Source organism: Wandonia haliotis (assembly GCF_039523435.1).
Taxonomy (GTDB): Bacteria; Bacteroidota; Bacteroidia; order Flavobacteriales_D; family Crocinitomicaceae; genus Wandonia; species Wandonia haliotis.
In genome coordinates, this window is sequence record NZ_BAAAFH010000022.1 from 675,880 (window position 1) to 733,550 (window position 57,671).

Here is a 57,671-nt window from a genome sequence, read left to right on the forward strand (position 1 = left end):
AGAAAATCTTCTCAAAGGAACAGTCATCCATATTGACCATTACGGAAATGCAATCACGAATATAACCGAGGATCTATTCAAAAGGGTCGGAAATGACGAACCATTTACAATTTATTTCCGACGAAAAGAATATTACATTGACGAAATCAGTCACGCTTACGGCGACGTTCCGGAAGGAGAGAAGCTGGCATTGTTCAATTCCGGAGGTTATCTTGAGATTGCTATAAACAAAGGGGTTTCCGGCAACGGCGGGGGAGCTAATTCACTTTTCGGATTACATATCAATGATATCGTCCGCATCGAATTTTCGCCACGCGGCTCCCGATCAACACTTGAGTCCCTCTTTTAATTATTGACTATGATTACACGTATTGTCAAACTGGAAATACAGCCTGATAAAGCTCTGGAGTTCAGAAAAATTTTTGCAGAGAATCAAAAATCTATTTCCGGTTTTCCCGGTTGTCACGAAGTACGTCTGGTACATTCTAACTCTAACGACCAGACACATTTTACGATCAGTTTATGGGAGAACGAAGAATCTCTTGAAAATTACCGTCACTCTGAACTATTCGGAAAAATCTGGCCTACAGTAAAACCATGGTTTGCTGAAAAAGCACAGGCATGGAGTACCGTATCGTTCTAAAAGCGTTTTTTTAAAACTTTAACGCTTTGTCGTTCTGCTCTGTCAAAAAAACCGTTAATTTTGAGCAAAATCAGGCAATATGCGCGCTTTGTATTTGAAAGAAATCCGGGGATTCCTTAGTTCTATCATTGGCTATGTTTTTATATTTATATTCCTCATTGCCAATGGAACATTCCTCTGGTTTGTAAATTATGACACCAACATATTGGAAGGAAAGGTCGCCGACCTCATTCCTTTCTTTAATCTGGCTCCAGTAATTTTCCTCATCCTTATTCCGGCAATCACCATGCGGTCAATCGCTGAGGAAAAACGAACAGGCACAATAGAACTATTGTTTACGCGCCCTATCAGCGAGTGGCAAATTGTATTTTCCAAATTTTTGGCAGGGGCCACTCTGGTTTTTATCAGTCTCTTGCCCACTCTGGTTTATTACGTATCTGTTTATTACCTGGGAAAACCGGTTGGGAATATTGATCACGGAGCAACTATAACCTCGTATATCGGACTCTTACTACTTGGCGTATCTTTTGTTTCGATAGGTTTATTCGCTAGCTCCATTACACAATCTCAGATCGTAGCCTTTATTATTGCTATGTTCGGAAGTTGGTTTTTGTATGAAGGACTTGACCTGATTGGTTCTTTTTCGATTTGGGGAGATCTTGATTTTTTATTCAAGAACATTGGCATAAAAGCACACTATGACTCAATTATGAAAGGCGTTGTTGACACGCGTGATCTCATTTATTTTCTATCGTTAATTGCGATATTTTTATTAAGCACTCATACTGTTCTGAAAGGGCATAAACGATAAAATATGAATCAGAAGAAAATAGGTAATAAATTATACGACTGGGGACTGCTTTCTACGGTTCTGATCGGAATCATATTTCTGAACATTATCGGTTCCTTCTTTTTCTGGCGTTGGGACTTGACCCATGATAAGCGCTATTCATTAACCGAACAAACCAAAACGTTTCTGGAGAATACGGAGAACTTTCAGGACAAAGTACTGTTCAAAGTCTACCTGGAAGGAAATCTCCCCTCTGATCTGAAGCAGATTCGCAATGCTGTTGAAGATAAACTCAGAGACTTTTCTTTATACGCAGGGAACCGTATTGAATACGAATTTATTGATCCAAACGAAGGTTCGGAAATTGATGTTCAGGACCTAGGGGAAATACTCTACAGTGAAGGAAATGGGATCCGACCTACGGACATGACCATACAATCTGTAAATCAGGTAAACAACCTGCTTATCTGGCCGGGAGCGGTCATCACGTACCAGGGAGAAACAAAAGGGTATGTCCAGTTCTTTAACCGGTCGAGAATTCACTCTGCCGAAAATCTTGACGGGCTTGTACAGGGAGCTATAAATGATCTTGAATACAATCTTCTCAACGGACTTCGTCTGGCGGTAGCAGATCGAAAACCTGTCATAGGATTCTTGCAAGGGCATGGAGAATGGAACGAAAACCAAACAATGGTATTCCGGTCTTTGTTACGAAAAAATTATGTTACCAAAAATATTTCTATCAACGATAGTATAGACGCGCTCAATAAACTTGACGGATTGATCATAGCGGGACCTAAAAACCGCTTCTCAGAAAAAGATAAATATGTAATTGATCAGTTCCTGATGCGCGGAGGGAAACTAATGTATTTCGTAGATCCGTTGAATATCAATCAGGATTCATTGTTCTACAACGGTCATACACAGACCACTTCCCGGGCATTGAATATCTCGGATCAGATTTTTAAATATGGTATTCGTGTCAATGAGGATCTCGTAGTAGATGCGCAATGCGGACCTAATTACATTCCGGGGCACCCGCAAAAAATTATGCCCTGGTATTTCTATCCCATTGCAGATGGCACTAACCACCCTGTTTCTAAAAATATAGACCCGGTTGTTCTCCGCTATGCATCCTCGCTTGAATTTGTCGGAAATGACACAAACCGTAGAATCCCACTTCTTCAAAGCTCAGGAAATACAACGGTACGTCGTTCTCCTGCACGGATAGATTATCGTTTTGTAGATCTTGAGCCCGATTTTGCTGTGGATCCCGATAATCCGGCTAACAAAATTATGATGGCAGGAATCGTTGAAGGGCATTTTGTGTCCAACTACAAAAACAGACTTGTAGAAGAATTTGCTAAAAATCCCGAAGCCCGTTTCCTAGAAGAAAGCAGTAAAGCTTCGAAAGTTCTTGTTGTCGGTGATGCTAATCTGGTCACCAACAAATATGACTCAATCTACTCAAAATCACAAGGCAGATATGATTATCGCCCCGTGAACTTTGATGAATTCAAGTTTGATCCTTTTGATCCGAATATGAATGCAGGAAAGTCGATGCCGATGTTTGTATATGGGACAGCTGAATTCCTGCTCAACTCAGTCGATTACATGATGGGAGATGAGTCCGTATTAGGAGTGCGTTCCAGAAGTATAACCATCCGTCCACTGGATGAAGAAAAAATAAATTCAGAAGCCCGTTTCTGGCAGGTAATCAACATACTAATTCCTCTTATTGCTATCACATTTCTGGGAATTGTTTTCTTTTATATCAGAAAACGACGATTTGCCCGTTAATCAATCAGAGAAAATAAAATTATGACAGCAAAAAATAAAAAACTTGTATTTATCCTAGTAGCAGTAGTACTTGTTTCAATCCTTGGGATTTTCACCAATACATTACTATCAAAAAAAGGGAAATCCAGTCAGGTACTGGATAACTTTATGGTAGCCGATACGGCTTCTGTTGACAAGTTGATCATTTCCAATAGTCATGGTCACAGTGTTACACTTGTACGAGGCAGCCAGGAATGGGAGACGAAAGAAGGAGAGTGCGTCCAGCAGGAACCTGTCAACAACATTTTGCATACGTTAAATAAAGCAGCCGTAAAATCATTTTTACCGGAAGCGTCAGTTGAAAACATAAAAAATCAAATTATAGTTGACTACAAAAAGGTAGAGATTTTCCAGAATGGAAAATGGATTAAAACCTGGTATGTTGGAAATTCAACACCGGATCATTACGGGACGTATGTTTTGCTAGAAACCGTTGAAGAGGGTACGAGTAAGGCTCCGGTTGTTTTGGAGATGAAAGGTTTGAAGGGAACTATTGAACCCCGTTTCACTGCTGATTACAGGACACTTGCCTGCACAAAAATATACGGTTATACGCCTGACCAGATTAAACACATCAAACTTAAGAATTTCGAAAAGCCAGAGGAAAGTTTTGAATGGGTGAAAAACGGAGAATATTTTGACCTGATCTGGAACGGAAGTAAGCAATCCTATTATGACACGTTGAAACTGGTTCGTTACCTTGACCGATTCAGAAAGCTCCACTTTGAATCACACAATTACACATTCTCTCAGGAGCAGGCAGACAGTATGCGTCAGACACGCCCCTATATTAAGTTTTCAGTAACGGATAAAGACGGGAAAGAAACAGGATTAACAGCCTATCGTAAAAAGAATGAGACACCAAGACTGGACATGAACGGAGATACATTGCGTTGGGATGACAACCGTATGTGGGCTTTTCTGGACGACGGATTACTCGTTAAAATACAGTATTTTGTTTTCGATCCGATATTCGTTGACGGAACCTACTTTGTCCTGCAATAGGCACGAATACTCTCTGTCCGTTGTTAATTCAATGTGGATAAACAGTTTGTCCGTGGGTTCATATTATAAATTAATCCCACTATATTTGCTGTAGAATATAATGGTTAACAACATGCACTTTTTAGTTTCAAGCACCGCATTATTAAAACATTTACAAAGTATAAGCGGAGTTTTAAGTACGAACAACTCCCTTCCGATATTAGATAACTTTCTTTTTGAAATTAACGACGGTGAACTGACCATCAGCGCTTCCGATCTGGAAACAACGATGAAGACCAGCATGAATGTAGACGCTAAAGATGCAGGAAAAATTGCTGTCCCTGCCAAGCAAATTCTTGAAATGCTAAAGACGTTCCCCGAACAACCCCTGAATTTTCAGGTGAACACGGATAATTTCTCAATTGAAATTTCTTCCGATAACGGAAAGTACAGCATGGTAGGACAAAACGGAGATGAATTCCCGCGCACTGTGCAGGTGACTGATGCTAACAATATTCGTGTTTCAAGTGATATTATCGCCAAAGCTATCAACAAAACCCTTTTCGCAACAGGAAATGACGATCTTCGCCCGGTGATGAGCGGTGTATTCTGTCAATTCTCTCCTGACGATATTGTTTTTGTTGCAACGGATGCTCACAAACTTGTTCGCTATCGAAGAACAGATTCTGAGTCAACCGGTTCATCATCTTTTATTCTTCCTAAAAAACCATTAAACCTTTTGAAATCTAATTTAAAGGGTGACGAGGAAGTGATGGTTGAGTACAACGAATCCAATGCGGTGTTCAAATTCAATGATATTGTGATGACTTGCCGATTAATCGATGGTAAATATCCAAATTACGAGGCGGTTATTCCAAAAGAAAATCCAAACGTTCTTACAGTTGACCGAATTTCTCTTTTGAATTCGATTAAGCGCGTTTCTATCTTTGCTAATAAAACAACACATCAGGTTCGTCTGAAAATGGCCGGATCAGAATTAAAAATATCTGCTGAAGACCTTGATTTTTCAAATGAAGCAAATGAGCGACTTACCTGTAGTTATGCAGGTGAGGATATGGAAATTGGATTTAACTCACGTTTTTTGATGGAAATGTTGAATAACATTGATACTTCTGAAGTAAAAATCGAAATGAGTGAGCCAAATAGAGCCGGAATTATTCTTCCTGCGAATCCGGAAAACGAAAATGAAGATATTCTTATGTTGGTTATGCCTGTTATGCTGAACCGATAAGAGCACTTTACTTTATACAATTTTTATAAAAGTCCCGCGTTGAATAGTCGGGACTTTTTTGTTTCTTTAACTTCTCTCTTTCCGATTATTACGTAACTTTAGATTTAGTGATGATACGAACGGATAAAAAAATAATGAATAGCAACATATTTACCAGTACCGGAATTGCTCTACTTACTCTTGTTTTATTCGGGTGTGCAACCGTTTCTTCGGTTTCTCAGAACCCGGCAGAGCGTCAACAAAAAAGGAAAGAAGCCATTATTCAATCCATTCAGAATGATCTCACTGCCGGTCAGCGATATATTAATTTTGGTTTTGGAGATGAATATATTTCAAAACCTCCCAGTTTTAAACCACTCGACTCTCTTTATGCTGTTAAATATGAAGAAAGCAGGTATGGAGGATTGACCAGAAACAGAGAACAAGAATTAAACACACAAATTGCTGATCTATTATCTAAGATCCAAAAAGACACGGTTCTCTTCAAATACGAGATCAATCACCTCTTTGGTATTGAGGAGCAAGACAGTATTCTTTTCACTTCCGCCACATTTGTCTTAAATACCGAACACGAAGTAGAGAAAGTAAATATCGACTTTCTGTTTAAGGATCATAAAAAATTTGTGAATCAGTTTACTGAGTATATGCGCAAGGAATCCTTCCTTTATGCCAGCAGCTCACCAACTGACGAAGAAAGACAATTCTATAATTTTTTCTCAGTACCCTTTGATAATGCCGGAAGTGCAGAAAGAAAAGGAGATGTTATCGCTCATATCCTTCACGTTATGCGTGCTGCTGCAGTTCAGAAATCTCTTAACTCAGAGTTAGTCATAAAACAACTCATCCTGAATGACATTACAGCTTCTGTGAAGGATTATAAACCTGTTACCTGGTCATCTGTATATACTACAGTGGACGAAGACAATAATCTCAATGGATACTTTGTTGATCACGAATGGAGTTATGTCAATCTTGACGGAGAAAGTTACACCCTGAAGAGACGTTTTGAGATGGATGTTTATTTCAGAACTACTTCGGTACTCGCGATAGATAAGATTGAATCTGAAGAGTAATCGTTATAACAACCGGATTGCTCCTGACTCTTTCAGTACGAGTACGTTGACAGACTGGCTTCGAATCAGATTAATTTTCTTTTCGGATACACGATTTCCCGCTATCACCTTACTTTCAGCTGTTAATAAATTTATATCAAAGTAATCATTGAGAACAAACCAGTAATCCAATTCTTCAAAATGGATATATGATTTATCTTTGTTTACTTTTAATCCTAATGAAGCCTCTGTTAAGATAAATTGATTCTGTCGTATTAGGCGTGTCGAAATATTTACACCAAAATAATTTTCCAATGACCGTATCAGAAATTGAGCTTTTTCTTCGGCTTTTTCCCAATTTGAAAATAAAATAATCTCGCTGTGTACTCCCTTTCTAACAAACATCATTGGTGTTGGATGATTTAGTATAAACATATCCGAATCTTCTCTTCTGTCAAACCATTTTACTGTTTCAAAAACAAATAGCAGGACCGCTATACCAAGTGCCGTTTTCAGAACATTTTTCTGTTTGTTTGCCAAAGCGAAAAAAAGTACACCTAAAATCGCATACATCACAATTATTTCCCAAATCTCTAACTGAATCCCTCTAGTCAATGCAAAAGGCAAACCGCTAATCCATTCAATGAAATACACCAATCCATAGATAATTGCAGTCAAAAGCAAAGCAATAAAAGACCCCACAAATGGAATCGGACCGGTTACAATTAACCCAAGAGCAACCCCCAGAAGAATTCCGGAAAAGATCATTAGCCCCAGATTTGTCAGTAGAAAATAGTTAGGAAACTGATTGAAATAATACATCGTAAGCGGGAAGGTACCTAATTGTGCAGCAAGCGCAACGGAGGTTCCTTGCCAAACTTTGTGTAAAAAACTATTCCGGAGATATACTGCATTTTCAATACTTCCTGAAAACAGAAAGATTCCCAGCATTGCCAAATAGGAGAGTTGAAAGCCAATATCAAATAAAAATTCAGGAGCAATCAGTAATAGGACAAAGGCGGAAGCGAGAAGACTGTTTATTGAATTCTGCTGTTTCCCATAGAGCATCCCAATTGCCACAAATGAAAACATCAATACAGATCGATTCACTGAGGCAGAAAAACCTGTAATCCCGGCATACGTCCATAGAATTAGTAATAAAACAGTCAGCTCTGCCCATTTCGGAAGGTACCGGAAAAAGGTTCGGATCACCCATTGTAACAATACCAGAAAAATCCCAACATGTAAACCGGATACTGCCAGCAGATGCATTGCTCCTGCCCCCGAAAAAGCATCCCGTAAATCCGTCCGTATTGACGACTTATCTCCAAGCAAAATCCCTTTGGCTAACGCCAGTGCATCTCCATCCAAATGACTTTCCAATACTCGCTGTATGCTTGTATTTAACCTAGAGAAGATAGCAAATCCTCCATATTCCGATGCACGGTATACCTGAATAAAATCAGCATGGATATATGTTTGGTGAAAAATACCTTGATTTGCCCAATATCGTTTGGCATTAAATTCTCCCGGATTCCCTGTATTCTCTATTGGATGAATTTCTGACGAAAAGAGCACCTGATCCCCAGCTTTCAACATCGAAGCAGCATTTGTATCGATATAGGCAAGTAACTTTCCGGTAACTGTATACCCGATATCACCTGTCATTACTTTCAGAATCTCCAATTCGCATTTGTCAGTACTTTTTGCCGGCTGTACAGCAAGTAATTCTCCGACAAGAAACTCTCCTTCAATCTCTGAAAAGTGATCGGGTAACCTATTCGCACGACCGGACTGATGTATAAAAAAGCCTATCAGAACCAACCCTGTATACGTAAGGAAAGAAAACACTTCTTCCCTGTAGCTCTTTGTTACAAAAGCTATGACCAGGATTATCAAAATAACAATCAGAAGCGGACCGACAAAATAAGTCACAGCATAATGTCTGCCTGTCCAATCTGAAACAACAATCCCCAAAATAAGCGGCAATAACAGCTTTAGTATAGGGTAATAGGTTTTCATTGCAATAAGAAAAATACAAAAAATAATTTCATTTACAGAAACTTAATAAATCATTCACCTCCGGTAATCATTTCTTTCTCCTTTTGTCTAAATTTGCAGCTATGGAAAAGAAAGAAGACAAACTCAAGGATATTATCTCCCATGCAAAGGAGTACGGATTTGTATTTCCTTCGTCTGAAATCTACGACGGACTGGCTGCAATATACGACTACGGACAACTGGGTTCTGAATTGAAAAACAATATCAAAACGTACTGGTGGAAAGCAATGACCCAAATGCACGAAAATATTGTTGGAATTGACGCAGCTATTTTTATGCATCCGGACACATGGAAAGCATCCGGTCACGTGGATGCCTTTAATGATCCGCTTATTGATAATAAAGATTCCAAAAAGCGATACCGGGCTGACGTCCTTGTTGAAGATCATATTGAGAAAATACGTCAGAAGATCGAAAAAGAGGTTGCTAAAGGTCAAAAGCGCTTTGGTGATGATTTTGATGAAGTTCAATTTAAAGCGACTAATCCCAATGTATTACGTAATGTCGCGAAGATTGAAGAGATTGAAAATCGAATGCGTGAATCACTGGAAAAAGAAGACCTTGTGGCTTTCAAACAATTGATTGATGACCTTGAGATTGCTTGTCCTGTAAGTGGCTCCAAAAACTGGACAGAAGTACGCCAGTTTAACCTTATGTTCGCGACAGAGTTAGGCTCAGTGGCGGGAGACTCTTCTAAAATTTACCTTCGTCCGGAAACGGCACAGGGTATTTTTGTCAATTTCCTTAATGTCCAGAAAACGGGACGAATGAAAATCCCTTTTGGAATTGCCCAAATTGGTAAAGCATTCCGAAACGAAATTGTTGCACGTCAGTTTATTTTCCGTATGCGCGAATTCGAACAAATGGAAATGCAGTTTTTCGTACGTCCCGGAGAGGAAATGAAATGGTATGAATACTGGAAGGAACAACGTACCAAATGGCATCTTGCCTTAGGATTAGGAGAAAAGAATTATCGTCATCATGACCATATCAAATTGGCTCACTATGCAAATGCAGCAAGTGATATAGAGTTCAATTTCCCAATGGGCTTCAAAGAGCTGGAAGGGATCCACTCTCGTACCGATTTTGACCTGAAACAACACGAAGAGTTATCGGGTAAAAAACTTCGTTATTTTGATCCTGAGATCAATGAGAACTATATTCCATACGTAGTAGAAACATCTGTAGGATTAGACCGTATGTTCCTTTCTGTATTATCAGCATCTTATCATGAGGAAAAACTAAGTGATGGTTCTGAAAGAGTCGTAATGAATATTCCCCCGGCATTAGCTCCTTATAAAGTAGCTGTTATGCCTTTAACAAAGAAAGACGGTCTTCCTGAAAAAGCTCGTGAGATTATTGACACTTTGAAATTCGATTTCAATTGTCAGTATGATGAAAAAGATTCGATTGGTAAGCGCTACAGAAGACAGGATGCAATCGGTACTCCTTACTCTGTAACTGTAGACCATCAGACACTGGAGGACAATACTGTAACTATACGTGATCGTGACACTATGGAGCAGGAGCGTGTAAATATAGATGTATTACATCGTATTATCGATGAAAAAGTTTCACTTAGAAAGCTTTTGACAGCATAACAATTGATCATTCTAAAACCTGAAAAGCGCGGTCAGATTTGACCGCGCTTTTCTTATATCACCTGCTGCGTATTACTTCTGTTCTGTTTTACAGGTATTAATCCCGAATAACGTATATAACGGGCAAAAATTCAAGAAGGATGTAAGCACCAAAACTCCGGCTACAACCAAAAGAATAATTGACCAGGGAGTTGTCACCAACTCCATATATATCGCCAACAAAAGTAATAACGCCACTACAATCCGTATTCCTTTATCAATATTTCCCATATTCTTTTTCATCTGTACATGTTTTTAGTTTCAATAGTCAGATAACACTCATTTGTACCGTCAAATTAATGAATTATTCGATGGTAGTCAAATGATACCTGAAAATTAGTCTTGTTTCTGATATAAATCAGGTTTTTCAACTACCTCTGAAACAGTAATAAAGAATAGCTCCGGCACAATAACAAAGTACATCCAAGAAGTCTGCAGTATACCTATCTGACAAACGAGGAAGAAGCCATTCGAAAGCTATCGAGAACAAAATAACGGAAGTAATCAGCATTCCCAAATCGATCCGAAAAGAAGGATTCTTCGTAAAAAATCGTATAAGAATAGTAGTAAGAGGCAGAACAACAGGAATAACCAGAATGTCATCTACATATCCGGAAAGAAAAGGATGTTGAATTCCCGCTAGTAATACAAGCTGGTTCGTTGAAAATAATAACGCGGAAATAATAAATACCCAGGAGGCTAGCGGCTGTAGAAAATCGGCTTCGTTTTTCATCTCTTTAAGCAGACACCCAGGCTACTAACCAAACAAACCCTGAGATAATGTAAAAGAAAATCCAATAAATAGGGCGAATAAAGTATAACAATCCTTTTCGCCACCAGGGATACTCAGGTTTAATCTCGAACAGTTCTCCTTCCGGTTCTCTTTCTTTGATCAGTCCTTTTTTCTTTCGCACTTCAAAAAGCAGCTCATTTTTATCAAGTAACCCACCGCAGGATGAACAATTTTTAGGATTCCCCGGATTCCATTCTCCACAAGTTGGACATTTTTTCTCCTGCATGTTTATCCTTTAAATAATTCGCTGCAAATATCCGATAAGTTTACGAACCTGCCAACTTATCCTGTTTGAAAAACAGGGTACAAAAAATGAATTATGCAATTTCTAAACACAAAAAACTGTTTCCGGCACTCCGGAGAACAATTACTCTTCCGGGCTACCAAAAACAGTTCCTTTTATCGACTCAGAGATCTTCTGAGAAACTTAAAAATACTGTTGTAAAATCTGCTCCAGTTGCGTAGCAGGAATTACTCCTGATTGCCTCCAGACGATTTGTCCTTCTTTAAAAATTGCCAAAGTAGGAACTCCTCGTATCTGAAAGACCTGAGCAACTTGCGGATTTTTATCTACATCAATTTTTATAATACTGGCTTTGTCTCCTACCCGTGCTTTCAGGTCTTCCAAAATAGGTTTCATTGCCTTACACGGCCCACACCATTCTGCGAAGAAATCCACCAAAGTAGGTTTCGTATCTGCTACCAGCTCATTAAATGTTTTTGCCATATTTATTCCTTTGTTTCGGGATCTATCCCAATCCATTACTCCAAGATAGACTTTTTAATCAGGCTACCTGAGATTTGTAGTAATTTACTTCAAGCCACGATCCTCCGTTAACACATTCTATCCCCTGTGATTGTAATATTTGTGTCGCCATTCCACTTCTGTTTCCTGAAGCGCAACATAAAACAACGGGTGTTTTCATTGTGCGGAATTCATCTACCCGGGCTGTAAGCTCCTGAAGAGGAATATTAATAGAACCCGCTACATTACCTCCCATAAACTCTCCGTGTGTACGAACGTCTACTACTGTACCGTTTTGTACCATTTCCTGTATTGTCATGATTTTTCTTTTTTAAATTTATTCAACATACTCTTAATCAAATCGAAAACCAAACCTCCCATTACGGCTCCATACAGTGTCATATTCACCGGACTGGACTTAATCGTACAATACCCATCCTGACAACCAATATAGTACCAGTATAACCATCCGAGTAATGCCCCTAATCCTACTCCGGCTGCAACAAAACCAAATCTGGCCATTATTACTTTTGTTTTCATACAACAAAGATACGAAGGAGAGTTGCCTTACACAGTGACAAGAGTTACAGAGCAATAGGACACAAATAAAACAGGGCTGTCCCGAATAATCAGAACAGCCCCGCCAGCGTAATTCCGGCTAAAATGAATTAATAAACTATAACCTTGCTTGTTTTTCGATAAAGCCCGGATGTGATGTGAACAAAATAGTTACCGGAACTACTGCTACTCAAATCATACACTTTTTTAGTAACCTGCGAACCAAAATCAATGGAGACCTGCTCGTTGTAAATTGTTCTTCCGAAAGCATCTGTAATTTCTACAGTCACTTCACTCTCAGAGAAGTCTCCTAGTTCAACCGTTATAAGCCCTTCACTCGGGTTTGGGTAAACCTGAACCTCCGGGCTTACTTTCAAAAAATCATCCGGTGTATTTAGTGTGTACCCAACTGTAAAATAATACTCTATATGACTCCCAAAATCAGACTGGAACGTGTGCGCCATCTGTGCTCCGGGAATACGCAAACGAGCATATCCGCTCCCATCGTTATTTGCCCACCAGGAAAGACCATTTTCCGCACTATCTTCAATGCGGAGAATGTAACAGCCCTCCTGCAAATCAAATGTATCCCTGTAAATCGTATTGGCAACCATTCCGGGTTGATTTTCCCTCAAAACATTACCATACCCGTCGTATAATTTCCATGTTGTCTCATACGGTTTGGTATTTGTTCGCAACTGGAACTCCAGATTACCAGGCAACATAGGTGTTGTTTCAAATTCAGAAACCATCCCATTATTGAGTTCATTCTCATCGCTTCCTCCATTAGGAGTAATGATTTCTACCTCGAACTGATTAACACCGTTCTGCGAAACCCACTCCCATGATTCAGTTAGTGGTAATTGAACCTCTTCTGACTCGTCAAAAGCAAGGTTCCCCTGCCATTGAAACTCTCTCCAGTTGTTTCCATTTACAGCATACCGAATAGTCGCTTGTGTCAACGGAAGTTTTCCATAATTCTTAATTACTACTCTGGCATGATTACAAATCGGATTGAATCTTTTATAGTCATCCTTATTTGACGGAGCTATGATATCTTCAATTGCTGCATCTGTCTGAAAATTATGATCTCCGTATAGGAACAACTGTGTTTCCAGAATATAAACCGGAGCCTGTGTACCCGACCAATTGATTTGCTGAATATCGAGATCCAGCTCATGCGTTGATCCTGCCTGAATCAAATTCGTAATTTCATGATCAAAATGATGTGCACGCAATCCCGGGCACCAGTTAGCCCTGTCGTACAACCAGGTTCCTCCTTGCGGAAAGATCGGATTCTCTCCACATTTGTCATCCCACATGTTTTCCGAACCGAATTGGGTACCATCCAACTTCAGATAATAATTCCTCTCGCAAAACTCAGCACATGCAGTATTATTATCAAAACCGTGTCCTGAAGGGATAAAACGAACTTTTGCCCCGTCAATATCTCCCGGAAAATCAACATCCATCGGCACCGCGTGATTCTGTTCAAAATGAGTGTGACTCTGATAATTCCATCCGTCTCCACCTGTTTGCCAAAGGTTTCGGACTTCTTTCACTTCTCTTGGTGGCGTTCCTTCGATAAACTCAAAATCTATGGTAACGCTAAAACCACTTGACCACCCACCATAGAATGCTCTGATCTCTGCATCTCCCTGAAACAGGGGCGCATAATCTGTTACATCAAATGTATGAATGTGTTTCCATCCTGAATTATACCCATTGGCTCCAGTTCTCATATATCCTCCGTAAGGAGTAATAACACGAGCCAACTCAAATGATTCTTTCGCTTCAAACACATCCCAGGTTGTATCCGCATCATAAGGGTCTTCTGAGATTATAGTTATATCCGCAATTGTAGAGTCATTGTACCCAAGCGGTTTCCTCAGTTCAATCTTGGTTGTATAATCCCAATCACTACACCCTGTAGAGGCACACCCCATTGTGTAATGCATTAGTATTTTTGAATAAGTAACTCCTTCATCAGGAAATGTCACCGGCCGATCATAGTTCTCATACCAAACCATATCTACCGCATCGTGGACACGAAGTCTTGTCGTATCTCCAGGTGCAGCATATAGTACGGATAAAGAAGCTAAAGCCGTTACAGTTAAAATTAACTTTCTCATGGTATAGTTTTAAATTTTCAACAAAACCCAAAATAAGTGTATTGTTTTCAAACACTCTCAAAATACAGCGGGACAAGAGCAGGACAATAGTGTCCCGGTTTTATCCTTTAACGCACCAGCTGTACAAATCCGTGTTTATCAAACTCTTCACCTGATGATGAGCGTGCTACTATTTTGTAAAAATAAGTTCCGTTTATTAACTCACGTCCTCCTGCATCAGTTCCATCCCATAGGAAATCCGGATGGTCAGCCTGGAACACCGTATTCCCCCATCGATTAAAGATGGTTACTTCCAGCTCTTCAATACCTTCATAGGTAATTAACCTGAATGCATCATTAGCACCATCCTTATTAGGCGTAAAAACATTAGGTACGTCTAACCCGCAAACACCTGACACGGAAACGTAAAAGGAATCAACTTCCGACACACATCCGAACAGGTCTGCATAAACCAACAACATTGTATTGTCCTGAATCTTAATTTGTGGATTACCTCCCTCTACTCCAATTGCCCATATAATCTCAGCTGCCGGATGTGAAGATGTCACTACAGGAGAAATGGTCTCGCCCGGACAAACCACCATATCTTCCGGAACGAAAACATCTGGTTGAGGAATAACCTCTGTGAAGATCGAATCCTGAGCAGCTGGACAGTGTCCTGCCTGTCCTGTTACATACACCCATCCAGCGTCTGTATCGCTAACGGTAATTGTTCCACCGGAAAGATTATTCATAGGTTCCCAATAAAACTGGGTTCCTAATGCATTGGATGTGGCTGTAAGATCAACCGAACTTCCTTCACAGAAAACAGAATCTCCAAAAATCTCAACTGATAATTCCGGAATTACAGAAACAAGCACTTCTGCACTGCCAACACATCCGTTTGAGGTAGATGTTGCCGTCACTGTGTAAAGTGTTGTATCAGCAGGGCTGATTGTCCATTGCGTTCCGGTATGTGCCCCACTGTTCCAGTCGTATCCATTTACTACGATATCAGAACTAACAATAAGATCTATCGTACTCCCAAAACAGATAGATGTGTCCGGAGTAAGTGTCAACTGAGGTGCCGGACGGACTGTTACTACTGTTTGTACAGTGGACGAAACACAATTATTTTCATCTGTAACATTTACACTGTAAACAGTTGTTGAAGTTGGTGACACATCTAACTGAGCCTGATCAATATTTCCCGGCATCCAGTTAAACACCGGATTCTGCGCAGGTGTTGAAGCAGTCAATGTTGTAGTCTCTCCTTCACATATTGTTCCTCCACCGGTAACACTTATCGTAGGGTTTGGAGGATAAGAAACCGTTATATTATCAGTAAATGTACAAATGGGAGCAAAAGAAATATCATCTAAAGCAAAATCATTTCCTGCATCCAGTATATTTTGGTTAATAATGGAAAGTTGAGCACTGGTTTGCGCACCCGAATTCCAGGTAACAAAAAACTGCTGCCAACTGCAGGTTGAAGAAGAAAGTGTTAACTGATTTCCGACCTGTTGCCCATTAATTACAAATCGCAAAATCCCGGGATTATCACTTACCACGGATGTCGCCCAGACAGAAAACTGATAATCCGTGTTGGGAGTAACCGGAACGGTCTGCCCCCAGACTTCGGCATTGGAACTCGAAGAACCATTTACAATAAACATTGAGCCGGCGGAAGTCTGAACTGTATGATCATTACACGATACAAAATTTGTATGTGTTAAACTCGGATTGGATGAAATAGCGTAAGTTCCGGGGGAGGAAAGCTGTCCCCATGTACCTCCTGTCCCTTGTACATAGTCACTCGTGAATCCTGTATTTCCCTGAGAGAAGTCTCCGTTAGTTACAACATTCTGTAGCATAACCATTCCCTGACAGGAATAAGTTCCCGCCTGAGAAACAACTATTGAACTTTGAGTTGACCCATTACTCCACAGATAATTATCGTATGTAGACGGAGCTGATAATTGCAACGTTTCACCACAATTAAGTAATGTATCATTTCCAAAATTAATATCCGGATAATTCTCACATTGTCCCATCGATACTAACGATAGCATCGAAGACAACCCCATTACACCAAGCAACTTAATTGTATTCATAATTTTATAGTGATTTAGCTTTACTCAAATTTAAAACATACCTGTCTCTGTATCCTAAAAGCCGGCAAGACAAAAACAGGACAAAAAAGCGGGAGCTACGTCTGTAACTCCCGCTATTTCAGATTAAATCTATTGAATTATGAAACTACTACTGAACGACCAACTTTTGAACTGTCATTTTTCCATTCGTAATTACCTTCACGTAATATACACCTCCCTGCCAGTTACTTGTAGCAACCTGAACAGTTTTAGCATCAACTACAGAACTCATTACCAATTGTCCTGACACTGTATAAATTTCGATTTGTTCAATATTCATATCTCCGGATAAAACGGTTACAAAATCAGCTGCCGGGTTAGGGTACAAACTGATAGAGCTATCCGTCTCATTCGAAACGATTGAAGCTGTTCCATTCTCTACTGTGATGTTTTCTGTAATTACGGTTTCTGTACATCCGAATTCATTTTCCAATGTCACAGTAATCGTATAATTTCCATCTTCTCCGTATGTATGACTCTGAACAGAAGCTCCATTGGCGATTGTTGTTCCATCTCCAAAATCCCAACTGTAAGAAGTTGTATTTTGTGGATTAACTACAGCAAACAACTGATTCAAACCACCGCCTTGCACCTGAATACCAGCTGCCTGAGGAGTTCCTGCAATGTCAACCTGAATAGATCCAATTCCCAAACATCCGTCAGGATTTGTAACATAACAGATATAGTTTCCTGCTTCAGCCACTTCAATCGTCTGCGAATGCTCGTTTGTATTACTCCATGTGTAAGTAGAACCAGCATTTCCTGCATCAAGAAGTAATGTTTCTCCTTCACAAATTGTTGTATCATTTCCAAAATCAACAACCGGGTAATTATTTAAAATTTCATAGGTTCCAATTTTTCTTGAACATACCGCATCATCAGGGTTACTCATCCATACGTCGTAACGTCCCGGAGTCAATTCAGTAAAAATACTAGATGCCTGCCATTCTGAAGGAGTCCCTCCATTTTCAGCTGTGATACCGAAACTATATGTTCCATACATGATATTCAAATCATCAATAGCATGACGCAATGCATCTCCTCCTGTAGCTGCGGAGAAAAAATGTCTCCATGAAGATTTATCTGCCTGAGCATATTCTACCGGTAACTGAACAGAGTTGAATACAGTTACTCCATCAACAGTTAATGTTAATTGCCCGAATTGTGACACGGTAACTTCCACAGGAACATCTGTTCTGTTTTTCCACAAGCTGATATTGTCAGAGTAAGCCAGTACTTCGGAACTGGCAGGACCAAATGCGTTCGTTCCATTCCATCCGTACACTACATAAATTCCAGGCTCATTTCCATTCTCAGTTCCATTAGGAGCTGCATCAAAACAAACACGAAGTTTATTTCCTCTACCATTAACAACATTTTGGTAAGTCGAATAGTCTGCATTATCTGCAAAAGAGTATGTGATACCATCTGCACCACCAGTATTATAATTATTGATTGGTAAATCTGCTGTCAGATTGAATGACACAGAAAGATCTCCACTTAAAGCAACTCCCGGATTCTCAACAGCAAAGGCTCCTTTTAACGAGGTAGCTGAAGATGTTATCACCATTCGACCGTCTGTGATCGATGCATTTCCATACAGCACCGTATTTTCACCCGCATCTACCTCAAAATCATTTGCATAAAACTCCTGCATTCCAGACTGACCAAATGCATTTATCAACGAAATAGATCCTTCAGGTACATTACAGTCAACGTGAACCAAATCAGAAGACTCTGTTCCAAAACCAATAATAGCACTTACTGCTACAGAATCAATATAATCAGAAGGACAAGAAGAACTTCTCAATTGATAGTAGAACGTGTAAACACCATCCTGATTCGGAACGAAAATGTACTGGTTGGAAGTCGTCCAATCCAATGCTACTGTCTCTCCATCTTCTTCTAACCATCTATACTCCCATTGCCCCATTCCGGAAACAGATTCAGGAGTTCCCGATACTTCAAACGTAACCGGATCATTTGCCGTACAATTCTCAGCCGGTGAAACACTTGCTGATACAGCTACTTCACTTAAAGGCATAACAATTGCCGTTGCCGTATTTTCACAACCATTTGCATCTGTTCCTGTAACTGTATAACTTGTTGCGGTTGACGGAGAGGCTCCTACCATATCTCCAGTTGTTGCTGTCAATGCTGTTGATGGTTCCCATGAATATGTATCTCCACCTGAAGCAGTCATCACTGCAGACTCCCCACTACAAAAAGTATAACTTGCTGCATTTAGTGTGATTTCCGGCAATGGGTTAACTATAATCTCCAACTCATTTGAAATAGACTCTTCCATTGAAAGCTCACAAGCACTTACAAGTCGATAAGACGTAGTTTCCTGTATTCCTTCTACTGCATAAGTAAGATCAGTAGCTCCATCAATATCCGTCCATGTTCCGTTATCTAAAAACTGCCATTGAAGGCCTTGTCCGGCATAAAATTCGTCTGTATCCCCCTGTAAAAGGATATTCCCTCCTATACAAGGAGCACCAGTAACTGAGATAGTCTGAGCTGCAGGAGTAGTACAGTCCGGCGCAGGCGTCAAATCAAACTGTAAATTTGGAATGGTGGAAACCCGGGTTCCGGCATCCGGAGAAGCTGGATCTGTGTTTACTCCATCTGAACGAAAGTATAGTCCTCTGTTACTTCCAACAGACGTAGCCCCCCAACTTGAATTAGAAGTATACCCATCTTCGTTCTCGTCAACTGCAATAACCAGGTTATCTGCTCCGTTCCAGTTAAAAGGTGTAGAAAGTACAACATCTACCCAGTTTCCGGCACCAGGCGACGTTATTGTTCCTGAAAAAACTTGTGCCATTTCACTTACCGGCACCCAATCAGAACCTCCGTCAAATACACTTTTTGATGTATTCCCCATGTATACAGTCCAGTTTGTAGAATTAGTTAACGAACCACTCTGGAAATAAAATCTGATTGTTGAGATTGTACCCATAGTAGCTCCTTCACTTACCATATCACTTTGTAAATAAATCTGCTGTGAATATGAATATCCGTAATATGGTGCAATCGGGTTTGATGAAGAGGTCGTGGTTCCGGTTCCTATTTGATAGGTTGTCTGGGCGTGTACTCCCAAACCGGTTACCATAAAAAAAGCAGCAGCCACCGACTTAAGCCATCGATTTTTGCGCGTAGAAGTAATTCTTTTCATAAGTACTAATTTTGATATCTACCAAATCTATTAAGAACACAATCTCGTTCCTAACAGATGACAGGGACAAAAGCGGGACAATTAAAAATCAGCGCTTTTACAGGCTTTCAGTACTATTCAATAGAGAAAACATAGTCGATTAGTTCATCCTGAGAGTTGATTTCCATCTTTTTTCTCAATCGCAGGTTTGTCTTTCGAACCGAATCAGGAGATATCCCCAATGTGCTTGCCATTTCAGCATTCGATAAGTTTAGTCTGATTAAACAAGCCATTCGCATTTCTGCATTAGTAAGTGTTGGAAAATTCTTAAGTAAGGTATCGAAAAACCGCGGGTGCAATTTTTCAAAAATCTTTCTGAATCCGATCCAGTCTTCTTCGGTTAGCAAAGTGTAATCCTGTAATTTTTCAAGCAATTCCAGTTTTTCCTGCTTCAGTTCTTCGTCTTCGTTCTTTTCATTCAGTTTTTCAACCTCAGAACTCAAATCCCGAATGAATCTGTTTTTATCATTAATACTCCGTAGTAACTGATTGATACTTTCTCTTGCGTTCTCCAGTTCTTCATTAGCCAGTTTTGCCTTATACTCAAGTATACTCCTGTCTTTTCTACGTTTTAGTTGTTCCTGCCGAATTAAAACGGTTAGAAAAAGAAGAACAACAATGCTTGTAACTATTACAAACCAAACCAACCTCGATTCCCGCTCACTCTCTTCCTTCAAAAAGCTAATTTCAGCCTCCTTTTTCTCAGCAAACAAACGAAGTTCTACCGATTTCAACCTTGCGTCATCCCAGTCTCTCTGCATCTCATCTTTAATACGCATTGCTTGTTGGTAATCATTCAATGATTGTTTACAAACCCCTTCAGAAGCATGATACATACTTCTCACGATATAATATGTGTAGGGTAATTTCTCGTTTGCCTTAATAAATAAGTCTTTTGCTTCGTCAAGACATCTTTTCACCTCTTCCCAATTCTCCAGATCTATATTATAACGGGCAATTGAAACCTGAACATTTGCTGCACTTATATAATTTCCAGATTCAAGACTGTATTCGTAATCGACATAAAACAGTTCCAGTGCTTTTTCAAGTAGTCCCATTTGTTTATAATTTGCTGCTATATTACCCGAAATAAGCCCTACCCAAACCTTACTATCCAACGTAACAGCTTTATCAATACCGATATTGTAATAGTAATTCGAGGAGTCATATTCCATAAGTCCGGCATATACCAACCCCATTGTATTATACACATTTTGAGGCTTATCGCTTAATTTAACCGGATGTTTGTGCCAGATCAACAAAAAATCCCGCGCTTTTTCATAATCTCCGAAAAAATAAAAAATATGCCCTAGTTTATCACATAACTCAGAATAGACCCCCATTTCCTGTAAGTTATTCTCTTCAATGATTGATTTACTCCTCAAAAATGATTCTATACTTTCAAAAAACTTTCCCTTCCTGAAAAATGTATTTCCTACCTGATAATAGTAATTGGCCAGACCATAAATTCCGTCTTGTTCCGAAACTCTTTCTGAAGTATATGTAATAAAATTTATCAGGCTGGAATCATTATCAAAATGATTTACACGAATGATATTGGCAGCCATGTCATTTGCAGAACTACTATTTGATACCAACCAGTAATCGTAAAGTTTAATTGCTGAGTTTTCAGTGAATACCGTATCATTCACTGTAGCATAAGCTCCTGTAAAAGAACAAATAAAAGATAAGATAAAAAACGAACGCAATACCAACATTTTATCGGGGAAGCCCTTTACAATAAATAACTTAGACATAATGTAAAGTTAAAGCAAAATAGTAAATGGTTGATCTGAAAAAATAAAATTGATAGTAAATTACCGAATGAGACTTACATGTCCTTTATAAAAAAATACGTTGTCTTTGAATTCGTGACCAAATTTTAAAGTCCATAAATAAAGACCGTCCGGACACATATTACCTCCGAAATTGCCATCCCATCCCACGGAGGGATTCATGGATGAAAATACAATTTCTCCCCATCTGTTATAAATGGTTAATTCATAGTCATTAGGATCAAACCCTGCTGTCATAACCGGGCGAAAAACAGGATTAAATTTGTCTTCATCAGGTGTAAATGCGTTCGGAACAAAAAACAATAATTGTTCTCTTACTTCGACGACCTGAGTAGTCGTATCTGAACATCCGGCATCTGTTACAACAACCAACGTTACTGTATAATCAGCTGCGACTCCCTGTTCATAAACATGAGATGGATTTTCCTGAGTATTCCCCTGCCCATCCCCAAAATCCCATTCATTTGTATAGTTGAGCGTAGAGTTGTTTGTAAAGTTTACTTCAGGAAAGTCAGAGTATACCTGTTGCGGACCATAGGAAAAATCTGCCACCGGTAACGGATCTACACAAATCATATTACTAACAGACCCTGTTGCCACACATAAGCCATCTGTCACCGCTGTAAGTGCCACATCGTAACAACCGGCAACGGGAAAAACATGTGTAAATGAGTTATCTGCAGTATATTGTGACCCGTCAGACAGTTGCCAGCTATAGGTTGTATTTGGAGAGGCAATAGTCTCATTTACAAAACTCACTGTCAACTCTTCACATCCTCTTGTTTTATCACTTGAGAATTGTATTACAGGAACAGATGAAATCTGTAGGTTAAGTGAAGCTGTATCATTCATGCATACTCCTTCTGCTTCGAGAACGTATGAAATTGTATAATTCCCTTCGGGGATCAATTCAGGTGAAAGCAAATCGTTTGCTGTATCAAATGCACCTCCTACTATAGGATCAACCACCCAGTGTCCTTGTTGAGATGGTTGTACTATGTCTAACAAACTAAACAACGAGGTATTGAAATCGCTACTGTTACAAAGGTGTAGGCTCACATCATTTCCGGCTACAGGCTGCTCCGCGATTGACAACTGCCAATGTGAAGTGTCATTCGGACAAAACGTTCCCTGTTTTACATAAATCACATCAAAATCACCGGATACGGAGGATAAATTGAGTATTCCATTTGCAGACAGGTTTCCGTTCAGCACAGGATTCTGCGTTGACCAGCTACCATCCTGAGTAATCCCCGAAGCCAGATGATCGACCAGGTCTACCTGATTTGAACTATTACAAAACTGAACATACGCATCACTTCCTGCATCCGGACGTTCTTCCACTGCCACGTTCACATTATCCGAAGCCACACATCCGTTCGGCGATGTAACTGTCACCTGATAAAGTCCCGCTGTATCTGTCTGAATTGCACTACTTACATGACCTGTATTCCATTGGTATGTGGCCGGATTTGATTGTGCAGCATCAAAAGTAACCGATTCACCCCGGCAGATTGTCTGGTCCGGCCCCAGATTTACCACCGGACGAGCTTCTACTGTGACATTGATAGCATCTGTAGAGGTACAGACCGGTCTGAATGTAATATCATCCAATGCAAAGTCATTTCCGGCATCTAATGTGTTTTGATTAATAATAGCAATCTCTGCTGTTGTATTCACCCCTGAATTCCATGTAACAAAAAACTGCTGCCAGTTACAGGTTGACCAAGGGAGATTGAGTTGAGCACCAACTTGTACTCCGTTAATCATAAACCGTAGCGTCCCCGGATTATCTGCAACAACAGATGCTGCCCAAACAGAAAATTGATAATCCGTATTCGGAGAGATGGTAACAGTCTGTTTCCAAACAACTTCATTCTGAACATCCGAACCATTTACAACCAGCATTGATCCGGAACTATTTCCCGATGTATGATCAAAGCAATACGAAAAATTATTGTGTACAAGACTTGAGTTAGACGTAACTGCGAAAGTTCCCGGATCAGAAAGCAGCCCCCATGTTCCACCGGGACCAACGATATAATCACTTTGGAAGCCTACATTTCCTCCCGAAAAATCACCATTCTGCACAACATTTCCCTGTAATTTCTGCACGGTAAGTGAATACGTTCCTGAAGTTAAAACTGTAATTGAAGAGCTACGACTTCCCGTATTCCACAAATAAGAATCATAAATATTCGGAGTACCTAACGTGATTTGTTGCCCCTGACAAATAACCGTATCATTTCCCAAACTCAAAGGTTGGAAACCTGATCCACACTGTCCGAAACTCAACCCGGACCAGAGCAAACAGAACACAATATGAAACAAATATTTGCCTGACATAGAAGTAGCTCTTTTTAATTTGATGATGTAAAAACAAAGAAATAATAATAAACTACTTCAGTCAAATAACTATGCGGACAAAAACGGGACAATCATCTATTCTATCTTACTGAAAACACGCTGATAGGCAGTATCTCCGCTAATTTCTTGTCGCAGGACAAGATCATTTTCTCCTATACTTTCAATTTTAAACCGGTTCACATAAGCGGTATCAATCACCCCTTCTTTTATTAACAAAGAATCAACTTTATCCTTAATAATAAACTCATAAGGGAAATCAACAAAAGCCGTATCCTCTTCACTATAATACTTAATCAGCAAATCACAATAGGCTTCTTTTTTCGAATTACATGTATAGAAATAAAAATCACCTCCCATATACAATGGGTCAATTTCACTCTCCAAAACGGATTCTCCGGCAATAATTTCAGACCGAATTTCTTTCCATTGCCCATCTATTTCCTTAATCGCCTTTTTATCTTTATTACAAGAAACAACTAGTACTGCTGTCAATAGTGTAAAGGTAAACTTCTTCATGCTTCTTTTATTTTGTGAAAACGTAGGACAAAAATACAGCCATTCCTGACTTCAGCGCCTCTTCTTCTACTTTAAATTTACTATTATGCACTCCAAAGATGGCATTTACAGCTTCATTTCGCGTTCCCATTCGAAAAAAACAGGCCGGAACTTCCTGAGAGTAATAACTAAAGTCCTCTGCTGTTAGTCGTATTGGAAGATCAACAACGTTCACCTCTCCGAGTATTTCTGTTGCGCACTTCTTAACCTGTCCGGTTATTTCCTCATTGTTCTCAAGAAACGGATACCCCTTGTCAATAACAACATCTACCTCTCCCCCCATTGACCGGGCGATAAAATCAGCCTGTTTTCGGATCAACTCATGTGCTTTGGAGCGCCACTCCTCATTCATCGTACGAAAAGTACCTTTCAGAAAGGCCTGATCCGGAATCACATTGGTTGCTCCAAGTGCTTCAAAATGTCCAAACGAAAGTACACAGGGTATTTTAGGATCACAAGATCTACTAACAATCTGTTGCAATTGGACGACAATAGAACTTCCTATAAGAACAGGATCAATAACCTGATGTGGCATTGCTCCATGCCCTCCCTTTCCTTTAACTGTAATAAATATTTCATCACAGGAAGCCATATACATCCCTGGTTTAAAACCTACTTTTCCTTGTTCAAGTTCAGGAAAAACATGTAAGCCCAAAATTTCTGTTACCCGGGGATTTTCCAACACTCCCTCTTCTATCAGAACAGAGGCTCCTCCCGGCAACTTTTCTTCTCCGGGTTGAAAAATAAATTTTACCGGTCGCCGGAGTTGTTCTTTATTTTCCTGTACAATTTTGGCTACTCCTAATAAAACAGCCGTATGTACATCGTGACCACAAGCATGCATCACTCCCGGTTTCCCGGACGAAAAACTCTCTCCTGATTGTTCATGAATAGGTAATGCATCCAAATCAGCACGTAACGCCAAACAAGGCTCATTCTCCATCCCTTCAGGTGCAATTACTGCAACCACTCCCGTTCTACCGATACTTACCGGTTGTATTCCTGCTGCTGTGAGTTTTTCCTTTACATAAGCTGCTGTCTCATACTCTTCGAAGGACAATTCAGGGTGTTGATGGATATGCCTTCTGGCCGTAACCACCTCATCAAACACGTTTTCTACTGCCTGTTTTATCTCCTGATTTGTCATACTTTTTCTTTCTCTGCTATTCTATATTCGGTAACGATCAAATATCAAATCCTAAAGAGAACTGTACACGGGGTCGATTTGCAACTACTCCGTCATTTAAGCCCCATCCAAAATCCAGTCGCATAAAATAACCGAACAACATGGCTCTAAGACCTGTTCCAAAACCTAAAATTAATGGTTCTCTGGCATTTTTTATCTTTATGGTGATCGGTTTTTGTTCAATCACTTGTGTATTGAAATAATTTTCCGGTGAATAGGGGTGTGGTCCGGTCCATGCTGTTCCCAGATCCATAAACCCTATAATTTGAAAACTCCTGAGAAATTCGCTCTTGACCGGATACTTAGAGAAAAAAGAAACAACAGGCAAACGCAATTCAGAATTCCAGACTGCGAATGAGTTTCCATTTCTTGAGTTTTGCAAAAAACCGCGCATTGGGCTGGCTAAAGTCTGATATCCATAGGATTGATTCGGGTCTACTTCAACAGTCTGATCAAAGTGTGGATTCGGACGGATCATCCAGTTATCCACGCCTCCCATATAATACACAAGTCGTTGATTTCCTAATGAAGTCGCTCCTGCCAGTCGATTCACCCAGATAAAGTTCTTAAACAAACGTTGGTAATGCCGAAAATCAAGACCAATATTCAAAGTATTTCCATAGGGACTAAACTGATTCATGTATTCTACAAAAAACTTGAATTTTGTACCTGCCTGTATGTTTAACTGTAACTTTCTGGCATTATCAAAAACAAGCTCAATCCGGGCACTTGCCTGATGGTAATCTCTTGTTGGCTCAGCAAGTGTCTGATCACTCACTGCGAGAATGGTATTTCGGTCAAAACGATACCCGTATATTCCTCTCAAACTCCAGGTTTCAGAAAACGGATACGACATAAAATGTTTCACCTCATGAATCGCCCATTTAAAAACAGCTCCTGTATTTCTATCCCTATCACGGAGAGACTGTCGGTATAAAATCAATCGGTGATCCAATCGTTTCTTCAAAAAGTAAACTTCTCCCAAAAACTCTCCTGAAGCCAGATCAAAAGGGATGCGCATACCCCCTACTAACTTATAGTCTTCAAACACATCACTGAAACCGACTTTAGCCAGTGCGTTAAGTCCGGGATTAAAAAACATCGTTCCGGGACCCGAGTATCGTTGGTAGGCTTGGCTCATAAACTGATTATCCAGTTGAGCAACCACAAAATCTTTGGCAAAGTTGACCGAATAAACTACCTCGCGCGGTTTTTCATAGGCATATATATCTTCTTCGTTCTTATTTCCCTTAGCACTTTCCTTGTAGACAAATCCATTTTGCTGCTTTTTCCGACCGATAACAGCTACACGTTTTCGGTACAAGCTATCCTCTTCACGGGTTTCGATACGAATATGTCCCAACTTCCCTCCTTCAATACTATCCTTCTGTGATTGATAATCAAAAACAGTTTCTACCTGCTTAGTAACTGTATTGCTATTACGCTGCTCTTCTCTTATCCGCTCTTCTTGCTTAAAACGTACATCGACCGGAGTTTCTACTTCCTTTTCTCCGTCTGCCCTGACTAGTTTGTATTTACGGTTCCTGTTAATCAGTGCCAGTAGTTTACCCGCTTTATCATCGTATTCAATTTCCAGAATAGAACTATTCCAATTGGTTACCGGCCGAATTAAAGAGAAATAATTATAGTGAACAACTGTATCTATATGAGTAATTACAGAATCCCTCTTTGCCCGGTATACATTATATACTCCACTTTCATCCGACAAAAAGGCGTACTCTCCTTTTGAGTACTCAATCGGAAATACCTCATCGGCAAAAGGTGTATCTGTTATCCGAAGTAATTTTACCCGGCTTTTATCGTATCCGTTAAGATCCAGAATAAAAATATCTCTCCTCTTTTTGATGGGTTGAATTTCAGGATCGGCACCTGTATTATAGATTGTATCCGACATCCGATTGGAACTAAATATAATGCGGGTAGAGTTCTCAACAAAGCGCGGATGGGTATCATCCCAAATATCATCTGTTAATTTCTTGTGTGAATTTCCCTGTAAGGAATATAAATACAAATCGGTATAACCATGCGACACTCCTGAAAACACCATCATTTTTCCATCATCCGAATAGTCCATACTCAGAACCTTATCCAGGTTATGTAGTACTCTTTTGGTATTCTTTCCATCTTCCAGTGTATGAATATATAACCGCAATTCTCCCTTTCGTTCGGTAACAAAAGCCAGCGCAGCACTCTGCGGGTGCCAGGCTAAAGTTGGAAAAGAGCGATCAATGGTTCGGTATAACCTGGGTTCAGCACTGAAAATCGTTTTTGTCTTCCTGCTACTTCGATCAAGTAATTTCACTTTATACTTTCCCAAATGATTTTCCACGTATGCCAGAAAACGACCATCCGGACTGGCTTTAAATCCATAATAAATCCGACCTTTTTTCCTTTTAAAAACCTCCTCTTCCGTATCCGGATCATCCTGTGTGACTACCTCCTTTGCATATTCCGACTTGTAATAATCGGCCATCGTCCTGATCAACTCATTAACACCTCCGCCAATTACGTTGGTAAATCCCCTGTCAGGATTGCGCGTAATGCGTGTCAAATAAACGATGTTAGGAATCACTTCTTTACCAAAAGTAATATCTATAAAGTGCCACATAGCATGACCTGCAATCTCAGCTTCTTCTCCCTCCAATCTTGAAAAATCTTCGTATCTACCCGATAAAAATCCATCTTTTACCCGAGCCTCCACATACGCATCCCAGGGACGTGACATATAAGACACAAAACCATTGATATACCATTCCGGGAAAGAAGCTAGTGCATTGGCTTTCAGGACATCTTTCCAATCTCCCTCAAACAACATTTTATTAAGCATCACTTCTGCCAGCGTTGCTCTGATCTGTCGGTTCAGTTGTTCGTGTGTACCTTCATAATACACAAACAACTTCGACCCTACAATACGGGTCATGCCGCCAACAGACATACTATTTTCACGTGTAATCCCGATATTACTCTGATTAAATTTCGCTTTAGATCCGAAAATGATGATATCCAGACGATCTTCCAGGCGATAATCAAAGAACTTTTCAATCTCCAGTAATTCAGCATGCACTGTCTTAGCGCAGTATTCCACTAACTTCTCTTCACCGGGATAATAATGAACTGTAAAACGTTCAAAGTTTTGGTTCTTCCATAAAAACTGATTGTACTGAACACGGTTTTTGCCGAATTCCTGATAAGAACCCGAATAGAATTGCCCGAACAAAATTGTATTCAGCAAAACAAAAAAAACACTTCCAATTAGTTGTTTCATTGCCTGAAAGTAAATATAAGGACATCTTGCTTTCAAGCAAAAGAAAAGACGAGTAAGTTATTGAGAACGATCCCAACACAAAATGAAAAAAGCCATCGGTTCTGTACGAATGGCTTTTTCTGAACATAATAGTCTATTTTCTGAACGATTTACTGATACAACTGCTTCAGAAAGGCAGTAACTGAAGTAGGTTTTCTCCCCATAAGTCGTTCCATATCTGAATTTTCACTGTTCAATTCACCTTCACTCCCTGCTTGCGAAAAGCCTCCAAACATGTTTGCAAACATTTCAGGCATTCCAGCAGTAGTCACTGTTCGAATGTATGTCTCAGGATCGGGACTCGTATAACTCACCTCTTTACCACTTATCTCAGAAAGTATTTTTGCTATTTCTTCAAATGAAACTGCTTCACCGGAAATAGTATAACTCTTATTCTCATGTCCTTCCGTTATCAGAATATTTGCTACTGACTCTGCCATTTCAGCCCTCAAAGCAAATCCAATTTTCCCACTACCTGCGGGTAAATAGATTCCGTTCTCCAAAACATTTTCACCTAAAAACCAGGGCAGTAAATCCATATACAAATTATTGCGAAGTAATGTATACGTCATTCCACTTTCCTTGATAGCTTTTTCAGTTGCCAAATGTGACCCCAACACAAACTGAATCGGTGATGTTTCACGCTCAGTTTTTCGCTCCACACTGGTATACAGGATATGTTGAACACCTGCCTCTTTGGCTGCTTTTACTACATTTAATTGCTGCTCGGTTCGTTTTTCCAGGTCACTTCCGGAAACTAACACCAATTTCTCAATGTCTGAAAACGCACGTACCAAAGAATTGTAATCCTCATAATTTCCGTAAACAATATTAACACCCAATTCCTTCAGCGTTTCAGCTTTGGACTCATCTCTTACCAATGCTGTTATCATTTGAGGTTTCACTCCTTTATTCAGAAGAGAGGTGATGGTCGCCTGACCATAGTGCCCCGTTGCTCCTGTCACTAAGATTGTACTCATTTCTACTACTTTTTTTGATTGATAGTACAAAACTATGTATATTTGATATACTTTTTATATCACTATACTTTTGTATACCGGTATACAAAAGTATAGCTTAGTAAAAACAGGAACTATGATAAAAAATATTGATCTGGAAATTCTTGATAGGTGTCCGGATACTTTTGTTCTGGCGGTGAATGATACAATGAATGTACTATCAGGTAAATGGAAATTCCCTATTATCGCCTCCTTGTTATTCGGAAAGAAAAGGTTTAAAGAATTAGGACGCGATGTCACAAAAATAACTCCCCGAATGCTTTCCAAAGAATTACGGGATTTGGAGATGAATGGTATTGTAAAACGCACTGTATATAATACAGTCCCTGTAACAGTTGAATATGAACTGACAGCTTCCGGTAAATCCTTTAAAAAAGTCATGGACGTAATGCTTGAATGGGGATTGGAGCATCGAAAAATCACACTACATGATCTCGAAAAATCTCCTCTTCAAACTAAAGCGTCTTAAACTACTGACAGAGATTCCTTTCTGATATTCTTCTTGTTTTTTTACATTTATTAACACACCGGAAGACAACTCTATGCCTTTCCAGACGTTATTTTTGTACCAATAGTAGTATTTTTTATTAAAAATTAGCCTTATGAGAAGAGTAGCATTTTTCACGGGTCTGATGCTGATGACATTAGCATTTTTCGCGTGTAAGAAAGAAGAGGATGGGACGGCGCAATTAAAAGTCTATTTAACGGATGCCCCCGGTAATTTCGAACATGTATTTATAGACATTCAGGAAGTCCGGATACATTCTAACAACGGAGGATGGACCTCCTTACCAATTAATGCAGGAGTTTATGACCTGCTGGAGTTCAACAACGGAATGGATACGTTGTTATGTAATGTAGAATTACCCGTTGGACGGATATCTCAAATTCGGTTGGTTCTTGGGAATAGTAATTCTGTTGTTGTAGACGGAACAACGCATAGTTTAACAACTCCTTCCGCACAAACCAGTGGATTAAAATTAAATCTTCACCAGGAGCTGGAGGCCAATGAGTCGTATTCAATCTGGCTGGATTTTGACGCGGGAAGCTCAGTGGTTCTTACCGGTAACGGAGAGTACATTCTCAAGCCTGTTATCCGAACATTTTCTGATCTGACCAATGGTAAAATAAAAGGAATTGTAACACCAATGAATGCCATTCCTACAGTCTATGCCATTCAAAATGGTGATACGCTAACAGCCATTCCTGACAACAACGGCTTCTTTATGTTCTGTGGAGTTAACGGTACGTATGACGTTCATATTGTTCCTTCAGTTACAGGATATAGTACTGCCGAAGTAAACGGAGTACAAGCTTCTTTTGGAACCATTACAGATCTGGGTACGATACAAATTCCAAACTAATTCGGAACCCAAAAACGAGTATACAAGGACCGATCCGGAAACGGGTCGGTTTCTTTTTTTGCTCAACCCTTATCAAAATTGTACTTTTGCCAAAAATTAAGACATGCAGGTTCACAAATTTACTTTCAACGCATTTCAGGAAAACACGTATATAGTCGCTGACGAAGCCAATAACTGTGTAATTATCGATCCGGGGTGCTACACCGCTGAAGAACGTAGAGAGTTATTCGACTTCATTGAAAAGAATGCATTACAACCCCTTGCTGTTTTAAACACACACGCTCATATTGATCATATTTTAGGGAATGCGGCTGTCATTGAAAAATATGCCATTCCGTTTTACATGCATCAGGAAGACCTGACGACGTTACGGGCTGTTGCAGGCTATGCTCACCTGTATGGATTTGAAGGCTACATTCCTTCTCCTGAACCCACTTCTTATATTGAGGACGGACAGATTTTGTCATTTGGAGACATTCATTTTACGGTCATTTTTGGACCAGGACACGCCCCCGGACATGTGGCATTCTATTCACCGGAAGAAAATTTTGTCATCAACGGAGACATCCTTTTCCGGGGAAGCTTCGGCCGAACCGATTTACCGGGAGGAGATTTTGAGACGCTTCGCAATACATTATTGAACATCATGTTTAAACTTCCTGAAGAAACGGTCGTATACTCCGGTCATGGTCCGGAAACAACGATTGGGTTCGAGAAAAAGAACAACTCCATCTATCAATTTTGAGTAGCATGCAAAAGTTCTGTTACATTGCTCTTTTACGTGGGATTAATGTCGGTGGCAAGAATCGTATAAAAATGGCTGACCTTACAGCCTGTTTTATGAAAATGGGATTTGATCAGGTGACCACCTATATCCAAAGCGGAAATGTTTTGTTTCTTTCGGAAGAGAACGATAAAGATAAGCTGACATCCCTTATTGAAAAGACATTATCAGACACCTTTGATTATCAGTCGAAGATTGTTCTGCTCTCCCACTTACAGTTAGAGGAAGTTATCAAAACAGCTCCCCCTTCCTTTGGTAAGGATACGGACACCTATAAATTTGATGTATTATTTATAAAACCTCCACTTACTTCCCAACAAGCTATTGATCGAATTCAACTTAAAGAAGGTGTTGATCAGGTAGCAGAAGGTAAACATGTTGTCTATATGTCTCGCCTAAAAGCACAGGCTTCTCAGAGCTCTCTCATTAAATTATCAGCAAATCCGGTATACCAGCAAATCACGGTTCGAAACTGGAATACAACTACCAAATTGTGGGAACTGGCGCAAAAAATTACCGAAAAATAGTTCCTTTTACCCAAACAGTGTTTTTTGAATGGTTTCCTCCTGTTTAGAAGGAACCTGTAAAGACAGTCCCAATTGCTTATTAAGTTGTTCAATGAAGTAAGACGCCAGTAACGGAGACTCTACTTCGATATTTTGATGCACAAAGAAATATAACTTCTGCAGACCTTCTTTCTGCCAAATCGCTATGCGTTTCACCCAGTCGTCCAAACGACTTTTATCCGATACATGATTAGCTCCCACGTAACGAACAAATGCTTCAGGACTGGTCAGGCGCATGTGAACCATATCTCTTCTCCCGGCCGTATCGACAATAATATTGCTCATCCCCAATTCTTCCAGCAACCGGCAATACTTGTCGAATATTTCTTTTTCAGAAAACCATCTCTCATTACGCACCTCTATTCCCAAAGGAATTCCTTTGGGAAACTCTGTCAGCACTTTTTTCAATTTATCGAATTCAGAAGGTGTAACATTTTCATGTAATTGCATAAATGCCATTCCCAAACGATCCTCAAAATGACAAATTTCATCAGAGAAAGCTTCCAGCAACTCCCGCACATCAACTAGCCTTCGATAATGCGTAACCGTATTGGTTACTTTCGGAAAAAATTTAAATCCTTCCGGAGTTTTATCCCGCCATTTTTCCACCTGAAGACGATCCGGCATCTTATAAAAAGTCGCGTTCATCTCAATGGCATTGAACTGTCTCGAATAATACGTTAGCTCATCCTTTGTTCCCTTCGGATAAAACCCTTTTAAGTCTGTTTTATTCCACTTCGCACACCCCACATACACTTCCAACGGACAATCGGAATTTACGTATTTGTTCAGTATTTCCTTTGTTTCCGGAGCATCCTCCGGCATTGTGAAATCTACTGTTTCGGGATGATCCGTTTTTCCAAATTTCATAATTCTCTTTTCAACTTTTACCGTTTCTATAAAGATAACAAATGAAAATAAACCGGCACTTGTTCGTACATTCGCATGATCCGAAATAAAACAAAATTACGCGATGAGTTACAAACTAAAAGACCTGTATTCTCCTTCTTTCTACACAAACTTCGCTGAAGTGCTGAAAAAAGTGCTCCCGTCCTTTAATGCATCAGCATTTACTGAGAAAATATTTCACGCGGATTGGGAAAATATGGAGTTAAAAGACCGGATGAGGCATACATCTCTTATTTTACATGATTTCTTTCCCGAAGATTTTGAAGAGGCGACGCTCCTCATTGAAAAGAGTATAAAAGAATTGCAAACCAATCGTTTTACGAGCAGCTCTCTCGAGTTTATGTTTTTTCCGGATTATATTGAGCGTTTTGGGCTGGATCATTTCGAAGCATCCGTACAGGCAATGGAACTTGTTACACAATTTACCAGCTGTGAGTTTGCCGTCCGTCCCTTTATCCTGAAATATGGAGATCAAATGCTGGAGCAGATGTACCAGTGGTCTTTACACGAAGATCATCGGGTTCGCCGGCTCGCCAGTGAAGGAAGTCGTCCCCGTTTACCCTGGGCAGTGGCACTTCCTCAACTCAAGACAGACCCAACTCCTGTCCTCTCCCTACTTAACAATCTGAAAAACGATCCTTCCGAATGGGTACGAAAAAGTGTTGCCAACCACTTGAACGACATCTCCAAAGACAACCCGGACATAGTCATAAAGCTTGTAAAAGAATGGAGTAACATTAGCAAAGAAACTGATGCTTTACTAAAACATGGTTGCCGGACATTACTCAAGCAGGGACATCCGGAGATCCTAAAATACTATGGATTGAATACTGGAGATAAGCTAACGGTAGATCACTTTTGTATAACCACACCGAAAGTCGCAATCGGAGAACATCTTGCTTTTTCATTTACACTCCGAAACACCACCGAAGAAGAACTCAAAACCCGGTTGGAATACGGAGTTTACTACCTGCGTCAAAACGGGACACATTCCAGAAAGGTCTTTAAGATCAGTGAACGAACACTCCTTCCCGGCGAAAGCCTATCCATCGAACGCAAACAAAGTTTCAAAGTAATCACGACCCGAAAATTCTATCCCGGATTACAAAAACTCTCACTCATTATCAACGGACAGGAAATGAAACAATCCGACTTCAAACTGATTGAATAAAGACGTTGACTATTTTCTCCGAAGGAGATATTTATCCGTTTGCGTACCAAAAAATAATTTTTTCCGTTCTCAATATTATGAAACAACTTACGCTATTACTTTTTTTATTTCTGTATTTTGGTGCCTATACTCAAAATGGATGTTCAACATGTCTGTCTATCGAAGAGGCTCTTGAACGTCCAGAAAAAGTAACACACCTTATTCTTAAAAATCAGGGGCTAGATCAGTTTCCTGAAGAAATCAAACACTTTAGCCAGCTTATCTACCTAGACTTAAGTGGAAATGATATTCAAACTTTCCCGGAAGACTGGGAGTTCAACCCTATATTATCCGAAATCAATCTTCGTAATAATATCGGTTTGATGAGTAGCAGTTTTTTCGAATTTGCAAAAAACATGATTCAGCTTGAAATAGTAAATCTTGAAAACTGCAACATGTATCAAGTAAGCTCTCGGATCTCACTTATTAAATCCGTTCGGGAGCTCATAATTTCAGGTAACAAACTCAAAACAATTCCTCAGGAACTGGAAATGCTTCCTAAGCTTGAAAAATTGATTCTAAGTAATAATGAAATAGAAGACATTCCGTACACTCTTAGCAACCTATGGGAATTAAAATATCTGGATATCTCGAAAAATGAATCGATGAAGTTATCCGGAATAATGAACAGTATTAGCACGCTTGATCAATTACATACATTACTACTTTCCATACAAACAGACTCCTGTAATCTGTCAAAATATTTTAGAGAGATCTCTCCCAAACGGGTAGAATTTATTAATAGCTCCTTTGTCCGGATACCATCTCCGCTTTTTCAGAATCCAAATATCAAGGAATTACGTTTTAACAATTGTTCCTTTGGAAATTCAACCGAACAAAACAATGATTTAAAAAAGATGAGTAACCTAAGTTTACTTGAATTTTTTAATTGTTCATCCCTCCCCCTTCTCAAAGAACTAAAAAACATTGATGAACTGTTCATTTATAATTCAGACGGATTAGCTACAAAAGATTTAATAGGATTAAAAACACTAAACAAACTGAATCTTTCCGGTCAACAAGTTACAAATGAAGAAAGAAAAGAACTAATGACTAGTTTGCCTCAAACTGAAATCACTTTCGCTCCTCAAATTGTAGATCTTTCAATACCACCGAATAAGAAATCCTTATCTTCATCTATGAGTAACAACTACTCTGTAAATAGTAACCAAGGTAAAACGATACAACTTCAGTATAGTCATTTTACTATTCCCGAAGAAGCCTTTGTTACTAGTGCTGGTGAAGTATATGATGGAGATGTCAGTATTGCAATAAAAGAATATTCAGACCCGATCTCCATGTTTTTGGAAGGAATCCCCATGATATTTGACAACTTGGGAACCACTGAAATATTCGGTTCAAATGCTATGATTGATTTCAGAGCTTCAGACAGCGTCGGCAATGAACTATTCCCCAATGAAATCCAACCAATTACAGTCGAACTTATAGACCGACAACCCGAAAACAGGGGTGAATTATTCTACTTAAATGACACTACCCGTGCCTGGGAGAGAGCTCCTGAAAATAATCTGATAACCTTTAATAATGCAACCATAAATTTGAAGCATAAAATTGATTCAATTATGGCTATTCCCGATCATCAATTGGTGAATATTCAATCTATCCCGGTCATACTCCGTTTAAGATCTAAAACGAAAAGGTTAGATCCTTCAGAGCTCGAATTTGATATTTATGTAAACAACGATCTTATACGAAACGGATATAAACAGAAGTACAACAGGGTATATTTTGAAACAAATTTTGATCAACAATTTATTTCTAGGCACACCTGGAAACTTGACACAATCATGACTCCGGATTTAAAAAACAAACTATCGGAAATTAGACGAAATCAACGTCTTCCCAGAAAAAAAGAGAAGAAAAAACGAAAAAGAACTAATTATATCTACAGTTCAAGATCTCTTAAAAATTTAAGTATAGTACCTGATTTTGACAAGGATCATTTTGTCTTGAGTTTTGATTACAAAAATGAAAAAGTACAGCTCCCAGTCTATCTTAATAATTCAACAACGAATAAAAAAATGATTGATGACCAACATAAATTTTATATTCAATACTTAAAAAAACAAGCCCAGGAAGAGAGATACCGAACACGTATCAATGCGGCTAAAGCAGCATCTCTTAAACATTACGCAGAGATCTCACGCTTGTCCCGTATCCGTTCAATTTCATACTCACGTTTACCCGATTCGGTCAGAAATAGCTACAACTCCATGCCTACAACATCTGAATCCCTAATAGACAGAGCCGAATTTGGTTTAACCCGATTCGGAACAGTTAACATTGATTACTTTTTCAAAAATCCACCAGACTATTTTGTCGCAATGGAAGAATCACTGATTAACACAGATAAAGATAGTATACATATACCAAATGAAGTATCACTCATCCTACCTTCTACAAATACATATATAAATGCTCCGGCCCAATATATCCCTTATTACACCAAACAGAAAATGCTTGTATTGTTTAGGTCTGATGAAGAAAATATACACGTTGGAAAAATTGTAAATAACGAATGGGTTGTTCATTCATTCTCTATAAATGGGCTAAGCAGTAAATCAATAAAAAACAAGATTTTATCTTTCCGGTAAATGAAATTTCCTTTACTTTCTTTTTTATTTATTACTCTGTTGGGTAATGCACAAACCAACAAGTTTAATCAACTTGTTGAGGGTATAATTGATCAAAGAGACAGTATTATTCTCATTAAGAAAGCCTCAGCTTCTACAGTCAATTTTAATCCTTTAAGTTATGAGAAAACCGGATATGAGAAACTCGAAATCTTATTACTAAACTGGTTTTCCGACGAATCTAAGAATAGACAATTTGACCTTTCCCGAAGTCTTCTTCTTGATCAACTGGCAAGAATTGGGAACCTGACCACTTCTAACTCCTATTATAATGGGAAACGACTTTCCATTCCTTCAAGAAATATTAATCGTGTAATCCTTAGGTCTTCACTTACTTACAGAATAACTGATTGTTATGCATTCAGTATTCCGTTAGTCAAGAATCCTGTCAGAAAATTTTATTATGACAGAAAAGGCAACCCGAATGAACTCAATCTATTTCTCAGACCTAAGAAATCTGAAAAAGGAGAAATTGACTTGGAACCAATTCCACTAGAACTCTATTCCGAAGCAGAAATCCTCAAACTTCTGATAAAAGAGTCCAAAAAGAAAGGAATCAATAAAAAACTAAAAACCGGAGTTTATTATGTCAGCGGAATTTCAATTGTACCTGACAAAAACAGTTTTCATAAAAAGAAAATTCCCCGTGCACGTATATTCGTAATTCTGGGAGCAAAACGCATGCACAAACTCAAAAAATGAGTTAACGGCATACAGAGGAAAACTTCAACAATTAGCCAATTTTATTTTCTTCGGAAGAAAATGCGAATCGGAACACCTTCAAAATCCCAGTTTTCCCGAATTCTGTTCTCCAAAAATCGCTTGTAGGATTCCCCGATATACTGTGGAAGATTACAGAAGAATGCAAATGCCGGTGCATGTGTCGGTAACTGCTGGATATATTTGATCTTAATGTATTTTCCTTTCACAGATGGAGGCGGGTTGCCTGCAATGACTTCCTGCATTACTTCATTCAACTCACTCGTAGGTATACGTTTAATACGATTTTCGTACACACGCATAACTGTTTCCAGGGTACGGTGAATCCGCTGTTTAGTTACGGTAGAAGTAAACAGTATCGGCACATCATTAAACGGCGCCAACTCTTCCCGTATTTTATCTTCGTATTCCTTGGTAGTTTTGTGGTCTTTTTCAATCAAATCCCACTTGTTTACCAAAACAACGACTCCCTTATGATTCTTCTCTGCGATATAGAAAATACTCAAATCCTGCTTTTGAATTCCTTCCGTTGCATCTAACATAAAGATACAAACATCTGAATTTTCAATCGCACGAACTGAGCGCAAAACCGAATAATACTCAATATCCTCGTGTACTTTACTTTTCTTTCTGATCCCTGCCGTATCGATCAACATAAAATCAAAACCAAAAGAATTGTATCGGGTGTTAATGGCATCCCGGGTCGTTCCTGAGATATCCGTAACAATATTTCGGTCTTCTCCCGTAAGTGCATTAATCAGTGAAGATTTACCCACATTAGGTTTTCCTACAACTGCCACCCGGGGAATATCCGGTTCGTCCATATCAGCAGCCTTGTCAAAATGCTGCACCAACTCGTCTAACAATTCACCGGTTCCGGAGCCATTAACGGCTGAAATATCAAATATTTCACCAAAACCAAAGGAATAGAATTCAGAAGAAAGTCCGATACGTTCTGTATTATCTACTTTGTTAGCAGCAATAAAGACCTTCTTTTTTGACTTTCTCAGCATTCCTGCTACTTTTTCATCAAGATCGGTAATTCCGGTCATCACATCCACAACGAACACAATAACATTTGCTTCATCAATAGCGATTTCGACCTGTTTACGGATTTCTCCCTCAAAAATATCATCCGATCCTTTTACATATCCTCCGGTGTCGATCACCGAAAACGGAATGCCATTCCACTCCCCTCTTCCGTAGATACGATCACGGGTAACACCACTCACTTCTTTGACGATGGCCTGATTGGATTCCGTCAGACGGTTAAACAAAGTCGATTTTCCGACATTCGGACGACCTACAATAGCTATAATGTTACTCATGATTTGTATCCGTATTTTTTCAGTTTGCCCTCCGAAGTTCTCCAGTCTTTATCTACCTTAACAAAGGTTTCAAGGAAAACTTTCTTTCCGACAAATTTCTCAATATCCAGGCGGGATTCTTTCCCGATTCGTTTCAACATAGAACCTCCCGCACCAATAATAATTCCTTTTTGCGAATTGCGTTCCACAATGACCTGTGCACGTATGTGCACCATCCGTTCATCTTCTTTATACTCTTCGATTTCAACCTGACTCGAATATGGGATCTCTTTCTGCGTATGTATAAAGATTTTTTCGCGGATGATTTCAGACACAAAAAAGCGCATCGGTCTGTCACTGATCTCTTCCTTATCAAAATAAGGAGGAGATTCGGGGAGCAATTCTATAATTCGCTGCCACACCTGATCCAAATTGAACTTATGTAATGCGGATACAGGGAGCACCTGTGCATTCGGAAGTTTTTCTTTCCAGTACTCGGCCCGCTGTACAACTTTATCCTGATCACCAAGGTCAATTTTATTAATCAGACAAATCACCGGTTTTTCCAGTTTTCGGATGGTTTCCAGTGTTGCCTCATGGTTCATTTCGTTCTCAAAGATATCGGTAATGAACAGAAGAATATCCGCATCTTTCAGGGAAGACTCTACAAATCCCATCATGGCTTCATGCAATTTATAAGCTGCATTTACCACCCCCGGCGTATCCGAGAAGACAATCTGGTAATCATCCTCATTCACAATCCCATGTATCCGGTGACGTGTAGTCTGTGCTTTCGAAGTAACGATTGACAGTTTCTCTCCCACCATAGCATTCATCAATGTAGATTTCCCGACATTAGGGCTTCCTACAATGTTTACGAATCCTGCTTTATGCTTTTTATTCTCTTCCATTTGCGCCTGCAAAGATACGACGAATTTGGTTGGGGCGCAATTCAATAGGTTAAAATAGCTTCTTTTTCGTAGTATCTTCTTAACAGAAAAGAAAAGTTTTTTTCAAATAAACTTGCAGGAACAAAGAAAACTCTCTATATTTGCACTCCCGTTTCGATACAACGGTAACGAAAATAAGGGATAAAAATAGAATATATAAACGCACTATATTGCGGGGTGGAGCAGTTGGTAGCTCGTCGGGCTCATAACCCGAAGGTCGCACGTTCGAGTCGTGTCCCCGCTACAAAAAAGAAGGTCAACTGAAAAGTTGGCCTTTTTTGTTTCTATAAAAATCATCCGCCATGTTCGTAACCTACGTTCTTTACTCCAAAAAATACGATAAAATCTACATCGGATATACAGCCAATCTCATTGATCGTTTTCATTCACACAACCAGCTCGCAACCAAAGGACACACACTAAAGTTCAGACCCTGGGAAGTTGCCATTGTCGTCTTTTTTGATAACAAAAGGGGTGCTATGAAACATGAAAAACAACTCAAATACTCCAGAGGAAGAGCTTACATCCGACAACAGATACAACAATTAATTGACTGACGAAATCCGGGCTCATATCCGTCTGCTGACGGACGCACGTTCGGAGGTAGAACCTTGTAAATTGTGGGTTCAGTAGCAGGCAAAATGGTACAGATGGGAAATTAGTTATCCTCTGCTACTAACTTTTTATTAATTTCAACGCAAATAAAGAGTACGTCGTGCGCCAACGCCATCAAATAAGGAAGTATGGGATGCAAAGGGTATTCATTCCCATCAGCACGGTTGGGAGGATTGGTAGCACATTGCCGGACTGTTGAATGTTTCGCCCGGGAACTTGTTGATTGAAAAAGAATAGCATTAGAGTAAACTATGAATGGTGTAAAAGAAGCTGCGAATTTTATCTGGTCGATTGCCGACCTGTTGCGTGGAGAGTTTAAACAAAGTGATTACGGAAAAGTCATTCTGCCGCTTACCGTTCTGAGACGATTGGATTGTGTGCTCAGTACCACAAAAGAAGCGGTACTCAAAAAGAGCGAGCAGATGAAAGGGACAAGTATTCAAAATCTTGACCCGGTATTGAACAGAGCGGCCGGCTATAATTTTCACAACCGAAGTAAATTCGACTTTGATAAACTAATTGCTGATCCGAATAACATTGCTGCCAATCTTCGCAACTACATCAATGGATTCTCTGAAGATGCACGTGAAATCATCGAGCAGTTTGAATTTGATAATCAAATTACCAAACTGGATGACAACAACTTGTTGTTCATGGTACTGAAGCGTTTTCAGGAAGTGGATTTGCACCCGGATAAGGTATCTTCCATGGATATGGGCTATATGTTCGAAGAACTCATCCGAAAGTTCGCTGAATTATCGAATGAAACGGCTGGGGAACACTTTACTCCAAGAGAGGTTATCAAGTTAATGGTTAATCTTCTCTTTATGGATGACCGTGAAGCACTAACCCAAAAAGGAATTGTAAAAACCATCTTTGATTGTTGTGCAGGTACGGGTGGTATGTTGTCAGTGGCAGAAGAATATCTGCAGGAATTAAATCCGGACGCTCGCCTGGAACTTTTCGGGCAAGAGCTGAACCCAGAATCGTATGCCATCTGTAAATCAGATATGTTGATTAAGGGCCAAAACCCGGCCAATGTGAAGCGCGCAAACAGCTTGAAACGCAAGGAAAGTGATAAACAAAAGCCTGACCAGTTCATCAACCACAAGTTTGACTATTTGATTACCAACCCACCTTTTGGTGTGAAATGGAAAAAGGTAGAGAAGGAAGTGAAAGAGGAACATGAAGAACTAGGTTTTGGTGGTCGCTATGGCGCCGGATTACCTTCCGTAGGTGACGGTTCATTTTTGTTCTTAATGAACCTGATGAGTAAAATGAAAACCAAAGAGCAAGGTGGTTCACGTCTGGCGATTGTCTTCAATGGTTCACCACTCTTTTCAGGTTCTCCCAGTTCCAAAAAGAATGAAAGCAGTATCCGACAATGGATTATTGAAAATGATTTATTAGAGGCTATTATCGCGCTTCCTAATCAGCTTTTCTACAATACCGGAATCAGCACCTACATCTGGATTATTTCCAATCACAAGCCCGGGAAACGTAAAGGCAAAGTACAACTCATCAATGGTGTAGACTTCTTCCAGAAGATGACCAAATCTCTTGGAGATAAACGAAACGAATTGAACGATGACCACATTGCTCAATTGACAAAGTTATACGGCGATTTCAAGGAAACTAAACACTCCAAGATATTTGACAACGAAGATTTCGGTTATTCCAAGGTAACGGTTGAACGACCTGAGCGAAACGCAAAGGGTGAAATTGTTATGGATAAAAAAGGGAATCCAAAGCCAGATAGCAGTTTACGAGACTCTGAAAACATTCCTCTTAAGGTTGATATTGATGAATATATGCAGAAGGAGGTTTTACCTCACGTTCCAGATGCTTGGATAGATGAATCCAAAACCAATGTCGGGTACGAAATCAACTTCACAAAGTATTTCTATGAGTATAAGCCGTTGAGGTCACTGGAAGAAATTCGTGCGGATATACTCGCATTGGAAGAAGAAACAGATGGGCTAATTAAAGAAGTGATTGCGTAAAATGAAGAAATACGATTCGTATAAGGATTCGGGAATTGAGTGGATTCATGAAATCCCCAATCATTGGAATGAATCCAGATTGAAGTACTTGTTTTCATTTGGAAAGGGGTTGTCAATAACTAAAGAAAATCTAGTAGACAAAGGTATTCCTTGTGTGAATTATGGCGAAATACATTCAAAATGCGGCTTTAAAGTCAATCCTGAAATTGATACATTGAAATGTGTTCCTGAAGAATATTTGAATAAATCAATTAATGCTCTTTTAACAAATGGAGACTTTGTTTTTGCAGATACATCTGAGGATATAGAAGGTTCAGGAAATTTTACGCATTTGGATGGTAATATCAATGTATTCGCTGGATATCATACTGTAGTCATGAAGCCTTCGCAGATAATAAATTCAAGATTCTTTGCGTACCAATTTGATTCCTTAGAGTTTAGAAGTCAAATCAGAAGTAGTGTTAAGGGGATTAAAGTTCTAAGTATTACCCAATCAATATTGAAAAATTGTTCAATTTGGATTCCATCAATACCAGAACAAACTGCAATCGCCAACTTCCTCGACCACAAAACCGCTCAAATTGATGATTTAGTCCGAAAAAAAGAAAGACTGATTGAATTACTCAAAGAAGAACGAACCGCAATCATTAATCAGGCTGTAACGAAAGGTTTACACCCAAATGTACCCATGAAAGATTCGGGAATTGAATGGTTGGGTGAGATACCAGAGCATTGGGAGGTCTGGAAAATAAGTCATGCATTTCCAAATATTGGTAGCGGAACAACTCCAGAATCTGGAAATCCAGTATATCATGAAAACGGGACCATAAATTGGTTAAATACTGGAAACCTCAATGACGGTTTTCTACAATCATGTTCAAAAAAGATTACAGAAAAGGCTCGAGAGGATTATTCTTCATTGAAAATTTATCCACCTGGCTCTTTGGTAATTGCAATGTATGGTGCAACTATTGGAAAAACTGCAATTGTAGATTTTGAAACTACTACGAATCAAGCTTGTTGTGTTTTTTGTAAAGGGGAAATTATTGATTTGAAATTCCTTCAATATTGGTTTAAAGCAAAAAAAGAACATATAATATCCCTTTCTGTTGGTGGAGGTCAACCAAACATAAGTCAGCAAATTTTAAAGGATATTCGGTTAGGTGCACCATCGTTGGATGAACAAATTCAAGTGGTTGAGTATTTGGAAGTAAAAGATAATTTCTTTTCAATGCTTGAAAACAAACTTGAAAACGAAATTGAACTATTAAAAGAATACAAAACAACCTTAGTAAGTGAAGTAGTTACTGGTAAGGTGGATGTTAGGGTTGAAAAATTGAATGGATAGGGATTCGAAACGGCAACAGAAGCAATAAACGAAACCATTTCGTGAATTTAAGGATTGAAATCTTATCTTAGCAAACCTATTATCTCATCCTCAGGTACATGGATCGTCCGAAAGCCTGTTGTAAAATATTGATTTTAGTAGAAAATGAGTCTTTTACCAACTATAAGAATTACAGAATTTCTAGATGATATAGTTTCTGGAGGAACCACTAGACCAATGCTCGTTATTGGAGAAAATGGTAAAAAATATGTTCTTAAAATTTTCAGTAAAAGGGATGCCTCTCAAAGAAGTTATACCGTTGCTGAAGTATTGGCTAATATTTTAGCTAAAGAATTTGATTTAAACGTTCCTGAAGGAGTTTATATGACTATCGATAAATCTTTATTAAAATCTATTGAACAAACACAACCAGAAATTTACAAAAAATTAGAGGAAAAGGAAACCGATAGAATTTTATTTGCCAGTTTGTATTATGAAGGATATCCTACCTATTCTCCCGTAAACAAGGATAAATACTTAGACCTTGATGAGTTTGAGTCTATACTTGCATTTGATATGTTGATAGCAAATGACGACAGAAGAAAAGATAAACCAAATATACTAAGAGGCCCGGAGCATTATTTATTAATAGACCATGAAAAAGCATTTGAAGGATTATCCGTCCATTTAGAAAATATTAAAAGAGCCATACTTCCTCACTATTTCACAAAACACCTGTTCTACAACAAGTTGAAAACTGAGAGTCTGAAAGCACAAAATATTGTTAATTTTGAAACGTTTGAAGAATATTTTCGTATATTAAAGTTGGATAGGGTGGAATTAAATGTTGATTTTCTTATTGCCAATGGATATGATGAAGACGAATGTAAAAGTTGGCTCAATTATTTATTTTATCAAAAAGAAAATTATCGTACATTTGTCGCCCTCTTAAAAAAAAGAATTCGTGAGTAAATCCTTTTCATACAGCATATTAACCTATAAACACTCTCTTTTTTTAGGAGAGGTGTTAAATGTTGGTATTCTGTTGATTTTCCCGGACGATCACCTCATAGAATTTCGCTACCCAAAAAAAATAAACCGCATTAAAAATCTGTATGCTGATTTCAATGAAGCATTGATTAAAGAATACCTGAAAGGCTTTGAATCAAAAACAAGAAATCTGCACAACAAGTTAGATAAATATGTTTTTGGTTATCATGATTTAATTTCTGAAAATTTACTTGTAGAAGATGCTTCGGCCTTACAGTTTGAATCCTTCCGGTCGGGAATTTATTATACAACTCCTGAGGAAGTCATCAAGCGTTATACAGACCTTGTACTGGGCGATTATAATTCTGATACCATTGGTACCCGGCATAGAATTACAGAAGACTCTTTAATTCAAAACATCAAATCAAAAATCATCGAACTTAACCCGTCTTCAAAATCACACTTAAAGTTTGACGAAAACCGCATTTTAAAAAACAAACACATTGCATTTAAGTCTGATTTTTATTGGAAAAACGGCGTCGTTAATTATGCTAAAGCAGTAAGTTTTGATGTCGCAAAAGAAGCAACAATAATTGACAAATCCATCCTGATCAACGGGAAATTACGTCAATTAGAAAAAACCAGTTATAAAAATGCGCACATTGACTTTATCATTCAGGAGCCTTTGAACGCTGATTTTAATGACGCTGTAGAGGAAGCTAAATCAATATTGCGTGAAAATAGGATTGAAAAAAGGATTTTCACCAATTGGAATGAATACAGTGTATTAGTAGCGAACGACATTAAACAGTTCTGATCTACTCCGACAAAATTCAATATCAAAAAGTTAATTAGTTTTGTGAAGTACTCTTAATTACTTCTAATGGCGAAAGGCATACATACTGAACTTACTTTCGAAGAAGCTATAGAAGCTTCATTACTTGAAACAGGAGGATATACCAAAGGCTCATCTTCTGACTTTGATACAGAAACGGGAATCTTTCCTTCACATGTAGTGGATTTCCTTACAACATCCCAGCCTCTGGCGTGGGATAAAATTTCGCAAATACATACGGAAGACATTGCGGGTAAAGTGACTCAACGTTTGCTTAAAGAGATTGACAGGCGGGGTGCACTGGATGTTATCCGCAACGGTTTCACCGATTATGGGGTCAAATTTAAAATGGCCTATTTTAAGCCCGAGAGTTCGTTAAATCCTGAAGCTGAAGACTTATATCAAAAGAACCTGCTGACAGTCACCCGACAGCTTTATTATGAGCGAAAGGGCAAAAACTCATTGGATATGGTTCTTAGTTTGAATGGTCTTCCTATTGCAACAATTGAATTAAAGAATCAATTCTCCGGTCAAAGTGTGGACAATGCAAAAAAACAATACGTCTATGACCGAGAACCAACGGAACCCATCTTTCAGTTTAAAAAGCGGGCACTTGTACATTTTGCCGTTGATACGGATGAGTGTTACATGACGACCCGACTGAACGGAAAAAGTACACGATACCTTCCTTTCAATTTAGGGTACAATCACGGAGCCGGAAACCCTCCGAACAAGGACGGATACCGAACCTCATACCTGTGGGCACACCTGCCTGACGGGAAACCGGGTGTCTGGACCAAAGACAGCTTCATGGACATCATTGGTAAATTTCTTCACCTGCATGCTGAAGAATTTGAAATAAATGGCGTCCAAAAGAAAAAAGAAACGCTGATTTTCCCGCGGTTCCATCAAATGGATGTGGTAAGAAGACTGACACAGGATGCACGAAATAACGGCGCCGGAAAAAACTACCTCATTCAACATTCGGCCGGTTCGGGAAAATCCAATTCGATTGCCTGGCTCTCCTACCGGCTATCGAGCCTTCACGATACGGCTGATGAACGCGTATTTGATTCGGTAATTGTAATCACAGACAGAAGAGTCCTCGACAGTCAGTTGCAGCATACCATTTACCAGTTTGAACATAAAGACGGAGTCGTTCAGAAAATTGACAAAGACTCACAGCAGCTGGCATATGCCATTGGTGCAGGTTCCAATATTATCATTACCACACTTCAGAAATTCCCGTTCATTTTAGATAAGATTGGTGAAATTCCTTCACGGAAATACGCGGTTATCATTGATGAAGCGCATTCGTCTCAAGGGGGTGAAGCAACAAAAAAAATGAAAGAAGTCCTCTCTGCAAAGACACTGGAAGAGGCAGAACAATTGGAACTCGACTCCGGATTGGAGGACGATGCTGAAGACGAGATCAGAAAATCAATGGAAGCCAGAGGAAAACAGGACAACCTCAGTTTCTTTGCTTTTACAGCGACACCAAAAACGAAAACAATTGAAGTATTTGGCACACCCAACAAAGAAGGTAAACCCAAACCTTTTCACTTGTACTCCATGAAACAGGCCATTGAGGAAGGGTTTATTTTGGATGTGCTCAAGAATTATACTACGTACAAGACCTATTTCAAACTTTCAAAGGAAATCGAAGAAGACCCCAATGTAAATAAGAAACAGGCCTCCAGAGCTATAGGGCGGTTCCTTTCATTGCACCCACACAATCTGGCGCAGAAGACCGAGGTCATGGTCGAACACTTCCGACAAGTGGTAGCGAAAAAAATAGGTGGTCAGGCAAAAGCAATGGTTGTAACCTCTTCCCGATTACACGCTGTGCGTTATAAAGAAGAATTTGACCGTTATATTGCCGATAACGGCTATAAAGACATTAAAACCTTAGTTGCTTTTTCGGGTAAAGTGGCTTACGACACCTACCCCGATGGCGTTACAGAAGTGGAGTTGAACGGTTGTAAAGAAAGGGAACTCCCCAAAAGATTTGCTTCTGACGAATATCAGCTTTTGTTGGTAGCTGATAAGTACCAGACCGGTTTTGACCAACCGCTGTTACACACCATGTATGTGGATAAGAAACTGAGCGGTGTAAAATGTGTACAAACCTTGTCTCGTCTGAACAGAACGTGTGCCGGGAAAGAGGATACGTTCATCTTGGATTTTGTGAATGAAACGGAGGATATTCTGAACGCCTTCCAACCCTATTATGAGTTAACAACCATCGAAAGCACAACCGACCCCAATCACTTGTATGATTTGAAACATGAAATAGAAAAAGCCCAGATCGTCTGGTCATCTGAGGTCGATAATTTCTGTAACATCTACTTCAGGTCTGCGAAAATACTGTCGGTAAAAGATCAGGGGAAACTAAACGCATTCATTGACCCGGCGGTAGAACGATTCAAACAACTACCCGAAGAAACGCAACAAGGAGATATTGTTAATGAGTTTTCTCAGGAAAATTTCAAACATTCATTGCAGACGTTCACCAGAATGTACTCGTTCTTAACCCAGATAATGCCCTTTACGGATGTGGATCTGGAGAAACTGTATACCTATGCAAGGTTCTTACTAAAGAAATTACCAAGGAAACATCAAAGTGACCGATTCCAATTGGGAGATGAAGTTTCACTGGAATATTATCGCATTCAGAAAGTCTCGGAACAAAACATCGTTCTTGAAAGTCAGGGTGAATATCAGTTGGAAGGAAGTTCCGAAGCTGGCATTCGAATGACAAAAGAAGAACAGGCTGCGTTATCAGAAATCATTACAGTCATCAACAAACGATTTGGAACTGAGTTCACGGCAGCTGACAAATTACTATTCGACCAGATTGAAGAAGACATGGTTGCCGATGAACGCCTGGCAGCGCAAGCCAAATCCAATTCTATAGAAAACTTCAAATTCGGTTTTAAGGAAGCTGCCTTAGATAAATTCATTAGCAGAATGGACCAGAATCAGGATATTTTTGCCCGTATGATGGATGATAGCGACTTCAATAAACTTGTAATGGAATATTTATTGAAGAAGGTTTATGAGAGGTTGAATGAATCATAACCCTGGACATTTATCAGCCCACTGATCATCAGAAATAAGATAAAAAATGAACAAGGCTGGGAGCAAGAAACCTCCCTCTATCATCACTGCCCATTCATGTATTGCTGGTTTCGCTTTTCATCGTCCGGGTTTCCGTATACCGGAGGACAAGCATTGTTTTTCTTTTTAAACAACCAAACAAATTTCACCTTTAGCAACAAAGGTTGATAACGCGATGAATACCACATCAAGGAAGGATTCCCTCCGGTCCATTCATAAATTCCCAAAATCGGAGTATGTACGGATGGAATGATAAAGAAGCCATCGCGAATTTTAAACCCTACGCCTAATTCATAATTAAGCTGCGCCACAAAATCCTGCTGAAATCGCTGCGTTTGGGGAAGAACAGCCCCATCGTACCGGGAATTATCACCGGGTACACTACCCGTCAGACGATAATCCACATTGAATCCCAATGCATTATCAAGAAATACATCCCGATTGATTTGCCAGACATTGTGTACGTTAAATCGTCCGTACAAATATCCCATGTCAAAAACACCGTTTCCTTTAACTTCGTTTGTTTCTCCAAAACGATGAATCATTAAACGGGTTTGTTCGGTTCCGGCAAAGTGTTTATACCCGATTCCCCAATCAAAATAATGAATGACTTTGCGACGTTTCTTGGCAATATGCACCATGCCCACTTCTATAAACCCTCCTAATCGCCCGGACGGATTATGCGTATAGGTAGCATTCGTATCCGGTGAAGTAGACAAATCACGTTCAGGAGTTTCTCCGTTGGTAAGCAGATAGGTCGGACCGAAATTGAATTGAAATCCGTGGCGGCTGTATTCCCCCGTCCATTTGAACAAGGGATACTGATAACTTTGTTTGGTAAAATACTGACTTCGCTTCTTTTTCTTCTGCCCATATACAGGAAAAGCACAAAGTCCTGCCAACACCACTACCACGGCTAATCTCATCATAATTATTTCGTTTTCGCTTTCTCAGCAATTCTATTCATGATTTCCTCACTGTCCCATTTCTCATAGATTCCCTCCGTCTGCATGATTTCATCCATAATTCCTCTCTGATATTGACCGCGCTTGAGTGCATCACTATATCGGATGTGACTAAAGGTTACCTGCTCATATAACGGCATCCAGTCATTTGGGTACAGATCTGAAAATTTTCGTTCGATCTTTTTCCGCAATAAAAAGTCCGGATCTGCTGTTGAATCCCGCATTTCAATATAATTATTCAATGCCAGATCAGCAATTGCGTTTCCATCCGGCACCCGTAAACGCGAGTACTCGGAGAAAATCGTGTTCCAGTCGTCTCCGTATTGCTCCAATAATTCATCAAAAACTGTGCAATCTTCAAAACCGGCATTCATTCCCTGTCCGTAAAACGGAACGACAGCATGTGCTGCATCTCCCATCAAAACAGCCTGTGTTCCATGGTTCCATGGATTACAACGCACGGTAACCAGTGTTGAGGTTGGATTTGAGAAATAATCCTCCAATAGCGTTGGCATTAACGGAATTGAATCCGGGAATGTTTTTTCAAAAAAGTCTTTCACTTTCTCCGGAGTATCTATGCTCGCAAAAGACAATTCGCCCTCCATCGGGAAGAATAATGTTACGGTAAAACTCCCGTCCAAATTAGCCAGTGCGATCATCATGAACTCACCGCGCGGCCAGATATGCAGACAATTTTTATCAATTTTATGCGATCCGTCCTCATTTGGTGGAATTACCAGTTCTTTATATCCATGCGACAGGTACGACTGGGAATAATCAAACATCGGATATTTCATCATGCGATTACGAACAGCCGAAAAGGCTCCGTCCGTAGCAAAAACAGCATCGTAACTTTTTTCTACGATCTGATCTTTCTCCGTATCTGTAAACCGGATCGTATTGGAATCAAAGTCAATATCCTCGCAACGCATATTGAAATAATAACCGATCTCCGGATAATCGTCGGCAAGATTCATCAATTTTTGATTCAATCCTCCACGGGATACAGAAAATATAGCCTGATTTTCTTTTCCATACGGTTGATACGTTAATGTACCATCAACTGCGTGCATTTTACGCCCAAACATTGGAATAGCGATCTTTCGGATTTCATCTGAGATCCCTGCCTTATCCAAGGCTTTCCATCCTCTGTCAGAAAGTGCCAGGTTGATGGATCTTCCGGCAAGAATTTCTGCCTTTCGCAAATCAGGTCTTCGTTCATATACATCGACCTTAAATCCTCTTTTTGCCAGTAAAATGGCTTGTAAACTTCCTACTAATCCTGCACCAACAACTGCTACGTTTTGCATGATTCAATTTTTTATCTGTGTTAATTTCTTCTTCCGAACTTTGGTTCGAACATTGGACTTCTCCTGCGTTGTTTCATCTTCTTTCGCTGAAAATAAACACTCAGTCTCCACAGGAACAACCCAATGAACATAACGGTAATTGCCTGAACAGCCAGATTAATATAAATCATCCTTTCATCAAGCTGTCCCGAGAAATGGACTTGTACTAATTGCTGTAAAGTCAGATCAACGGATTCCATTCTCAAGTATTTTTCCGAAGCGATACACATCTTCAAACGAATTGTACAGCGGAACCGGAGCAATACGAATTACATTCGGTTCACGCCAGTCAGCGACTACGCCTCCCTCTGAGATCGCCTCAAACAGTGACTTCCCCTGTCCGTGTACTAAAATAGATAGCTGACAACCTCTTCGATGTGGCTCTTCGGGTGTTATAATTTCAAAATTCACTTTCTCCTGATTTCGCTCCGAAATATCGCGAATAACGAACTCAAGATAAGCGGTAAGCAGCTCACTTTTTTTACGCAAAGCTGTCATTCCTACTTCATCAAAAATATCCAAAGAAGCCAGATGCGCTGCCATTCCGAATACCGGGGCATTCGACAATTGCCAGCCTTCAGCTCCTTTCATCGGAACAAATCCTGACTTCATCAGAAAACGTGTTTCCTTGTCATATCCCCACCAACCGGCAAATCGGGGAAGATCCGGATTGAATTCATGTCGTTCATGCACGAACATTCCCGAAACATTTCCCGGTCCGGAATTCAGATATTTGTACGAACACCAGGCAGCAAAATCAGGTCCCCACTCATGCAATTCCAATGCAATGTTACCCGCTGCATGTGCCAGGTCAAAACCTACAAACGCACCTACAGCATGTCCGGCTTCCGTGATTTTCTTCATATCGAACAACTGTCCGGTGTAGTAATTGACTCCACCAAACATAACAAGAGCCAGCTCCTCGCCTGTCTCCGAAATAGCTTTCAGGATATCTTCTTCCCGGATCAGATGTTCCCCCTCACGCGGAGCGATTTCAATGATCGTTTCTTCGGGATCAAGCCCATGAAATCTTACCTGAGACTCCAGCGCATACTGATCCGAGGGAAAAGCTTTCGCCTCACAAATAATCTTCGTGCGCTTTCCTTTCGGTTGGTAAAAAGAAACCATCAACAGGTGCAAATTCGTAGTCAACGAGTGTGTCACGACTACCTCAGTTGGTTTTGCACCTACAATTCGTGCTGTTTTTTCGGTCAGAAACTCGTGATAGGCAAACCAGGGACGGTCCGCGTTAAAATGTCCTTCTACTCCCCATTTCGCCCAATCATCAAGTTCTCGCTGGATATAACTCCCAACCCGAGTAGGCTGTAACCCCAACGAATTCCCTGTAAAATAGACTACTCTTTCTTTATGAAAATCCGGGATTAAAAATTCTCTTCTGTATTTGCGTAACGGATCTTTTTCATCCAACTCGACTGCAAACTCTTTCGTATTCTTAAATTCCATAGCGGAAATATGTTTTGACAAAAATGTGAATGTCGTAAAATTAAGCAGAACCGACAAAAAGGAATGATAATATCCAAAATATTTACGGTTTCAAACGAAAATGACCCCATTTTTAAAAACTTGTTCTCACGCTATAAACAAACTCTTCCATCAGAAGATGTGCAATTACTTCGACTAAAATATTTTTATTTAGAATAATTTAAAATACCACTTTTATGGTATTGCCCTACGTTTGATACTGCGGTAGTTTTGCACAAAAAATCGTTCTTGATGAAAAAACAACATATTCTAGTAGCTGTAGGAATCCTCAGCATGGCATTAATAGGCTGTAAAAAAGAGGGTTGTACAGACCCCGGGGCACTAAACTTCGATAGTGAGGCAAAAAAGGATAACGGAAGTTGTGCTTACTATTCGGAAGAGGAATACGATGTACCAACAACCTATTCTTTCACCGATGCCAATGGAAATTCTACCGTAAATTACAGCGGGCAGGAAGACCGTCTTCAACAACTGAAAGAAATGGTAGTCATGATGAAAACAGGTACTACTACCGCTTTGGATGCACAGGCATTAAAAGATATGTTTGCAAATACAGGAGATAATGGAGCCGGTAACTTCTCCTTCTCCTCAACAAAACAATTAAAAGACAAGTGCTTCAATCTTGATCAGCAGATGTTCGAAAACTGGATGGATTCGATCGCAAAAGCCAGTTTGAGTTTTTCTATGACGGCAGCTAACGGACAGGCAGGTACACTTACTTCAGCGGATGGAAAAACCTATCTTTTTGATGACAAAGGATACGAACATGTTCAATTGATAGAAAAAGGACTTATGGGTGGTGTATTCATGTACCAGGCACTCAATGTATACTTCAGTGATGCAAAAATGGATGTTGATAACACAACTCCTGTTGATCCTGCTGCCGGTAAATATTACACAACAATGGAACATCATTTTGATGAAGCATTCGGATATTTTGGTGTAGAACCTAGCTTCCCGATGCTAATTCCTGACAGCTTCTGGGGAAAATACTGTAATTCTCAGAACGGTACATTGAATTCAAATGCAGATATGATGAACAACTTCCTTCGTGGACGTGCAGCGATATCAGCAGATGTTCTTGAAGATAGAGATGCTGCTATTATTGCTATCAGCAAAGAGTGGGAAGACATCTCTGCCAATCAGGCAATCAAGTACTTGAATGATGCCATTTCTGCTTTTGGAACAGACAATGCAAAATTCCTTCACGTACTTTCTGAAGCTTATGCTTTCACATGGAATCTTCGTTATGCTCCGATTGAAACAAGAAGATTGTCTGCTGCAGAGCATGCTGCCATTATGCTATTCTTCAAAGACAACCTTTGGGATATGTCTGTGTCGGATATCAACTCCATTAAAGGAGCGTTGGATTCTAAATATTAAAAACTATACTAACAATGCGTTATCTCACTATAGTCGCATTCGTCACTTTGGCATTTGTCAGCTGCAAGAAGGAGGAAGATGATTCCTCCTCTGCTGCTTTTGATAAGGGGGCGATGCTAACCAATCTTGCTGATAATACGATCCTGCCTGCTTTGGCAGATTATCAGGAAAAAGTAGCTGAACTTAAATCCGCTTTTGATACATTTGAGACAGATGCATCTTCAGCTAATTTTGATCTGCTCAGAGAAAAATGGCAGGCAGCTTATCTGGCTTATCAGACCGTAAAGATGTATGATTTTGGTCCATTCAGAAATTACGGATACAAAGGAGCTACGGGAACATTCCCTACAGACACCGCAGTAGTTGAATCCAATATTTCCTCAGGAACCTATAATCTCGCTTCTGCCGGAAATACCGTTGCAATTGGTTTTTCAGCATTGGATTATCTTTTGTACAATCCAGATGCTTTCACACGACTAAATGAGGTCGGCTATAAAACGTACACAAAAGATGTTATTTACAAATTGTCAGACGAAACGACAGCTGTTGTTTCTGCCTGGAGCAGTTACCGATCCACTTTTGTGAGTTCAACAGGAACAGAAACGACTTCTTCATTTTCAGAGTTGGTCAACGAATTTAACCGGGATTATGAACTTGCGAAAACTGCGAAGCTAGGGATTCCGATAGGAATTCAAAGCTTCGGAATTCAATTGCCGGAGTATATTGAAGCTCCCTACAGTGGAATTTCACTGGATCTGCTTCGCACAAATATTGCTTCCATACATCGTTTGTACAATGGTAAATCTCATGCCGGATCTTCCAACGGAAGCGGATTCGATGACTATCTGGTTCACCTTGAAAAGTCTGCTTTGAATACAACGATAAACAATACATTTGATCAGATTATTACAAAAATCGATACGTTTCAGGGAACTTTAGAAGAAGAAATGCAAAGCAATCCTTCTGAATTGGAAGCTCTTTATAATCTGATTCAAAGTCAGGTTGTAAACCTCAAAACAGATATGACCTCCTCCTTTGGTGTGTTGATTACGTATCAGGATAATGACGGAGATTAGTAGTAAATGGACTAATTATTTTGCTTTTGACAAGCAAGTTTCTATAACCCCATTGATTATTTACAGGATAATCTTTGGGGTTCTCATGTTATTTGGGGTCAGTCGTTTTCTCTTCAAAGGTTGGGTACAGCAACTCTACATAGATCCTCAATTTTATTTCGGATATCTGGGATTCGAATGGGTCAAACCATTACCCGGAAATTGGATGTACCTCCCTTTCATTCTGATGTTGCTTGCCGCTATCGGTATTACTATTGGTTATTTGTACCGCTATAGTGCTTTTGTTTTTTTTCTTTGTTTTACGTATGTCGAGTTACTCGACAAGTCCAATTACCTGAATCATTATTATTTTGTCAGTCTGATGAGTTTCCTTATGGTGCTCGTTCCTGCAAACGCAAAATTTTCAGTGGATGCACTTCGGAATCCTTCAATACGAAGAGACACAACCTCGCAATGGCACATTGGAATTCTGAAATTCCAATTAGCTGTTGTTTATATTTTTGCAGGGATAGCCAAACTTAACTCCGACTGGTTATTTCATGCGGAACCTCTGCGAACCTGGCTGCAAGCACACCATACAATTCCTTTTTTCGGGCAATTTCTACAGATGAAGGAAACAGCCTATCTGTTCAGTTGGTTCGGCTGTTTGTATGACTTATTCATTGTCTTTTTTCTTCTTACAGCAAAAACCAGAAAGTTTGCTTACTTATTTGTTGTCGGGTTTCATTTGATTACCTGGTATCTGTTTCCGATAGGTGTGTTTCCGTGGGTAATGATCTTCTCAACACTGATTTTCTTTTCGAATGAATTTCATGAAAAAGTGCTGACTTTTCTAAAAAGGATGCTGTGTATCACGCAACAGGAAAACGTTCCCGGCGGAAAGTCCTCCGGACAAACAAACCCGCTTGTCCTGATTTTCCTTGTGATCTATATGGCAGCCCAGATCACACTTCCTTTCCGTTATACGCTCTATCCGGGAGATCTTTTCTGGAATGAGGAAGGATTCCGTTTTTCATGGCGTGTAATGCTCATGCACAAAGAAGGGTACGCTACTTTTTATGTCAAAGATAAAGCGACAGGCAGAACAGCTCAAATTGACAACACGCACTACCTCACACAAACGCAAATTGACCAAATGTCCACACAACCGGATATGATACTTCAATATGCCCGTTTTTTAAAGACAAAATATGACGGTAGGACATTTTCTTTCGGAGAAAAAGAGATTACGATTACTGATCCTTCTGTACACGCTGAAGTATATGTAAGTCTTAACGGGCGACCGTCTCAACTTTTTATTGATCGAAAACATGATCTGACAACATTACCCTACAATTTGAGTCACCGAAACTGGATAGAACCATTCACACCATGATCAGATATATACTCTTCATATTTTCACTCCTTGTTCTATTTTCTCCTGTTCATTCACAGATGAAAGGAATCGTTGTAGATCAATCTCACACTCCTCTCCCCTATGTGGCGGTGAAAAATATATCATCATCAGTAAACCGGCTCTCCAAAATAGACGGAAAGTTTGAAATGCCTGTGAAGGGAGGAGATACTCTACTCTTATACAGTTCGGGATATGACAGTTTGTTTTTCCTTGTTAACCGGGAACACATCGGAACAAAATCCCCGGTTGAAATTTTACTCATTGAAAAATACAGGGAAATAGCTGAAGTTCAGGTCATGCATAAACGCATGGCAGATTTTGATGTAGGGTATCTCCCTCCCATCAAAGGTGTACAGATTTATACCGGGACAAATGCTGTCATTGAACTGAACAATCTGAGTGGTGCAAAATCGACAGGAAATCCTCGTGAATTATTTGCCAAAATACCGGGATTAAACATCTGGGAAAATGACGGAGCCGGTATCCAAATGGGAATCGGCGGAAGAGGACTTAGTCCAAACCGGACCGCTAATTTTAATACCCGTCAAAACGGATA

48 protein-coding genes and 1 tRNA gene (2 of these 49 only partly in view) are annotated in these 57,671 nt (G+C 39.6%); 26 read left to right on the forward strand and 23 right to left on the reverse strand.

All coding sequences use genetic code 11. The features are described from left to right. From ABDZ97_RS15765 to ABDZ97_RS15795, 7 genes are all read left to right on the forward strand, one after another. Positions 1-349 carry the final stretch of an SAM hydrolase/SAM-dependent halogenase family protein gene (locus tag ABDZ97_RS15765; RefSeq protein WP_343789983.1) on the forward strand. Its footprint begins 512 nt before the window's first position, so the window shows 349 of its 861 coding nt (coding positions 513-861); its start codon lies off the left edge, out of view; the stop codon is at positions 347-349. Positions 350-358: 9 nt separating this feature from the next. Further along, the gene (locus ABDZ97_RS15770) at positions 359-643 is read left to right on the forward strand and encodes a putative quinol monooxygenase (protein ID WP_343789986.1); all 285 of its coding nucleotides are present in this window, start codon (positions 359-361) and stop codon (positions 641-643) included. 79 nt (positions 644-722) lie between these two features. Further along, on the forward strand, positions 723-1,454 hold the full coding sequence (gene gldF, locus ABDZ97_RS15775) for a gliding motility-associated ABC transporter permease subunit GldF (RefSeq protein WP_343789990.1): 732 nt from the start codon (positions 723-725) through the stop codon (positions 1,452-1,454). Positions 1,455-1,457: 3 nt separating this feature from the next. Continuing rightward, positions 1,458-3,233: a gliding motility-associated ABC transporter substrate-binding protein GldG gene (gldG, locus tag ABDZ97_RS15780; protein ID WP_343789993.1), complete on the forward strand. Its 1,776-nt coding sequence runs from the start codon at positions 1,458-1,460 to the stop codon at positions 3,231-3,233. Positions 3,234-3,254: 21 nt separating this feature from the next. Next, positions 3,255-4,277, forward strand: coding sequence for a hypothetical protein (locus tag ABDZ97_RS15785; RefSeq protein ID WP_343789996.1), 1,023 nt, complete (start codon positions 3,255-3,257; stop codon positions 4,275-4,277). A 112-nt stretch (positions 4,278-4,389) separates the two neighbouring features. Then, on the forward strand, positions 4,390-5,508 hold the full coding sequence (dnaN, locus tag ABDZ97_RS15790; protein ID WP_343789999.1) for a DNA polymerase III subunit beta: 1,119 nt from the start codon (positions 4,390-4,392) through the stop codon (positions 5,506-5,508). 134 nt (positions 5,509-5,642) lie between these two features. Continuing rightward, positions 5,643-6,581: a hypothetical protein gene (locus ABDZ97_RS15795; RefSeq protein ID WP_343790003.1), complete on the forward strand. Its 939-nt coding sequence runs from the start codon at positions 5,643-5,645 to the stop codon at positions 6,579-6,581. A 3-nt stretch (positions 6,582-6,584) separates the two neighbouring features. Here ABDZ97_RS15795 and ABDZ97_RS15800 read toward each other — a convergent pair whose 3' ends face one another. Beyond that, entirely contained in the window at positions 6,585-8,582 is a 1,998-nt protein-coding gene (locus ABDZ97_RS15800) for a ComEC/Rec2 family competence protein (protein ID WP_343790006.1), read from the reverse strand. A gap of 101 nt (positions 8,583-8,683) precedes the next feature. Here ABDZ97_RS15800 and ABDZ97_RS15805 point away from each other — a divergent pair, with 101 nt between their 5' ends. Next, positions 8,684-10,222, forward strand: a complete 1,539-nt coding sequence (locus tag ABDZ97_RS15805) for a glycine--tRNA ligase (protein WP_343790011.1) — start codon at positions 8,684-8,686, stop codon at positions 10,220-10,222. Between the two features lie 72 nt (positions 10,223-10,294). Here ABDZ97_RS15805 and ABDZ97_RS15810 read toward each other — a convergent pair whose 3' ends face one another. From ABDZ97_RS15810 to ABDZ97_RS15880, 15 genes are all read right to left on the reverse strand, one after another. Further along, positions 10,295-10,504 (reverse strand): YgaP family membrane protein, encoded by a 210-nt coding sequence (locus tag ABDZ97_RS15810; protein WP_343790014.1) that lies wholly within the window; start codon positions 10,502-10,504, stop codon positions 10,295-10,297. A gap of 124 nt (positions 10,505-10,628) precedes the next feature. Further along, positions 10,629-10,994, reverse strand: coding sequence for a hypothetical protein (locus ABDZ97_RS15815; protein WP_343790018.1), 366 nt, complete (start codon positions 10,992-10,994; stop codon positions 10,629-10,631). 4 nt (positions 10,995-10,998) lie between these two features. Continuing rightward, positions 10,999-11,280 carry a hypothetical protein gene (locus tag ABDZ97_RS15820; RefSeq protein WP_343790020.1) on the reverse strand — a complete coding sequence of 94 codons (282 nt, stop codon included), beginning with the start codon at positions 11,278-11,280 and terminating at the stop codon, positions 10,999-11,001. Positions 11,281-11,481: 201 nt separating this feature from the next. Next, the gene (gene trxA, locus ABDZ97_RS15825; protein ID WP_343790023.1) at positions 11,482-11,781 is read right to left on the reverse strand and encodes a thioredoxin; all 300 of its coding nucleotides are present in this window, start codon (positions 11,779-11,781) and stop codon (positions 11,482-11,484) included. 58 nt (positions 11,782-11,839) lie between these two features. Then, positions 11,840-12,118 (reverse strand): rhodanese-like domain-containing protein, encoded by a 279-nt coding sequence (locus tag ABDZ97_RS15830; RefSeq protein WP_343790026.1) that lies wholly within the window; start codon positions 12,116-12,118, stop codon positions 11,840-11,842. Further along, complete coding sequence (locus ABDZ97_RS15835) at positions 12,115-12,339, reverse strand: hypothetical protein (protein ID WP_343790030.1); 225 nt, start codon at positions 12,337-12,339, stop codon at positions 12,115-12,117. Before ABDZ97_RS15835 ends, ABDZ97_RS15830 begins: the two co-directional genes overlap by 4 nt. 128 nt (positions 12,340-12,467) lie before the next feature. Continuing rightward, positions 12,468-13,919, reverse strand: a complete 1,452-nt coding sequence (locus tag ABDZ97_RS15840; RefSeq protein ID WP_425542676.1) for a T9SS type A sorting domain-containing protein — start codon at positions 13,917-13,919, stop codon at positions 12,468-12,470. Positions 13,920-14,596: 677 nt separating this feature from the next. Beyond that, a complete protein-coding gene (locus tag ABDZ97_RS15845; protein WP_343790036.1) occupies positions 14,597-16,582 on the reverse strand; it encodes a T9SS type B sorting domain-containing protein in 1,986 nt (661 codons plus the stop codon). 148 nt (positions 16,583-16,730) lie between these two features. Continuing rightward, complete coding sequence (locus ABDZ97_RS15850; RefSeq protein ID WP_343790039.1) at positions 16,731-19,802, reverse strand: PKD domain-containing protein; 3,072 nt, start codon at positions 19,800-19,802, stop codon at positions 16,731-16,733. Between the two features lie 113 nt (positions 19,803-19,915). Further along, complete coding sequence (locus tag ABDZ97_RS15855) at positions 19,916-21,598, reverse strand: hypothetical protein (RefSeq protein WP_343790042.1); 1,683 nt, start codon at positions 21,596-21,598, stop codon at positions 19,916-19,918. A gap of 60 nt (positions 21,599-21,658) precedes the next feature. After that, a complete protein-coding gene (locus ABDZ97_RS15860) occupies positions 21,659-23,983 on the reverse strand; it encodes a PKD domain-containing protein (RefSeq protein ID WP_343790045.1) in 2,325 nt (774 codons plus the stop codon). Between the two features lie 96 nt (positions 23,984-24,079). After that, a complete protein-coding gene (locus ABDZ97_RS15865) occupies positions 24,080-24,520 on the reverse strand; it encodes a hypothetical protein (RefSeq protein ID WP_343790048.1) in 441 nt (146 codons plus the stop codon). Positions 24,521-24,527: 7 nt separating this feature from the next. Beyond that, positions 24,528-25,706: a M20 metallopeptidase family protein gene (locus ABDZ97_RS15870; RefSeq protein ID WP_343790051.1), complete on the reverse strand. Its 1,179-nt coding sequence runs from the start codon at positions 25,704-25,706 to the stop codon at positions 24,528-24,530. 37 nt (positions 25,707-25,743) lie between these two features. Beyond that, the gene (locus ABDZ97_RS15875; RefSeq protein ID WP_343790055.1) at positions 25,744-29,031 is read right to left on the reverse strand and encodes a hypothetical protein; all 3,288 of its coding nucleotides are present in this window, start codon (positions 29,029-29,031) and stop codon (positions 25,744-25,746) included. A gap of 149 nt (positions 29,032-29,180) precedes the next feature. Next, complete coding sequence (locus ABDZ97_RS15880; RefSeq protein ID WP_343790058.1) at positions 29,181-30,050, reverse strand: SDR family oxidoreductase; 870 nt, start codon at positions 30,048-30,050, stop codon at positions 29,181-29,183. Positions 30,051-30,165: 115 nt separating this feature from the next. Between ABDZ97_RS15880 and ABDZ97_RS15885 the strand changes: the two genes are divergently transcribed. The 4 genes from ABDZ97_RS15885 to ABDZ97_RS15900 all read left to right on the forward strand — a co-directional run bounded on the left by ABDZ97_RS15885 (position 30,166) and on the right by ABDZ97_RS15900 (position 32,764). Continuing rightward, positions 30,166-30,558, forward strand: coding sequence for a winged helix-turn-helix transcriptional regulator (locus ABDZ97_RS15885; protein WP_343790061.1), 393 nt, complete (start codon positions 30,166-30,168; stop codon positions 30,556-30,558). A gap of 133 nt (positions 30,559-30,691) precedes the next feature. Further along, positions 30,692-31,453 carry a DUF4382 domain-containing protein gene (locus ABDZ97_RS15890; protein WP_343790064.1) on the forward strand — a complete coding sequence of 254 codons (762 nt, stop codon included), beginning with the start codon at positions 30,692-30,694 and terminating at the stop codon, positions 31,451-31,453. 103 nt (positions 31,454-31,556) lie between these two features. After that, the gene (locus ABDZ97_RS15895; RefSeq protein ID WP_343790067.1) at positions 31,557-32,198 is read left to right on the forward strand and encodes an MBL fold metallo-hydrolase; all 642 of its coding nucleotides are present in this window, start codon (positions 31,557-31,559) and stop codon (positions 32,196-32,198) included. A 5-nt stretch (positions 32,199-32,203) separates the two neighbouring features. Continuing rightward, positions 32,204-32,764 carry a DUF1697 domain-containing protein gene (locus tag ABDZ97_RS15900; RefSeq protein WP_343790070.1) on the forward strand — a complete coding sequence of 187 codons (561 nt, stop codon included), beginning with the start codon at positions 32,204-32,206 and terminating at the stop codon, positions 32,762-32,764. A 6-nt stretch (positions 32,765-32,770) separates the two neighbouring features. On the opposite strand, the gene ABDZ97_RS15905 is transcribed toward ABDZ97_RS15900, so the two are convergent. Next, the gene (locus ABDZ97_RS15905) at positions 32,771-33,673 is read right to left on the reverse strand and encodes a DUF72 domain-containing protein (protein ID WP_343790073.1); all 903 of its coding nucleotides are present in this window, start codon (positions 33,671-33,673) and stop codon (positions 32,771-32,773) included. A gap of 103 nt (positions 33,674-33,776) precedes the next feature. Here ABDZ97_RS15905 and ABDZ97_RS15910 point away from each other — a divergent pair, with 103 nt between their 5' ends. The 3 genes from ABDZ97_RS15910 (at position 33,777) to ABDZ97_RS15920 (ending at position 38,278) form a co-directional block, all read left to right on the forward strand. Continuing rightward, positions 33,777-34,883: a DNA alkylation repair protein gene (locus tag ABDZ97_RS15910; protein ID WP_343790076.1), complete on the forward strand. Its 1,107-nt coding sequence runs from the start codon at positions 33,777-33,779 to the stop codon at positions 34,881-34,883. A 77-nt stretch (positions 34,884-34,960) separates the two neighbouring features. After that, positions 34,961-37,537, forward strand: coding sequence for a leucine-rich repeat domain-containing protein (locus tag ABDZ97_RS15915; RefSeq protein ID WP_343790079.1), 2,577 nt, complete (start codon positions 34,961-34,963; stop codon positions 37,535-37,537). Beyond that, the gene (locus ABDZ97_RS15920) at positions 37,538-38,278 is read left to right on the forward strand and encodes a hypothetical protein (protein WP_343790082.1); all 741 of its coding nucleotides are present in this window, start codon (positions 37,538-37,540) and stop codon (positions 38,276-38,278) included. It abuts the gene before it with no gap. Positions 38,279-38,319: 41 nt separating this feature from the next. Here the strand turns inward: ABDZ97_RS15920 and der are convergent, their stop codons facing one another. Both der and era read right to left on the reverse strand, forming a co-directional pair. Continuing rightward, the gene (der, locus tag ABDZ97_RS15925) at positions 38,320-39,624 is read right to left on the reverse strand and encodes a ribosome biogenesis GTPase Der (RefSeq protein WP_343790085.1); all 1,305 of its coding nucleotides are present in this window, start codon (positions 39,622-39,624) and stop codon (positions 38,320-38,322) included. Next, complete coding sequence (era, locus tag ABDZ97_RS15930; RefSeq protein WP_343790088.1) at positions 39,621-40,514, reverse strand: GTPase Era; 894 nt, start codon at positions 40,512-40,514, stop codon at positions 39,621-39,623. Before era ends, der begins: the two co-directional genes overlap by 4 nt. Positions 40,515-40,724: 210 nt before the next feature. Between era and ABDZ97_RS15935 the strand changes: the two genes are divergently transcribed. The 7 genes from ABDZ97_RS15935 (at position 40,725) to ABDZ97_RS15965 (ending at position 49,404) form a co-directional block, all read left to right on the forward strand. Then, a tRNA-Met gene (locus ABDZ97_RS15935) sits at positions 40,725-40,797 on the forward strand. 58 nt (positions 40,798-40,855) lie between these two features. Next, positions 40,856-41,110 carry a GIY-YIG nuclease family protein gene (locus ABDZ97_RS15940; protein WP_343790091.1) on the forward strand — a complete coding sequence of 85 codons (255 nt, stop codon included), beginning with the start codon at positions 40,856-40,858 and terminating at the stop codon, positions 41,108-41,110. 309 nt (positions 41,111-41,419) lie between these two features. After that, positions 41,420-43,171 (forward strand): type I restriction-modification system subunit M, encoded by a 1,752-nt coding sequence (locus ABDZ97_RS15945; RefSeq protein ID WP_343790094.1) that lies wholly within the window; start codon positions 41,420-41,422, stop codon positions 43,169-43,171. Between the two features lies 1 nt (position 43,172). Continuing rightward, entirely contained in the window at positions 43,173-44,519 is a 1,347-nt protein-coding gene (locus tag ABDZ97_RS15950) for a restriction endonuclease subunit S (protein ID WP_343790097.1), read from the forward strand. A 144-nt stretch (positions 44,520-44,663) separates the two neighbouring features. Then, the gene (locus ABDZ97_RS15955; RefSeq protein WP_343790100.1) at positions 44,664-45,470 is read left to right on the forward strand and encodes a HipA family kinase; all 807 of its coding nucleotides are present in this window, start codon (positions 44,664-44,666) and stop codon (positions 45,468-45,470) included. Continuing rightward, entirely contained in the window at positions 45,463-46,305 is an 843-nt protein-coding gene (locus tag ABDZ97_RS15960; RefSeq protein WP_343790103.1) for a DUF3037 domain-containing protein, read from the forward strand. Before ABDZ97_RS15955 ends, ABDZ97_RS15960 begins: the two co-directional genes overlap by 8 nt. Positions 46,306-46,371: 66 nt before the next feature. Beyond that, positions 46,372-49,404: a type I restriction endonuclease subunit R gene (locus tag ABDZ97_RS15965; RefSeq protein WP_343790106.1), complete on the forward strand. Its 3,033-nt coding sequence runs from the start codon at positions 46,372-46,374 to the stop codon at positions 49,402-49,404. Positions 49,405-49,487: 83 nt separating this feature from the next. On the opposite strand, the gene ABDZ97_RS15970 is transcribed toward ABDZ97_RS15965, so the two are convergent. The 4 genes from ABDZ97_RS15970 to kynU are packed head-to-tail and all read right to left on the reverse strand — an operon-like array spanning position 49,488 to position 53,221. Beyond that, positions 49,488-50,372: a hypothetical protein gene (locus ABDZ97_RS15970; protein ID WP_343790110.1), complete on the reverse strand. Its 885-nt coding sequence runs from the start codon at positions 50,370-50,372 to the stop codon at positions 49,488-49,490. Positions 50,373-50,374: 2 nt separating this feature from the next. Next, a complete protein-coding gene (locus tag ABDZ97_RS15975; protein WP_343790113.1) occupies positions 50,375-51,718 on the reverse strand; it encodes an FAD-dependent oxidoreductase in 1,344 nt (447 codons plus the stop codon). A gap of 20 nt (positions 51,719-51,738) precedes the next feature. Then, the gene (locus ABDZ97_RS15980) at positions 51,739-51,957 is read right to left on the reverse strand and encodes a hypothetical protein (RefSeq protein ID WP_343790116.1); all 219 of its coding nucleotides are present in this window, start codon (positions 51,955-51,957) and stop codon (positions 51,739-51,741) included. Beyond that, positions 51,944-53,221 (reverse strand): kynureninase, encoded by a 1,278-nt coding sequence (kynU, locus tag ABDZ97_RS15985; RefSeq protein WP_343790119.1) that lies wholly within the window; start codon positions 53,219-53,221, stop codon positions 51,944-51,946. Before kynU ends, ABDZ97_RS15980 begins: the two co-directional genes overlap by 14 nt. Positions 53,222-53,491: 270 nt before the next feature. Here kynU and ABDZ97_RS15990 point away from each other — a divergent pair, with 270 nt between their 5' ends. The 4 genes in view from ABDZ97_RS15990 to ABDZ97_RS16005 are tightly spaced (at most 14 nt apart) and all read left to right on the forward strand, a layout consistent with a single transcriptional unit that may run on beyond the window. Beyond that, positions 53,492-54,643, forward strand: coding sequence for a DUF4856 domain-containing protein (locus ABDZ97_RS15990; RefSeq protein WP_343790122.1), 1,152 nt, complete (start codon positions 53,492-53,494; stop codon positions 54,641-54,643). A 14-nt stretch (positions 54,644-54,657) separates the two neighbouring features. Further along, on the forward strand, positions 54,658-55,719 hold the full coding sequence (locus ABDZ97_RS15995) for an imelysin family protein (RefSeq protein WP_343790125.1): 1,062 nt from the start codon (positions 54,658-54,660) through the stop codon (positions 55,717-55,719). Further along, positions 55,706-57,094 carry an HTTM domain-containing protein gene (locus tag ABDZ97_RS16000; protein WP_343790128.1) on the forward strand — a complete coding sequence of 463 codons (1,389 nt, stop codon included), beginning with the start codon at positions 55,706-55,708 and terminating at the stop codon, positions 57,092-57,094. The genes ABDZ97_RS15995 and ABDZ97_RS16000 overlap by 14 nt, the downstream gene beginning before the upstream one ends. Further along, on the forward strand, positions 57,091-57,671 hold the start of the coding sequence (locus ABDZ97_RS16005) for a TonB-dependent receptor family protein (RefSeq protein WP_343790131.1). It continues 1,855 nt past the right edge of the window; 581 of the gene's 2,436 nt are visible here — the first part of the coding sequence; it begins with the start codon at positions 57,091-57,093; the stop codon falls past the right edge of the window. Before ABDZ97_RS16000 ends, ABDZ97_RS16005 begins: the two co-directional genes overlap by 4 nt.

Excerpts from the sequence above, each read along its gene's own strand:
- ABDZ97_RS15900 (WP_343790070.1), top strand. The coding sequence starts at position 32,204 with ATGCAAAAGTTCTGTTACATTGCTCTTTTACGTGGGATTAATGTCGGT.
- ABDZ97_RS15980 (WP_343790116.1), bottom strand. The coding sequence starts at position 51,957 with ATGGAATCCGTTGATCTGACTTTACAGCAATTAGTACAAGTCCATTTC.
- ABDZ97_RS15920 (WP_343790082.1), top strand. The coding sequence starts at position 37,538 with ATGAAATTTCCTTTACTTTCTTTTTTATTTATTACTCTGTTGGGTAAT.
- ABDZ97_RS15975 (WP_343790113.1), bottom strand. The coding sequence starts at position 51,718 with ATGCAAAACGTAGCAGTTGTTGGTGCAGGATTAGTAGGAAGTTTACAA.
- ABDZ97_RS15885 (WP_343790061.1), top strand. The coding sequence starts at position 30,166 with ATGATAAAAAATATTGATCTGGAAATTCTTGATAGGTGTCCGGATACT.
- ABDZ97_RS15830 (WP_343790026.1), bottom strand. The coding sequence starts at position 12,118 with ATGACAATACAGGAAATGGTACAAAACGGTACAGTAGTAGACGTTCGT.
- ABDZ97_RS15940 (WP_343790091.1), top strand. The coding sequence starts at position 40,856 with ATGTTCGTAACCTACGTTCTTTACTCCAAAAAATACGATAAAATCTAC.
- gldG (WP_343789993.1), top strand. The coding sequence starts at position 1,458 with ATGAATCAGAAGAAAATAGGTAATAAATTATACGACTGGGGACTGCTT.
- ABDZ97_RS15905 (WP_343790073.1), bottom strand. The coding sequence starts at position 33,673 with ATGAAATTTGGAAAAACGGATCATCCCGAAACAGTAGATTTCACAATG.
- ABDZ97_RS15865 (WP_343790048.1), bottom strand. The coding sequence starts at position 24,520 with ATGAAGAAGTTTACCTTTACACTATTGACAGCAGTACTAGTTGTTTCT.
- ABDZ97_RS15855 (WP_343790042.1), bottom strand. The coding sequence starts at position 21,598 with ATGTCTAAGTTATTTATTGTAAAGGGCTTCCCCGATAAAATGTTGGTA.
- ABDZ97_RS15785 (WP_343789996.1), top strand. The coding sequence starts at position 3,255 with ATGACAGCAAAAAATAAAAAACTTGTATTTATCCTAGTAGCAGTAGTA.
- ABDZ97_RS15870 (WP_343790051.1), bottom strand. The coding sequence starts at position 25,706 with ATGACAAATCAGGAGATAAAACAGGCAGTAGAAAACGTGTTTGATGAG.
- ABDZ97_RS15835 (WP_343790030.1), bottom strand. The coding sequence starts at position 12,339 with ATGAAAACAAAAGTAATAATGGCCAGATTTGGTTTTGTTGCAGCCGGA.
- der (WP_343790085.1), bottom strand. The coding sequence starts at position 39,624 with ATGAGTAACATTATAGCTATTGTAGGTCGTCCGAATGTCGGAAAATCG.
- ABDZ97_RS15820 (WP_343790020.1), bottom strand. The coding sequence starts at position 11,280 with ATGCAGGAGAAAAAATGTCCAACTTGTGGAGAATGGAATCCGGGGAAT.
- ABDZ97_RS15950 (WP_343790097.1), top strand. The coding sequence starts at position 43,173 with ATGAAGAAATACGATTCGTATAAGGATTCGGGAATTGAGTGGATTCAT.
- dnaN (WP_343789999.1), top strand. The coding sequence starts at position 4,390 with ATGCACTTTTTAGTTTCAAGCACCGCATTATTAAAACATTTACAAAGT.
- era (WP_343790088.1), bottom strand. The coding sequence starts at position 40,514 with ATGGAAGAGAATAAAAAGCATAAAGCAGGATTCGTAAACATTGTAGGA.
- ABDZ97_RS15805 (WP_343790011.1), top strand. The coding sequence starts at position 8,684 with ATGGAAAAGAAAGAAGACAAACTCAAGGATATTATCTCCCATGCAAAG.
- ABDZ97_RS15800 (WP_343790006.1), bottom strand. The coding sequence starts at position 8,582 with ATGAAAACCTATTACCCTATACTAAAGCTGTTATTGCCGCTTATTTTG.
- ABDZ97_RS15965 (WP_343790106.1), top strand. The coding sequence starts at position 46,372 with ATGGCGAAAGGCATACATACTGAACTTACTTTCGAAGAAGCTATAGAA.
- ABDZ97_RS15910 (WP_343790076.1), top strand. The coding sequence starts at position 33,777 with ATGAGTTACAAACTAAAAGACCTGTATTCTCCTTCTTTCTACACAAAC.
- ABDZ97_RS15890 (WP_343790064.1), top strand. The coding sequence starts at position 30,692 with ATGAGAAGAGTAGCATTTTTCACGGGTCTGATGCTGATGACATTAGCA.
- trxA (WP_343790023.1), bottom strand. The coding sequence starts at position 11,781 with ATGGCAAAAACATTTAATGAGCTGGTAGCAGATACGAAACCTACTTTG.
- ABDZ97_RS15945 (WP_343790094.1), top strand. The coding sequence starts at position 41,420 with ATGAATGGTGTAAAAGAAGCTGCGAATTTTATCTGGTCGATTGCCGAC.
- ABDZ97_RS15770 (WP_343789986.1), top strand. The coding sequence starts at position 359 with ATGATTACACGTATTGTCAAACTGGAAATACAGCCTGATAAAGCTCTG.
- gldF (WP_343789990.1), top strand. The coding sequence starts at position 723 with ATGCGCGCTTTGTATTTGAAAGAAATCCGGGGATTCCTTAGTTCTATC.
- ABDZ97_RS15860 (WP_343790045.1), bottom strand. The coding sequence starts at position 23,983 with ATGTCAGGCAAATATTTGTTTCATATTGTGTTCTGTTTGCTCTGGTCC.
- ABDZ97_RS15795 (WP_343790003.1), top strand. The coding sequence starts at position 5,643 with ATGAATAGCAACATATTTACCAGTACCGGAATTGCTCTACTTACTCTT.
- ABDZ97_RS15990 (WP_343790122.1), top strand. The coding sequence starts at position 53,492 with ATGAAAAAACAACATATTCTAGTAGCTGTAGGAATCCTCAGCATGGCA.
- ABDZ97_RS15955 (WP_343790100.1), top strand. The coding sequence starts at position 44,664 with ATGAGTCTTTTACCAACTATAAGAATTACAGAATTTCTAGATGATATA.
- ABDZ97_RS15895 (WP_343790067.1), top strand. The coding sequence starts at position 31,557 with ATGCAGGTTCACAAATTTACTTTCAACGCATTTCAGGAAAACACGTAT.
- kynU (WP_343790119.1), bottom strand. The coding sequence starts at position 53,221 with ATGGAATTTAAGAATACGAAAGAGTTTGCAGTCGAGTTGGATGAAAAA.
- ABDZ97_RS15995 (WP_343790125.1), top strand. The coding sequence starts at position 54,658 with ATGCGTTATCTCACTATAGTCGCATTCGTCACTTTGGCATTTGTCAGC.
- ABDZ97_RS15875 (WP_343790055.1), bottom strand. The coding sequence starts at position 29,031 with ATGAAACAACTAATTGGAAGTGTTTTTTTTGTTTTGCTGAATACAATT.
- ABDZ97_RS15815 (WP_343790018.1), bottom strand. The coding sequence starts at position 10,994 with ATGAAAAACGAAGCCGATTTTCTACAGCCGCTAGCCTCCTGGGTATTT.
- ABDZ97_RS15810 (WP_343790014.1), bottom strand. The coding sequence starts at position 10,504 with ATGAAAAAGAATATGGGAAATATTGATAAAGGAATACGGATTGTAGTG.
- ABDZ97_RS15970 (WP_343790110.1), bottom strand. The coding sequence starts at position 50,372 with ATGATGAGATTAGCCGTGGTAGTGGTGTTGGCAGGACTTTGTGCTTTT.
- ABDZ97_RS15845 (WP_343790036.1), bottom strand. The coding sequence starts at position 16,582 with ATGAATACAATTAAGTTGCTTGGTGTAATGGGGTTGTCTTCGATGCTA.
- ABDZ97_RS15915 (WP_343790079.1), top strand. The coding sequence starts at position 34,961 with ATGAAACAACTTACGCTATTACTTTTTTTATTTCTGTATTTTGGTGCC.
- ABDZ97_RS15850 (WP_343790039.1), bottom strand. The coding sequence starts at position 19,802 with ATGAAAAGAATTACTTCTACGCGCAAAAATCGATGGCTTAAGTCGGTG.
- ABDZ97_RS15880 (WP_343790058.1), bottom strand. The coding sequence starts at position 30,050 with ATGAGTACAATCTTAGTGACAGGAGCAACGGGGCACTATGGTCAGGCG.
- ABDZ97_RS16000 (WP_343790128.1), top strand. The coding sequence starts at position 55,706 with ATGACGGAGATTAGTAGTAAATGGACTAATTATTTTGCTTTTGACAAG.